58 protein-coding genes (2 of these 58 cut by a window edge) are annotated in these 55,350 nt (G+C 62.3%); 34 read left to right on the top strand and 24 right to left on the bottom strand.

Features of this window, described 5'->3' with window-relative positions; genetic code table 11:
- The 5 genes from mgtA to CWE01_RS27885 form a co-directional block, all read left to right on the top strand.
- Positions 1-2,185, top strand: partial view of a magnesium-translocating P-type ATPase gene (gene mgtA / locus CWE01_RS27905; protein WP_100943780.1) — the 3' portion only. 527 nt of this gene lie to the left of the window's left edge; the window shows 2,185 of its 2,712 coding nt (coding positions 528-2,712); the start codon falls outside the window, past its left edge; the stop codon is at positions 2,183-2,185.
- A 194-nt stretch (positions 2,186-2,379) separates the two neighbouring features.
- Positions 2,380-2,595 carry a hypothetical protein gene (locus CWE01_RS27900; protein WP_100943779.1) on the top strand — a complete coding sequence of 72 codons (216 nt, stop codon included), beginning with the start codon at positions 2,380-2,382 and terminating at the stop codon, positions 2,593-2,595.
- Positions 2,596-2,619: 24 nt separating this feature from the next.
- Positions 2,620-4,350 carry a Na/Pi cotransporter family protein gene (locus CWE01_RS27895; RefSeq protein ID WP_100943778.1) on the top strand — a complete coding sequence of 577 codons (1,731 nt, stop codon included), beginning with the start codon at positions 2,620-2,622 and terminating at the stop codon, positions 4,348-4,350.
- Positions 4,338-4,685 carry a DUF2493 domain-containing protein gene (locus tag CWE01_RS27890; protein ID WP_100943777.1) on the top strand — a complete coding sequence of 116 codons (348 nt, stop codon included), beginning with the start codon at positions 4,338-4,340 and terminating at the stop codon, positions 4,683-4,685. Before CWE01_RS27895 ends, CWE01_RS27890 begins: the two co-directional genes overlap by 13 nt.
- A gap of 234 nt (positions 4,686-4,919) precedes the next feature.
- A complete protein-coding gene (locus CWE01_RS27885) occupies positions 4,920-5,735 on the top strand; it encodes a hypothetical protein (RefSeq protein WP_256579426.1) in 816 nt (271 codons plus the stop codon).
- A 48-nt stretch (positions 5,736-5,783) separates the two neighbouring features.
- Here CWE01_RS27885 and CWE01_RS27880 read toward each other — a convergent pair whose 3' ends face one another.
- The 5 genes from CWE01_RS27880 to CWE01_RS27865 all read right to left on the bottom strand — a co-directional run bounded on the left by CWE01_RS27880 (position 5,784) and on the right by CWE01_RS27865 (position 8,472).
- The gene (locus CWE01_RS27880; RefSeq protein ID WP_100943776.1) at positions 5,784-6,083 is read right to left on the bottom strand and encodes a putative quinol monooxygenase; all 300 of its coding nucleotides are present in this window, start codon (positions 6,081-6,083) and stop codon (positions 5,784-5,786) included.
- 164 nt (positions 6,084-6,247) lie between these two features.
- Positions 6,248-6,466, bottom strand: coding sequence for a hypothetical protein (locus CWE01_RS33410; RefSeq protein WP_157815288.1), 219 nt, complete (start codon positions 6,464-6,466; stop codon positions 6,248-6,250).
- Between the two features lie 197 nt (positions 6,467-6,663).
- Complete coding sequence (locus CWE01_RS27875) at positions 6,664-7,458, bottom strand: alpha/beta hydrolase (RefSeq protein ID WP_100943775.1); 795 nt, start codon at positions 7,456-7,458, stop codon at positions 6,664-6,666.
- Positions 7,459-7,633: 175 nt separating this feature from the next.
- A complete protein-coding gene (locus CWE01_RS27870; protein WP_100943774.1) occupies positions 7,634-7,939 on the bottom strand; it encodes a DUF6482 family protein in 306 nt (101 codons plus the stop codon).
- Positions 7,936-8,472, bottom strand: coding sequence for a DUF3833 domain-containing protein (locus tag CWE01_RS27865; RefSeq protein ID WP_100943773.1), 537 nt, complete (start codon positions 8,470-8,472; stop codon positions 7,936-7,938). The genes CWE01_RS27870 and CWE01_RS27865 overlap by 4 nt, the downstream gene beginning before the upstream one ends.
- Positions 8,473-8,906: 434 nt before the next feature.
- On the opposite strand from CWE01_RS27865, the gene CWE01_RS27860 reads away from it, so the two are divergent.
- The 3 genes from CWE01_RS27860 to CWE01_RS27850 all read left to right on the top strand — a co-directional run bounded on the left by CWE01_RS27860 (position 8,907) and on the right by CWE01_RS27850 (position 10,630).
- Positions 8,907-9,095: a hypothetical protein gene (locus tag CWE01_RS27860; RefSeq protein WP_100943772.1), complete on the top strand. Its 189-nt coding sequence runs from the start codon at positions 8,907-8,909 to the stop codon at positions 9,093-9,095.
- Positions 9,092-9,877 (top strand): EAL domain-containing protein, encoded by a 786-nt coding sequence (locus tag CWE01_RS27855; RefSeq protein ID WP_218176870.1) that lies wholly within the window; start codon positions 9,092-9,094, stop codon positions 9,875-9,877. Before CWE01_RS27860 ends, CWE01_RS27855 begins: the two co-directional genes overlap by 4 nt.
- A 102-nt stretch (positions 9,878-9,979) precedes the next feature.
- Positions 9,980-10,630 (top strand): HAD family hydrolase, encoded by a 651-nt coding sequence (locus CWE01_RS27850; protein WP_100943771.1) that lies wholly within the window; start codon positions 9,980-9,982, stop codon positions 10,628-10,630.
- Positions 10,631-10,639: 9 nt separating this feature from the next.
- Here CWE01_RS27850 and CWE01_RS27845 read toward each other — a convergent pair whose 3' ends face one another.
- The 5 genes from CWE01_RS27845 to CWE01_RS27825 form a co-directional block, all read right to left on the bottom strand.
- Positions 10,640-11,893: a 3-phosphoshikimate 1-carboxyvinyltransferase gene (locus CWE01_RS27845; protein ID WP_100943770.1), complete on the bottom strand. Its 1,254-nt coding sequence runs from the start codon at positions 11,891-11,893 to the stop codon at positions 10,640-10,642.
- 86 nt (positions 11,894-11,979) lie between these two features.
- Positions 11,980-12,603: a transcriptional regulator gene (locus CWE01_RS27840; RefSeq protein WP_100943769.1), complete on the bottom strand. Its 624-nt coding sequence runs from the start codon at positions 12,601-12,603 to the stop codon at positions 11,980-11,982.
- Positions 12,604-12,690: 87 nt separating this feature from the next.
- Positions 12,691-13,662 carry an ornithine cyclodeaminase gene (locus tag CWE01_RS27835; protein ID WP_100943768.1) on the bottom strand — a complete coding sequence of 324 codons (972 nt, stop codon included), beginning with the start codon at positions 13,660-13,662 and terminating at the stop codon, positions 12,691-12,693.
- Positions 13,659-14,795 carry an aminotransferase class I/II-fold pyridoxal phosphate-dependent enzyme gene (locus CWE01_RS27830; protein WP_100943767.1) on the bottom strand — a complete coding sequence of 379 codons (1,137 nt, stop codon included), beginning with the start codon at positions 14,793-14,795 and terminating at the stop codon, positions 13,659-13,661. Before CWE01_RS27830 ends, CWE01_RS27835 begins: the two co-directional genes overlap by 4 nt.
- Positions 14,796-14,925: 130 nt before the next feature.
- Complete coding sequence (locus CWE01_RS27825) at positions 14,926-16,917, bottom strand: APC family permease (protein ID WP_100943766.1); 1,992 nt, start codon at positions 16,915-16,917, stop codon at positions 14,926-14,928.
- Between the two features lie 224 nt (positions 16,918-17,141).
- Between CWE01_RS27825 and CWE01_RS33405 the strand changes: the two genes are divergently transcribed.
- The 6 genes from CWE01_RS33405 (at position 17,142) to CWE01_RS27800 (ending at position 22,323) form a co-directional block, all read left to right on the top strand.
- Entirely contained in the window at positions 17,142-17,288 is a 147-nt protein-coding gene (locus tag CWE01_RS33405) for a hypothetical protein (protein ID WP_157815287.1), read from the top strand.
- A 92-nt stretch (positions 17,289-17,380) separates the two neighbouring features.
- Entirely contained in the window at positions 17,381-17,464 is an 84-nt protein-coding gene (kdpF, locus tag CWE01_RS34405; protein ID WP_100943765.1) for a K(+)-transporting ATPase subunit F, read from the top strand.
- 59 nt (positions 17,465-17,523) lie between these two features.
- Positions 17,524-19,251, top strand: coding sequence for a potassium-transporting ATPase subunit KdpA (kdpA, locus tag CWE01_RS27815; protein ID WP_100943764.1), 1,728 nt, complete (start codon positions 17,524-17,526; stop codon positions 19,249-19,251).
- Positions 19,252-19,267: 16 nt separating this feature from the next.
- Positions 19,268-21,358 carry a potassium-transporting ATPase subunit KdpB gene (gene kdpB, locus CWE01_RS27810; RefSeq protein WP_100943763.1) on the top strand — a complete coding sequence of 697 codons (2,091 nt, stop codon included), beginning with the start codon at positions 19,268-19,270 and terminating at the stop codon, positions 21,356-21,358.
- Positions 21,359-21,370: 12 nt separating this feature from the next.
- Positions 21,371-21,994 (top strand): potassium-transporting ATPase subunit KdpC, encoded by a 624-nt coding sequence (gene kdpC, locus CWE01_RS27805; protein ID WP_100943762.1) that lies wholly within the window; start codon positions 21,371-21,373, stop codon positions 21,992-21,994.
- A gap of 44 nt (positions 21,995-22,038) precedes the next feature.
- Positions 22,039-22,323, top strand: coding sequence for a hypothetical protein (locus tag CWE01_RS27800; protein ID WP_100943761.1), 285 nt, complete (start codon positions 22,039-22,041; stop codon positions 22,321-22,323).
- A 134-nt stretch (positions 22,324-22,457) separates the two neighbouring features.
- Here the strand turns inward: CWE01_RS27800 and CWE01_RS27795 are convergent, their stop codons facing one another.
- Positions 22,458-23,444 carry an aldo/keto reductase gene (locus CWE01_RS27795; RefSeq protein WP_100943760.1) on the bottom strand — a complete coding sequence of 329 codons (987 nt, stop codon included), beginning with the start codon at positions 23,442-23,444 and terminating at the stop codon, positions 22,458-22,460.
- Between the two features lie 108 nt (positions 23,445-23,552).
- On the opposite strand from CWE01_RS27795, the gene CWE01_RS27790 reads away from it, so the two are divergent.
- The 7 genes from CWE01_RS27790 to CWE01_RS27760 all read left to right on the top strand — a co-directional run bounded on the left by CWE01_RS27790 (position 23,553) and on the right by CWE01_RS27760 (position 29,445).
- Positions 23,553-24,461, top strand: a complete 909-nt coding sequence (locus CWE01_RS27790; protein WP_100943759.1) for a LysR family transcriptional regulator — start codon at positions 23,553-23,555, stop codon at positions 24,459-24,461.
- A 139-nt stretch (positions 24,462-24,600) separates the two neighbouring features.
- Positions 24,601-25,191: an amino acid synthesis family protein gene (locus tag CWE01_RS27785; protein ID WP_100943758.1), complete on the top strand. Its 591-nt coding sequence runs from the start codon at positions 24,601-24,603 to the stop codon at positions 25,189-25,191.
- 25 nt (positions 25,192-25,216) lie between these two features.
- Positions 25,217-26,050, top strand: coding sequence for an alpha/beta fold hydrolase (locus CWE01_RS27780; protein WP_100943757.1), 834 nt, complete (start codon positions 25,217-25,219; stop codon positions 26,048-26,050).
- On the top strand, positions 26,047-27,528 hold the full coding sequence (locus CWE01_RS27775) for an aldehyde dehydrogenase (RefSeq protein ID WP_100943756.1): 1,482 nt from the start codon (positions 26,047-26,049) through the stop codon (positions 27,526-27,528). Before CWE01_RS27780 ends, CWE01_RS27775 begins: the two co-directional genes overlap by 4 nt.
- 12 nt (positions 27,529-27,540) lie before the next feature.
- A complete protein-coding gene (locus CWE01_RS27770) occupies positions 27,541-28,026 on the top strand; it encodes a flavin reductase family protein (RefSeq protein ID WP_100943755.1) in 486 nt (161 codons plus the stop codon).
- A 101-nt stretch (positions 28,027-28,127) separates the two neighbouring features.
- Complete coding sequence (locus tag CWE01_RS27765) at positions 28,128-28,880, top strand: GntR family transcriptional regulator (RefSeq protein WP_100943754.1); 753 nt, start codon at positions 28,128-28,130, stop codon at positions 28,878-28,880.
- 1 nt (position 28,881) lies between these two features.
- Entirely contained in the window at positions 28,882-29,445 is a 564-nt protein-coding gene (locus CWE01_RS27760; RefSeq protein WP_100943753.1) for an NUDIX hydrolase, read from the top strand.
- A gap of 6 nt (positions 29,446-29,451) precedes the next feature.
- Here CWE01_RS27760 and CWE01_RS27755 read toward each other — a convergent pair whose 3' ends face one another.
- Positions 29,452-29,745, bottom strand: a complete 294-nt coding sequence (locus CWE01_RS27755; RefSeq protein WP_100943752.1) for a DUF1330 domain-containing protein — start codon at positions 29,743-29,745, stop codon at positions 29,452-29,454.
- Between the two features lie 74 nt (positions 29,746-29,819).
- On the opposite strand from CWE01_RS27755, the gene ribBA reads away from it, so the two are divergent.
- The 6 genes from ribBA to CWE01_RS27725 all read left to right on the top strand — a co-directional run bounded on the left by ribBA (position 29,820) and on the right by CWE01_RS27725 (position 35,823).
- Positions 29,820-30,932, top strand: a complete 1,113-nt coding sequence (ribBA, locus tag CWE01_RS27750) for a bifunctional 3,4-dihydroxy-2-butanone-4-phosphate synthase/GTP cyclohydrolase II (protein WP_100943751.1) — start codon at positions 29,820-29,822, stop codon at positions 30,930-30,932.
- A 237-nt stretch (positions 30,933-31,169) separates the two neighbouring features.
- Positions 31,170-32,195 carry an ABC transporter substrate-binding protein gene (locus tag CWE01_RS27745; RefSeq protein WP_100943750.1) on the top strand — a complete coding sequence of 342 codons (1,026 nt, stop codon included), beginning with the start codon at positions 31,170-31,172 and terminating at the stop codon, positions 32,193-32,195.
- On the top strand, positions 32,192-33,133 hold the full coding sequence (locus CWE01_RS27740) for an ABC transporter permease (RefSeq protein ID WP_177143894.1): 942 nt from the start codon (positions 32,192-32,194) through the stop codon (positions 33,131-33,133). Before CWE01_RS27745 ends, CWE01_RS27740 begins: the two co-directional genes overlap by 4 nt.
- A gap of 6 nt (positions 33,134-33,139) precedes the next feature.
- A complete protein-coding gene (locus tag CWE01_RS27735) occupies positions 33,140-33,949 on the top strand; it encodes an ABC transporter permease (protein WP_100943748.1) in 810 nt (269 codons plus the stop codon).
- 17 nt (positions 33,950-33,966) lie between these two features.
- Positions 33,967-35,118, top strand: a complete 1,152-nt coding sequence (locus CWE01_RS27730; RefSeq protein WP_100943747.1) for an ABC transporter ATP-binding protein — start codon at positions 33,967-33,969, stop codon at positions 35,116-35,118.
- A gap of 69 nt (positions 35,119-35,187) precedes the next feature.
- Positions 35,188-35,823: an START domain-containing protein gene (locus CWE01_RS27725; RefSeq protein WP_100943746.1), complete on the top strand. Its 636-nt coding sequence runs from the start codon at positions 35,188-35,190 to the stop codon at positions 35,821-35,823.
- On the opposite strand, the gene CWE01_RS27720 is transcribed toward CWE01_RS27725, so the two are convergent.
- Positions 35,824-36,825, bottom strand: coding sequence for an endonuclease (locus tag CWE01_RS27720; RefSeq protein ID WP_100943745.1), 1,002 nt, complete (start codon positions 36,823-36,825; stop codon positions 35,824-35,826).
- 3 nt (positions 36,826-36,828) lie between these two features.
- A complete protein-coding gene (locus tag CWE01_RS27715; RefSeq protein WP_256579424.1) occupies positions 36,829-38,112 on the bottom strand; it encodes an AAA family ATPase in 1,284 nt (427 codons plus the stop codon).
- 1,234 nt (positions 38,113-39,346) lie between these two features.
- Between CWE01_RS27715 and CWE01_RS27705 the strand changes: the two genes are divergently transcribed.
- The 3 genes from CWE01_RS27705 to folD all read left to right on the top strand — a co-directional run bounded on the left by CWE01_RS27705 (position 39,347) and on the right by folD (position 42,043).
- A complete protein-coding gene (locus CWE01_RS27705; RefSeq protein WP_100943743.1) occupies positions 39,347-39,832 on the top strand; it encodes a flavin reductase family protein in 486 nt (161 codons plus the stop codon).
- 117 nt (positions 39,833-39,949) lie between these two features.
- The gene (locus tag CWE01_RS27700; protein WP_100943742.1) at positions 39,950-40,996 is read left to right on the top strand and encodes an LLM class flavin-dependent oxidoreductase; all 1,047 of its coding nucleotides are present in this window, start codon (positions 39,950-39,952) and stop codon (positions 40,994-40,996) included.
- Positions 40,997-41,167: 171 nt separating this feature from the next.
- Complete coding sequence (gene folD / locus CWE01_RS27695; RefSeq protein WP_100943741.1) at positions 41,168-42,043, top strand: bifunctional methylenetetrahydrofolate dehydrogenase/methenyltetrahydrofolate cyclohydrolase FolD; 876 nt, start codon at positions 41,168-41,170, stop codon at positions 42,041-42,043.
- Positions 42,044-42,143: 100 nt separating this feature from the next.
- Here the strand turns inward: folD and CWE01_RS27690 are convergent, their stop codons facing one another.
- A complete protein-coding gene (locus tag CWE01_RS27690; RefSeq protein ID WP_100943740.1) occupies positions 42,144-43,250 on the bottom strand; it encodes a pyridoxal phosphate-dependent aminotransferase in 1,107 nt (368 codons plus the stop codon).
- 240 nt (positions 43,251-43,490) lie between these two features.
- Positions 43,491-43,742, bottom strand: a complete 252-nt coding sequence (locus CWE01_RS27685; RefSeq protein ID WP_100943739.1) for a DUF1652 domain-containing protein — start codon at positions 43,740-43,742, stop codon at positions 43,491-43,493.
- 261 nt (positions 43,743-44,003) lie between these two features.
- Between CWE01_RS27685 and CWE01_RS27680 the strand changes: the two genes are divergently transcribed.
- Complete coding sequence (locus tag CWE01_RS27680) at positions 44,004-44,258, top strand: hypothetical protein (RefSeq protein ID WP_100943738.1); 255 nt, start codon at positions 44,004-44,006, stop codon at positions 44,256-44,258.
- Positions 44,259-44,281: 23 nt separating this feature from the next.
- On the opposite strand, the gene CWE01_RS27675 is transcribed toward CWE01_RS27680, so the two are convergent.
- Complete coding sequence (locus CWE01_RS27675) at positions 44,282-46,195, bottom strand: PAS domain S-box protein (RefSeq protein ID WP_218274300.1); 1,914 nt, start codon at positions 46,193-46,195, stop codon at positions 44,282-44,284.
- Between the two features lie 222 nt (positions 46,196-46,417).
- Here CWE01_RS27675 and CWE01_RS27670 point away from each other — a divergent pair, with 222 nt between their 5' ends.
- Both CWE01_RS27670 and CWE01_RS27665 read left to right on the top strand, forming a co-directional pair.
- Entirely contained in the window at positions 46,418-46,960 is a 543-nt protein-coding gene (locus CWE01_RS27670; RefSeq protein ID WP_100943870.1) for a DinB family protein, read from the top strand.
- Positions 46,961-47,039: 79 nt separating this feature from the next.
- Positions 47,040-47,438, top strand: a complete 399-nt coding sequence (locus tag CWE01_RS27665; RefSeq protein WP_100943736.1) for an acyltransferase — start codon at positions 47,040-47,042, stop codon at positions 47,436-47,438.
- 66 nt (positions 47,439-47,504) lie between these two features.
- On the opposite strand, the gene CWE01_RS27660 is transcribed toward CWE01_RS27665, so the two are convergent.
- The 3 genes from CWE01_RS27660 to gabT form a co-directional block, all read right to left on the bottom strand.
- The gene (locus CWE01_RS27660) at positions 47,505-47,993 is read right to left on the bottom strand and encodes an Lrp/AsnC family transcriptional regulator (protein WP_100943735.1); all 489 of its coding nucleotides are present in this window, start codon (positions 47,991-47,993) and stop codon (positions 47,505-47,507) included.
- 45 nt (positions 47,994-48,038) lie between these two features.
- The gene (locus tag CWE01_RS27655; protein WP_100943734.1) at positions 48,039-48,695 is read right to left on the bottom strand and encodes a 2-haloalkanoic acid dehalogenase; all 657 of its coding nucleotides are present in this window, start codon (positions 48,693-48,695) and stop codon (positions 48,039-48,041) included.
- A 95-nt stretch (positions 48,696-48,790) separates the two neighbouring features.
- Complete coding sequence (gabT, locus tag CWE01_RS27650) at positions 48,791-50,083, bottom strand: 4-aminobutyrate--2-oxoglutarate transaminase (RefSeq protein WP_100943733.1); 1,293 nt, start codon at positions 50,081-50,083, stop codon at positions 48,791-48,793.
- A gap of 273 nt (positions 50,084-50,356) precedes the next feature.
- Here gabT and CWE01_RS27645 point away from each other — a divergent pair, with 273 nt between their 5' ends.
- The gene (locus tag CWE01_RS27645) at positions 50,357-51,283 is read left to right on the top strand and encodes a glyoxylate/hydroxypyruvate reductase A (protein WP_100943732.1); all 927 of its coding nucleotides are present in this window, start codon (positions 50,357-50,359) and stop codon (positions 51,281-51,283) included.
- Positions 51,284-51,347: 64 nt separating this feature from the next.
- Here CWE01_RS27645 and CWE01_RS27640 read toward each other — a convergent pair whose 3' ends face one another.
- The 4 genes from CWE01_RS27640 to CWE01_RS27625 form a co-directional block, all read right to left on the bottom strand.
- A complete protein-coding gene (locus CWE01_RS27640; protein ID WP_100943731.1) occupies positions 51,348-52,427 on the bottom strand; it encodes a tartrate dehydrogenase in 1,080 nt (359 codons plus the stop codon).
- A 41-nt stretch (positions 52,428-52,468) separates the two neighbouring features.
- The gene (locus tag CWE01_RS27635) at positions 52,469-53,926 is read right to left on the bottom strand and encodes an NAD-dependent succinate-semialdehyde dehydrogenase (protein WP_100943730.1); all 1,458 of its coding nucleotides are present in this window, start codon (positions 53,924-53,926) and stop codon (positions 52,469-52,471) included.
- 175 nt (positions 53,927-54,101) lie between these two features.
- Positions 54,102-55,259 carry an acetylornithine deacetylase gene (gene argE, locus CWE01_RS27630; RefSeq protein WP_100943729.1) on the bottom strand — a complete coding sequence of 386 codons (1,158 nt, stop codon included), beginning with the start codon at positions 55,257-55,259 and terminating at the stop codon, positions 54,102-54,104.
- On the bottom strand, positions 55,256-55,350 hold the final stretch of the coding sequence (locus CWE01_RS27625) for an FAD-binding oxidoreductase (protein WP_100943728.1). The gene runs 1,060 nt beyond the window's last position; the window shows 95 of its 1,155 coding nt (coding positions 1,061-1,155); the start codon falls outside the window, past its right edge — the gene reads right to left on this strand; its stop codon occupies positions 55,256-55,258. Before CWE01_RS27625 ends, argE begins: the two co-directional genes overlap by 4 nt.

Raw genomic sequence — 55,350 nt, 5'->3', positions numbered from 1 at the left:
CGATATCGTGCAGCTGTCGGCCGGCGACATGATTCCGGCGGATATCCGCCTGATCGAGTCCCGCGACCTGTTTATCAGCCAGGCCGTGCTCACCGGCGAAGCCCTGCCGGTGGAGAAGTACGACACCCTCGGCGATGTCGCGGCCAAATCCGCTGGCGCCAGCAGCGACCCGAGCAATCTGCTGGACCTGCAGAACATCTGCTTCATGGGCACCAACGTGGTCAGCGGCACCGCCAAGGCCGTGGTGGTCGCCACTGGCCCGCGCACCTACTTCGGCTCGCTGGCCAATGCGATTGTCGGCTCGCGGGTGCAGACCGCCTTTGACCGCGGGGTGAACAGCGTCAGCTGGCTGCTGATCCGTTTCATGCTGGTGATGGTGCCAGTGGTGTTCCTGCTCAACGGTTTTTCCAAAGGCGACTGGAGCGATGCCCTGCTCTTCGCCCTGGCGGTCGCCGTCGGCCTGACCCCCGAGATGCTGCCGATGATCGTCAGCGCCAACCTCGCCAAGGGTGCCATGGCCATGGCCCGGCGCAAGGTGGTGGTCAAGCGCCTGAACGCCATCCAGAACTTCGGTTCCATGGACGTGCTGTGCACCGACAAGACCGGCACCCTGACCCAGGACAAGATCATCCTCGAGCACCACGTCGACGCCGTCGGCCAGCGCGATGACGCGGTGCTGGGCCTGGCCTGGCTCAACAGCTACCACCAGAGCGGCATGAAGAACCTGATGGACCAGGCAGTGCTGCAATTCTCCCGGGAGAACCCCAACTTCCAGGAGCCGTTCGCCTACAGCAAGGTCGATGAACTGCCTTTCGACTTCGTCCGCCGGCGCCTGTCGATCATCGTCCAGGACAGCCGCAACGATCACCTGCTGGTGTGCAAGGGCGCGGTCGAGGAAATGCTCGCCATCTCCAGCCACGTCATGGAAGGCAACGAGGTCGTGGCCCTGGACGAGCAGCGCCGCAAGACCCTGCTGGCCCTGGCCAACGATTACAACAAGGACGGCTTCCGCGTCCTGCTGCTGGCCACCCGCGACATTCCCAAGCCGCAGACCAAGGGGCAATACAAGACCGCCGACGAGCGTGACCTGGTCATCCGTGGCTTCCTGACCTTCCTTGATCCACCGAAGGAAACCGCCGGCCCGGCGATTGCCGCCCTGCGCGATATCGGTGTCACGGTCAAGGTGCTGACCGGCGACAACGCCGTGGTCACCTGCAAGATCTGCCGTGAAGTCGGCCTGGAGCCAGGCCTGCCGCTGCTGGGCCAGGACATCGAGCACATGGACGAAGCGACCCTCAAGTTACGGGTCGAGGAACGCACGGTTTTCGCCAAGCTGACCCCACTGCAGAAATCCCGGGTGCTCAAGGCGCTGCAATCCAACGGCCACACCGTCGGTTTCCTCGGCGACGGCATCAACGACGCCCCGGCCCTGCGTGACGCCGACGTCGGGATCTCGGTGGACAGCGGCACCGACATCGCCAAGGAGTCGGCCGACATCATCCTCCTGGAAAAGAGCCTGATGGTGCTGGAAGAAGGCGTGCTCAAGGGCCGCGAAACCTTCGGCAATATCATGAAGTACCTGAACATGACCGCCAGCTCCAACTTCGGCAACGTGTTCTCGGTGCTGGTGGCCAGTGCGTTCATCCCGTTCCTGCCGATGCTGTCGATCCACCTGCTGCTGCAGAACCTGATCTACGACATCTCCCAGCTGGCCCTGCCGTGGGACAAGATGGACAAGGAATACCTGCGCAAGCCACGCAAGTGGGATGCGAAGAACATCGGGCGCTTCATGCTGTGGATCGGGCCGACCTCGTCGATCTTCGACATGACCACCTTTGCCCTGATGTGGTACGTGTTCGCCGCCAACAGCGTGGAAGCCCAGGCGCTGTTCCAGTCCGGCTGGTTTATCGAAGGCCTGCTCTCGCAGACCCTGGTGGTGCATATGCTGCGGACTCAGAAGATCCCGTTCTTCCAGAGCACCGCGTCGCTGCCGATCATCCTCATGACATGCCTGGCGGTGTCGATCGGCATCTACCTGCCGTTCTCGCAACTGGGCACGCTGGTGGGCCTGGTGCCGTTGCCGATGGCGTACTTCCCATGGTTGGTGGGCACCCTGCTGGCCTACTGCGTGGTGGCCCAGAGCATGAAGGTGTTCTACATCCGCCGCTTCAAGCAGTGGTTCTAACCGGGTCTCAAGGATGAAGCCCAACCTGTAGGAGCGGCCGGTCGACGCTCGATTGCTGGCGATGAGGCCAGCGAGTCCTGCATCGATCTTGCGGACGCCATCGCCAGCAAGCCGGCTCCTACAGGGCTCGTGGTGTTCACAAGATCGTATTCGCGCATTGGCACCGATAACCCGGCCATCCCCCGGAGTCCACCATGGAACCACTCAGCCAGTTCCTCGCCGTTCTCGACTACAGCTATCGGGCGCTGTCGGTCCTGTTCCTGACCAAAGCGGCAAAAGTGGTCAGGCGGGTCACTGTAAAGCTCTATGTTCGCGGGACCCTGACCGCTATCGAAATGCGCTACCTGCTGGCGTTCTCCAGCACCATCAGCCGTGTCTCGGTGAGGTTGCTGCGCCCACCCAGAAAGTAAAAAACCAGTACGTGGAGAATCCTCATGTCTGGAACCGCTCTGTTGATCCACCTCGCCGGCGCCATAGCCTTGTTGCTATGGGGCACCCACATGATTTCAACCGCCCTGCTGCGTGGCTTCGGCACCCAGCTGCGCAACGGCCTGGGCCGCAATCTCGATAAGCGCTGGAAGGCCCTGCTCTGCGGCATCGGCATCACCACCGTGCTGCAAAGCAGTACCGCGGTGAGCCTGATGGCCAGCTCTTTCACCGCCGCCGGCACCCTCAGTCTCGCTCCGGCGCTGGCGGTGATGCTGGGGGCCAATATCGGCTCGACCCTGGTCGTGCAACTGTTGAGTTTCGACACCTCGATCGCCATCCCCCTGGTGCTGTTGGCGGGCTTCGTGGTGTTCCGCCTGCGCGACGACTCGCGTTATGAAAGCGTCGGCTGCGCGCTGATCGGCCTCGGCCTGATGCTGCTGTCGCTGAGCCTGCTGGGTGCCGCCCTAGGGCAGATGGAAAGCACACCGCTGTTCCATGTGGTCATGCAAGGCCTCGACGGCGATCTGCTGATCGCCTTGCTGGTGGCAGTGTTGCTGACCTGGATGTGCCACTCCAGCGTCGCGGTGATCCTGTTGATCGCCTCACTGGCCAGCACCGGCGTGATGTCACCGCTGACCACCCTGGCGCTGGTGCTCGGTGTCAATATCGGCGGCGCCTTGCCGTCGGTGATGAACGCTGGCACTCCGGTCGCTCGACGCCTGCCCCTGGGCAATCTGCTGGTGCGCTTGTTCGGCGCGGTGCTGGTGCTGCCGTTCGCCTCCCTGCTGGGCAAGAGCCTGGCCGTTACCGCCATCGCCCCCGCACATTTGGTGGTCTACCTGCATATCGCCTTCAACCTGCTCCTGGGCCTGGGCTTTATCGGCCTGGTGGACTGGCTCGCCAACGGGCTGACCCGCCTGCTGCCGGCACCCGAGCAGGCCGCCGACCCGGGCATGCCGCAGTACCTCGACGAAGCCGGCCTGGAAGTGGCCAATATCGGCCTTTCGAATGCAGTGCGTGAAGCCCTGCGCGTTGCCGACATGCTCTCGGTGATGCTCGACCGGGTACTGCAGCTGTTCCAGAAACCCGGCGAAGTATCGGCCGAGGATATCCGCCAGCTCGACCAGTCCCTGGATCTGCTCAGCGCGGCGATCCGCGCCTACCTCGCGGATATCGGCCAGGACGGCCTGAGCGACGAGGATGCCGACCGCGCCCAGGAAATCCTCATGTTCGTGATCAACCTGGAGCATGCCGGCGACATTCTCTCCACCAACCTCGCCCAGTTGGCGGCGCGCCGTCGGCGTCGTGGCGAACGCTTCTCGGAGTTCGAACTGGGGCATATCTATCCGCTGCATGAAGAACTGCGCGAAAGCCTGAGCCTGGCGGTCACCGTGTTCCTGCGCGAAGACATCGTCACGGCGCATCGCCTGGTGGAGCGCAAGGAAGTGATTCGTCGCCTGGAAGCCGGCGCCAGCCGCGAACACTTTCGCAAGCTCAGCGCCGACAAGAGCACCTGGGCCGAATCGGGGGATATTTTCCAGCGGGTGCTGCGCGATTACCGGCGCGTGCACCATCACATCGCGGCACTCGCCTACCCGGTTCTCGAACGCTCGGGAGAACGCGTCCTGGAAACCCGCCCCCCGGGCGCGAACGAGCCGGCACCAGGACCTGTGCACGCCCTTGAACTCAACGACGAAACCCTGCTCGACAAGGATAACTACCCATGCGCGTCCTGATCTGCGCCGGGCGCTACTACCTGAACGCGGCGATGTGCCGCAAGGTGCTGGAGGCCTATCACCAGACCCGCAAGATCAGCGTCCTGATCCATGGCGGCAACCAGTTCCTGGGCAGTGAAGTCGAGGATTGGGCCCGGGAAAACGGCACGCACCTGGTGCGTTATCCGTCCAATTGGCAGCTCTATGGCAAGCAGGCCGAACGCCGGCGTAACCAGTTCATGCTGATGGACAGCGAGCCAGATCTGGTGATCGCCTTTCCCGGCGGCCACGACACCGAAGAGCTGGTGGCCCGGGCCAGGGCCATGGGCATCGGCATCCTGTCACTGGACGACTGAACCACCTGTTCAATGCCTTTTTCAAGCAACACCCCTGCCCGGCCTTTATCTCGGTAAAGGCCAGGCCATTGCCTGCACGCGGCCAACCGGCCGCTCACCCCGAAGGAGCATCAAGCATGAATGAAGAACCCAGTTGTAACGGACACCACCACGACCTCCACACCCCTTTGCCCGTTTCACGACGACGCGCCCCCGACGCGCGCTCCCGTGAGCACCTGATCACCGAGGCCTGCCATGAAAAAATCCACTTCTCGCCACACCAGCCGAACGACCACCGCCCGGCCAACGCCGACGGTTTCCAGCTCCCTGCTTAAGCACCTGCCACCGGCCCAGCGCCGTTCCCTGCAACGCGCGGTGGTCCTTGTCGGCGCCACCTTCGGCACCTTCCTGCTGCTTTCGCTCTACTCCAAGGCCCATGCGGCCGGCGGCTCGTACGTCGTCGATGATGGCGGGATCAACGACCCCGGCCAGTGCAATATCGACACCTGGTACAAAAGCGGTCGACACCACGCCGCCAGCGGCGAAACCGTGCTTTCGGCGGACTGCACGCCGACCGGCCTGCCCGCCGTGCAGCTCGGTGCCGACATCAACCGCAGCCGCGACGACGGCGAGCACACGACGATGCTCAGCCCGCACCTCAAGGCCTCTATTTTCACTCGGGAAGACCTGGGGCTCGAAGCCGCGGTGCTGACCCAGGCCCACGTTGCCACGGATCGCCGGCATGCCTTCGACGGCGCCGACGTCGCACTGCCACTGACCTACACGCCTTTCGAAGCCTTGCGCCTGACCGTCAGTGCCGGCTGGTACCACGCCCACAACGACGGCGCGCCCAGCGAGGGCCGGACCTGGGGCAGCGGTATGGAATACGATGTACTGAAGTCGCTGACCCTGGTGGCCGAGCGTTTCGGCCAACAAGGCGGCGACCAGGGATGGCAGGCCGGACCGCGCCTGCATATAGGGAAAAATCTCGACATCGACCTGGTGGCCGGTCAGCACCTGTCGGGCGACCACGACCGTTGGCTCACCACCGGCGCGACGGTGCGCTTCTAAGCCACCGGCAATGAACCTGGTGCTTGCACGCCAGGTTCATCATCAGTTTTACTGCCCAGGGACCTCATCCAACAGCAGGACCTGGCGCTCACTCAACAAATCACCGATCGCCGCGGCCATCGCCTTGTAGTGCGCGGTACCGCGGTGGTGTTCGATGGCGGCCTGATCGATCCAGCGCTCGACGAAGATGAAACGCTCGGGGTCGGCCTGGTCGACATGCAGGATATATTCACGGCAACCCGGTTCGGCGCGGGACGGCACGACGCAGGCCTTCAGATGGGGTTCCAGTTCCGCTGCCCTGCCCGGCTTGGCGCGAAGAATGGCAACAACACGGATTTCATGGTTCATGGCATTTCCTGGAAAAGGGAGATGAAGTCGTGAGCGATCATGAGCCCTTGCCCCAGCACCTTCAAGTCAAAGGATCGCATTCGCAACAGGAGCGGCGCTGCTTGTGTCCGGTTTTTCAGCGACAGACGAACAGCACAGCCCGGCTTTGCGCCGGGCCGTGTGTCTCAGGGTTTGAGCGGAAGTTCTTCGTCAAGCTCCGACAGGCTTTTGCCATCGTCGGGGTGTTTCCAGGTTTGCGGCGGCACCTGGGGGTCGGTTTCGTTGCTCGGGCTCTCACTGAGCGGCTCTTGATCCTCATCCGGGATCGGCACCTGGCGCCAGGGCATGGCCTGGACGCACCGGTACGCAAACGCCGTGAACGGGGAAGCAGGTTGAGTATCCATACGCACCTCGCATCAGCAGCCCGGACCATCCGGGCTGTCAATTCAAGTGTAGGCAATGCCAGGATAGCTTGCCGCCCCACCACCCTGTGAGAGCCGGCTTGCCGGCGATTCAGGCGACGCGGTGTCTCTGCCAATCCGCGTTATCGTTCATCGCCGGCAAGCCAGCTCCCACAGGATTGGTGTCGCCCATACAGCGATTACTTGGCGTCCAGCGCGTGTTTCGCGGCCTGTTCGATCAGCGCGGCCACTTCCTTGGGGTGGGACTCGTAGACCGAATGGCTGGCACCGGCGATTTCAATGGTGTGGCTGTTGGCGCGCTTGGCGTACATGCGCTCCAGGTCCGGGTTGATGATGCGATCGGCTTTTGCCACGGCGTACCAGCTCGGCTTGGTTTTCCAGGCGGCCGAAGTAGCGGCGGTGGTAAACACCGAGGCCGAGGTCAGGGACTGGGCATTGGCTTCGAATTCAGCCTGGGCCTTGGGCAGGTCAGCCGCGAAATCCGCGGCATAGAACGCCGGATCCAGGTAGAGGAAGCCGTCCGCGGTTTTCTTCACGGCCTTGGTCAAATTCGGATAAAGCTTGCCGTTGGCGGCTTCGGTTTCACCGATATCCAGGGCATGGGCAGCGATGTAGACCAGGCCCACCACGTGGTCGTCGGTACCGGCATCGGAAATCACCGCGCCGCCGTAGCTGTGGCCGACAAGAATGGTCGGGCCGTCCTGCATCGCCAGGATCCGCTTGACCGCCGTCACGTCATCGTTGAAAGCGGTCAGCGGATGCTGCGCCACCGAGACGTGGTAACCGTCCTTGACCAGGATGTCATAGACCGGCTTCCAGCCCGCGCCATTCACAAACGCACCGTGGACCAGAACGATATTGTGCACGGGAGCCGCTGCCGGAGCCGGGGCCGCCGTCGCGCTGCCGGCCATCGCCAGGGTCATGCAGGCCAGGGAGACGGCCGCCAACAGGGAAGGTACTTTCGCAAATTTCATGGGATTCATCTCACTCGGGATTCGGGTTATCGCCCAGCCTTGTCGGCCATTGCGCTAGTACAAAGTGGCTTGCCCTAGTCCGACGAGCGCCACGCCGAGTTATTCCACGACCCGCTGAAAAATATTCGAAAAACCCGTGCCGGCATGTTGCTTACGCGCCACCGGACAACTGCCGTCACCAGGGTGGTGTCAGAGAAAATGGCAGGCGCAGGGGCTCGATGGGACCGTCACGCATACCGCACATCTCGTCGTGGACGACGTGCTGAACCAGCACACAGGGTAGCGACGGCAACTCGCACAACAACTCACGCACGTGACTTGTGGAACGCAGCCGCAGCACTTCGCCGCGCGCATCCAGCAAGGTGCTCATGCCCTGCTCCAGCCGGGCTCGCAGCAAGTAGAAGCCGCCCTCCAGCGAGAGCAGTTCCAGTTCCTGGACACGCCCTTCGGCGGCCCATTCACTCAACGTCTGAAGGTTCATTGCGGCACCACCGGCTGCCGGCGGAAAAACAGGGTCACCTGACCCAGTTCGACGCCGAGCTTGCTCATGCTCGAGCGATTGATCAAGGTGTCCTCATCCATCAGGTACATCCAGTCGTCCAGGCTCACCTCCCAGGTCGAACCGTCCACCGGCAGGTTCATCTGATAGCGCCAGCGCAGGGCGTTACCCGCTACTTCGCCGTGCGCCTCGCCGACCACATCGGCGGCACGGCCGGTCCAGTGCCCGGAGCCCCCCGGGGTCAGGGTCCAGACCCGCTGCTGGCGGCTGCCGTCGCTATAGAGGAAATGTTCGTCGAGAATCAGCTGTTCACCTTCGCGACGGCTGGCGATCTGTACATGGAATCTCTTGACCACCTCCCCCGAACGTTTCTGGAAGATCCCCCAGGCCTCCACCGGTTGCGAAAAGAAGCGCACCAGATCGAGCGAGGGACGTTCGGCGGCGTAGTGATCGACTTCGACGTTGCCGCAACTGCCCAGCAAGAAGCAACAAAGCGCCATCAGCAGGATTCGCATGCTCCAACACCTCGTAGACTCCGGAAAACTTCAGGAGAACACCCGAAATACTATACAGAAAATAATATTTGTAAATGTTTTGCCCGGCAGGCTTCAATTCGACTCCTATCGAGAGATAGGCGAATCAGAGTGGCAGGCAGAGTGACGGAAAAATCTGGAAATTGAGCCTAAAACAAGCATAAAACCGGCAAATCTCGAGCAAGCCGACTCAAATTCAACACTGTGCATCGGCTCGATGCCGAGCTCGGGAGAACAACGCGCACCTCCCGGGCATAACCGATCAAAAACGATAGCCGCCAAAAATCGACACAGAATGAACGACTTACTCGAAAAATTCCTATACAAAAATAAACACTCGTACAGATATGCCTCCCCTGCCGAGATGAGATCAAAGCGCCATCATCCAATCACCTTGACCAGGACGAAAAAGGACTATGCTCTGCAAACCCGCAAATATTGCAGGCATTGAACACATCGTGTCTTGGCGCCGCATCAAGGCCGAAGGCTGGCGCTCAGGCGCGATCAAAATCGGCGCCCCCCTTATCCTGCGTTTGAACGGCTGGCTGCAGCAGCCACAAGCAAGGGGTTGGACTTTTTTCAACAGCACGAGCGAATCGCTATGAACACGCCCCACGGTTCATCCGCAAGCTGTCTGGCTTGTAAAGAGGGCACCGCTCTGGAGTTCGACTTCAGCATGGCATTCCAGCCAATCGTTGATGCGCGCGCGCACCAGGTATTTGCCTACGAAGCCTTGGTACGCGGACTCGACGGAAGTGGAGCCCAGAGCATTTTGAGCCAGGTTTCTGAAAGCAATCGTTATGCATTCGACCAGGCATGCCGGGTAAAGGCTGTCGAACTGGCCGCTCGACTCGCAATGCCTTGCTATCTCAGTATCAACTTCCTACCCAATGCGGTGTACCAGCCGGCGGCCTGCATCCGTGCCACGCTGGAAGCGGCAAGGCGCTTCAACTTCCCGACGAATCAAATTATCTTCGAAGTCACCGAAAACGAGTACCTGGTTGATAAGCAGCATATCAAGCAAATTATGCTGGAATATAGAAAACAAGGCTTCAAGACCGCCATCGATGACTTTGGTGCAGGTTATTCCGGGCTCTGTTTTCTCGCCGAGTTTCAACCCGACATCATCAAGCTGGACATGGAGCTTATCCGAAATATCCATGATGACCGAGTCAGGCAGGTCATCACCGACAGCGTGCTGGGCATGTGTCGATCTCTCGACATACGGGTGATCGCCGAGGGTGTCGAAAGCGAAGAGGAGTATCTCCAGCTCCGCCGCCTTGGCGTCGAACTCTTCCAGGGCTACCTGTTCGCCCGCCCGCAGTTCGAAGCACTGCCCAGCATCACATGGCCAACCGAACCAGCGGGCAACGGCCAGACCGCTTGAACAAGCCGTCGACCTGCTCCGCGCACCGGCAAAGACAATGGAAAATCCCGTGCTAGCATGCTGCCTTTGCCCTGCGACAAGGGCTGACAGTGGAGAACGGAGATGGTTGAAGGTCAGCGATTCGCGGCGTTTCTATTCGATATGGACGGAACCCTGCTCAACTCCATCGCCAGCGCCGAGCGCGTCTGGGCCCAATGGGCAGAGCGCCACGGCCTCGATGTGGAAGCCTTCCTGCAGACCATTCACGGTGTACGCAGTATCGAAACCGTGCGCCGCCAGAACCTGCAGGGCGTCGATCCCGAGCGTGAAGCAGCGGCGATCACCCAGGCCGAGATCGACGACGTCGAAGGCGTGATCGCCATCGAAGGCGCGAAAGCCTTTCTCGCCAGCCTGCCGCCGGAGCGCTGGGCGATTGTCACCTCGGCGCCGCGGGCCCTGGCCGAACGGCGGATGGCCGCTGCCGGCCTGGACTTCCCACCACTGGTGATCACCGCCGAAGATATCGCCCACGGCAAGCCGGCACCCGACTGCTACCTGCTGGCAGCGCAACGCCTGGGCGTTCGCCCACAAGACTGTCTGGTATTTGAAGATGCCCCGGCGGGCATTACCGCGGGAGAAACCGCTGAGGCACGGGTGGTGGTGATCAGTGCGACCCATGCCCACCCGATGGAAACCCCGCACCAGGTGCTGGCTGATTACCGCCAGGTCGCCGTCCATATCAACGATCAGGGCCTGGCGCTGGTCCAGGCCTGATCGAATCGGTCAGGCGTACTGCACACCCAGCGAGGCCAGGGCCTTCCAGTAATCCGGGTAGGTCTTGGCCACGCAATCGGGGTCCTGGATGCGGATACCGGCGACTTTCAAACCGGCCAGGGCAAAGCACATGGCGATGCGATGGTCGGAGTGGGTGTCGATCAGGGCATCGCAGGTGGTGCCGGCCAGGGCCGGATCGGCGGCGACCAGCAGGTCGTCACCCTCCACGCTCGCCAGGCCCGGACGAATGCCGTTGAGGCCATCGAACAGCGCCTGGACCCGGTCGCATTCCTTGACCCGCAGGTTCGCCAGCTCGACAAAGCGCACCGGGGTTTTATTGAACGCCGCCAGCACCGCCAGGGTCGGGATCGCGTCCTGCATCTGCGAACCGTTGATCACGGCGGGCATGTGCGGGAACTGCTGGATCACCTCCAGTGCCTTGGCGTCCGGCTGGGTAAAGTCTTCACCGGCCACGCCCAGGTCGATATGACCGTCGGTCAGGGCTTGCGCCGCCCACAGGTAGGTGGCCGCCGATGCGTCCGGCTCGATGCGGTAGTCACAGGCCTGGTAGCCGGTGGCGGCAACACGCCAGAGGGTTTCGTCGAGTACTTCGACCTGGGCACCGAAAGCCTGCATGCAGGCGATGGTCAGGTCGACGTAACCACGGGCACCGATGTCCTTGCCGGTCAGGGCCACTTCGATCGGGGCCTCGCCGCAGGCCGCCAGCATCAGCAAGGCCGATACGTATTGGCTGGACAGGCCGCCGTCGATTTCGAAACGTTTGGCCTGCACGCCGCCACGACCGTTCACGATCACCGGCGGGCAGCCGGTTTCGCTGGCGACGTCCAGGCCGCCGCGTTGCAGGGCCTCAAGCAGCGGGCCGATCGGGCGCTTGCGCATATAGTGGTCGCCGTCCAGCACCACACGACCGTTCACCGTGGTCACTGCCGCGGTCAGGAAGCGCACCGCGGTCCCGGCATTGCCGAGGAACAGCGGTTGTTCCGGCACTTGCAGCTTGCCGTTGCCGGTGACCACGAAGGTGGTCTCGTCCGGCTCGTCGATCTGCACGCCCATCTGCCGCAGGGCGGTGGACATATGGCGGGTGTCATCGCTTTTCAGCGCGCCGGACAGGCGGCTGGTGCCCTTGGCCAGGGCGGCGAGCAACAAGGCCCGGTTAGTGATCGATTTCGAACCGGGCGGCGTCACCTTTCCGTTCAGGGACGCGTTCGGCGGGATCACGGTGAGGGTTTGCTGCACAGCCATTCATCAACTCTCCAGGCTCGAAAGATAAGCGCACAAGCTCGTGCACCTCGACAGTCCGCCATGATGCCATTAATGCGCCCACTGGATCACCCGTTTCCGTCGTCGGTGGCAATGGCTTTCAGGTAGTTGTAAACCGTCGCCCGGGAAATCTCGAAGTACTCAGCGAAATAATCGACGAAATTGCGGACATCCAGCAGCCCGCCGGCCTTGGCCTCGATCAGTGCCAGACGGATTTCGACGCGACCGAAATCACTTCGGCGCACGCATTGGCGGGCCGAGATGGCTTCGACGATATCGTTGAGTTTTTCCCGCCAGTCGGCGTTGAACAGGGCCTGTGGACGCGGCTGCGGCTGGGTGCCGACGGCAAAGCCGCTGAGCAGCTTCTGCACCTGGGACAGGGCCGTGACATCGAAATTCAGGCACAGCAGGGCGACGATCTCGCCGTTGTCGGCGCGCGCGGCGATGCTGATGGAACGCAGTTGGCGGTTGTTGGCGCCGTTCTTTTCGTAGGGACCGATAACGTCCGTGCCCTGCTCCAGCTCACCGAGGTCGTCGAGCAACGAGGGATCGCCGACCTTGCGCCGGGAGAAGCCATTGGCGATGTGGGTGATCCGCCCGCTGCGGACATCGTGGACCACCGCTTCGAGGTCGGGAAACAGCAGCGCCGCGAAGCCTTCGGCGGCGGCGTTCATAAAGGCGATATCGACCATAGGGGAGCCGGGCCATTGAAAATAAGCGGGAATTGTACGCAATGCCCTCTGCAGGAGCGAGCTTGGTGGCGAGAGCGCCCCCGGCGCCTAGCGCTCCGCGCTGCGCAGCGACTCGATCGCCAGGCTGGCAATGGCGATGTCATGGGCTGCCAGCCCCGTCAGGTCGGCCACGGTCACATCCTCCTCGCTGAAACGCCCCGGGACCCTGCCCGCCAGCACTTGCCCCAGCGAGACATCGACCCCGGCACTCACCCACCCCGCCGCCAGGGCATGGGCCAACTCACCCCGCTCAGCGCACTGATGACGATCATCGGTCATGATCACCCGCGCCCGGGCCAGGATCGCCGGGTCCAGCTCCTGCTTGCCGAGGCTGTCGGCCCCCAGCGCGACGATATGGGTACCGGGCCGTACCGCCGAAGCCGGGACCAGCGCCTCGGTCGAAGGCGTGCAGGTGATCACCACGTTGCAACGCTCGAACAACTGCTCCACGCTCGGCAGTGCCTGGGCGATCAGGCCTTGATGGCTGAGGCTGGCCGCCAGTCGCGCGGCCTTGTCCGGGCTGCGTCCCCAGATAAATACACGGTCGATACCCAGCATCTCGGCGGCCCAGCGCGCCTGGTGCTCGGCCTGATGGCCGCTACCGACAATGCCCAGCGCCGTGACCCGCGACGGCGCACCAGCCCTGGCCGCCAGCGCGCCGGCGGCAGCGGTGCGCCAACTGGTCAACCAGCCCTCGTCATTGAGCACCGCCAGCGTCGCCCCGGTCCGTGCATCGAAGACCAGCATCAAGCCATTATTGGTCTCCAGGCCCTTGGCGGCATTCTCATAGAACCCCATCGCCACCTTGACCACAAACACCTGGCCACCGCGAAAATGGCCGAACTTGATATGACAGTCCCCCGGCGGATCCTGGAACAGCAACTCACCGCCCCGGGGCGCGACGACTTCACCCTCGGCGTGACGGATAAAGGCCTCACGCACCACCCGCAGCATGTCCTTGCGCAGCAGGACGTCGCGCAACTCGCCCAGACCGTAGACCGGCAACGCTATCGGGCTCATGGGCGGCGACCGCGCAGGTAGTTGGCAAACACTTCCAACCCCTCCTCCATATGCGCCCGGCCATAGCCGATACGGAAGCGATCCCGGGGCACTGGCCCCAGCGCCGACTCGTAGATGCTCGACGGCAATAACAGCACGCCAGTGCGCTCCACCAGGTCGGTGGCGAAACGCTCGACCCCTTCGGCCCCCAGGTAACGCGGGTAGGCAATGCAGCCGCCATCAGGGCGATACCAATCGAACAACGCTTCAAACTCGCGGAAGAATCCATCCAGCAGCGTGAGGTTGTGACGCATCAACTGGTGAATCCGCGCCAGGATCGGCTCACGGGCCTTGAGCGCGATCCGTGCCAGCACTTCACTCGGGCCGGCGTTACAGATCGACAGGTAATGCTTCATGCGCTCCATGCGCGACAGCAAGGCGCGGTCCTGGCAGGCGATCCAGCCGATCCGCAGCCCCGGCAAACCGTAGGGCTTGGACATCACCGCCAGGGACAGGCCACGTTCGTAGACATCGGCCACCGCCGGCAACTGCCCGCCCTCACCCAAGCCCAGCAAACGATAGGCCTCGTCGCTGAACAGGTAGATCCCGTGCTGGCGACACAGGTCGACCAGGGCATCGAAACGCTCGCGTTCAAGGATCTTGCCGGTGGGGTTATGGGGGAAATTGATGGAGATCAGCCGGGTGTTGGGGCGGATCGCCGCCGCCACCGCGTCGATATCCAGCGTCCAGCCCTGCTCCGGGTCCAGGGCCACGCCGGTGACCTCGCAGAGACTCAAGGGGATGGTTTCCGAGGACTGGTAGTTGGGGGTTACCACGATGGCGTGGTCGCCTTTGTCCAGCAGTGCATGCATGGCCACATAGAGCCCTTCCTCAGCCCCGGCGAAGCAGAGCAGATCGGCCGGGGCCAGGCGCTCGTAGGTCGAGGCGATCACCTCCAGCAATTCGGGCGCGCCGAAGGTCTGGGTGTAGCCCAGGGATAGCGTCTCGAAAGCTTCGCGATCCGGCGCATCGGCCAGCGCCAGCAACTCCTTGATGGTCAGGCTTTGCGCATCGGATGCGGTCATATGGTAGCGCGCGGAAAACTCCCACTTGGAAAAGTAGGTTTCCAGGCGGAAATCCGGAAGTGTGGCCATGCGTTATTCCCCAGGTCGATTCAAGTCACGGCCTTTGCGTCAGGGACAGCAGGCCTTGGACAGAGCATACCCAGACTTATACAAACTGTCTATTTTTTACATTTAATGCAATTCAGAGAATTCGCAGCACTCAGGCCATCACACTCTTGTGCTCGGCCCCGTTCAACCTGAGGGGCAGAATCACCAGGGGAATACCATCCAGGTGCAGCCGGCGTTGCAACAACAGGGGAGTCTGATTGTGCAGCCACTCGCTGAAGCCCCAGCTGTCCTGCAGGATCAGCTTGTTGCTGAAACACACGCAGCCAGGGTAATGCCGGGTCGCTTCGCCGAGCAGCTTCTGCAGTTCGGCGACCGGGTCGGTGCCGTAGCCGATCCGCCGTGTCGCGCTGATACCGGCCTGGGCACAGAAGGCCTCCAACTGATCCATGGACTCGTCGAGGCGGGTCTTGCGCCGTTGCACACCGTCGATCCGCCCCCACACATGCCCCTCCACCTTGACGATGCCGACGAACACCACATTGGCAAAGCGATTCGGGAACAGCCGCTGCACCCAGAGCAAGGTATGGATCGCCGCGCCCCAATGTTCGGTGGCCAGGATCACCGCCGTCGGCGCATCTGGCGTGGGCTCGACGCGGGTGACGGTTGCCAGCACCTGTGCCGGCAGGGTGAACTCGGTATCCATCTGCGTGCGCAGGTTTTCCACCTTGGTGTAGTGGTGCCGGACCAGGGCACAGCCGCCGATCACCAGCAGGGTCAGGCAAAGGGTCGCCCAACCGCCTTCGAAGAACTTTTCCGTCAGGGTCACCAGCAGGATGCCCGAGGCCACGCAAAAGCCCGTGACCGACACCAGCATCCGCCCGAGCCAAGGCCCTTCGCGGCGATGCTGCCACCAGTGGCGGCACAGCCCGGCTTTGGCCAGGGCCAGGCTGAGAAACACATTGATGCTATAGAGCACCACCAGCAGCCCCAGCGAGCCCCGCGATAACAGCAGGATCAGCAGCGCGCAGGCCCCCACGAAAACCACCCCGTTCTGCTTGACCAGGCGGTTCGACAGGTTGCAGAAACGGTGCGGCAGCCAGGAGTCGGCAGCCATGCGGCCGAGCAGCGAGGGGGCGAAGATCAGGATCGAATTGGCCGCCACGAAGACAATCGCGCCTTCCAGCGCCAGGGTCAGCAGGAGCAGCGCATGACTGGCGCCCGGGGCAATCCCGAGTTGCTCGATAACGGCCTTGAACACCACCGCGTTCAGGGTCTGCCCATAGGTCGGTTGCGCGCCCCAGAGGCTGTACAGAAGAATCATGCCGCCGGCCATGAACGCCAGGGAAAAGCCCACCGAGAGCAACGCGGTACGACCGGTCTTGATCCGGGGCTCGGCCAATAGATTGACGTTGTTGGCAATCGCCTCGGACCCGGCGTAGGTACTCCCCCCAAGGGAATAAGCCCGCAGGAACAACGCCACCAGCAAAGGCCAGCCGATATCCCCGGACAATGCCACGGTGTCAGCGGAGCTGCGGACCAGCGTGCCCGTCAGGTCACCGGCTTTCGACGCAACGCCATAGACGATCAGCCCCACGTGTACCAGGACAAACCCCAGCGTCAGGGGCAGCAGCAAGCGGATCGAGTCGGCGATACCGCGCAGATTCAACAGGATCAGCAGCAGCACCAGGCCGATTTCCACCACCAGTTTGTGGCTCTGCCAATCAACCGGCAACAGGCTGAACAACGCATCGGTGCCACTGGCCAGGCAAACCGCAATGGTCAGCACATAGTCGACGAGCAAGGCGCAGCCGGCCACCAACCCGAGCCTGGGACCCAGCAGTTTCGAGACGATCTTGTAGTTGCCGCCACCCGAAGGAAACAGCTCGACCACCTGACGATAGGCCAGCGACAGGACCCAGACGGTCAGCAGCGTCGCCAGGGCCAGGAACACCCCCAGTTCAGGATGGGCCCCCAGCGCCAGGTAGGCCCGCTCCGGGCCATAACTGACCGAAGCCAGGCCACTGGCACCGAGGCCCGCCCAGGCCAGCAGGCCGACCAGCAGCGTATGGGCGCGTGTATCGGGAGCCAATGGATCGCGCGCGGGCCCGATAATCCCCTGTGCCAGCTGTTCCAGTTTGAGCATGACCGCCACCTTGAATGCTTTGTTTACAGCCTTGAGATCAGTTAGGACCCAACGCATCGATTCGCCAAGTTTCTTTACGGAAAATTGATAGCGCCAAACCCTAAAAAGACACAGGCCTTATCAGACCCGAATAATCCTCTACTTATACTTGAACTGTACCCACCGAGATCGGTAAAGCCGATTGAAAGTGCCCACTAACGCCACAGGTATCGAGGACTGACATCATGTTATTCAGCGCACTCCTGTTTGCAGCGATCATCGGCTTCTATCTGTTGTGCGGGCTGGTCGTCTACTTTGCCGACAACGTCATCACGCCCTCGAAAACCCCGGATATCAAGCCTGTGCTGCCAAACCGGCACAGCCGCAACTGATCCTGAAAGCCGCTGGCCGACAGACTTAAAGCAATGCAGCGGGTGCTCTTCGCCCGCTGTCCACTCCCGCACGACAAGAAGGAATACTCGACATGGCCATTGATCTGTTACTGGCGCTGGTGGTCGGCGTAGTGATCTACCTGTTCTACGCCGTTATCAATCCGGAAAAGTTCTGACTGCCTGTTTCTGTTAATAGCGCACGCCAGAAAAGTCCGCTGATTCAGGAGTTAATGCAATGTCACACCTCTGGCTACAAATCATTATTACCTTGATCGCCACACTGGCACTGAGCCTGGTGGTGGGACGTTATCTGGCCAGGGTGGTGACTGATCAGAAAACCGTGCTCGACCGGGTGCTCGACCCGGTGGACAACCTGCTCTACCGGCTGATCGGCAAACAGGCCTGCAGCCAGGCGATGAACTGGAAAAGCTACACCCTGCACATGCTGGCGACCAACCTGGTGATGGCCCTGCTCATCTACCTGGTACTGATCTTCCAGAATGTCCTGCCGCTCAACCCGCAGCATTTCGCCGGCATGGAACCGATGCAGGCGTTCAACACCGCCATCAGTTTTATTACCAACACCAACTGGCAGAGTTACGGCGGCGAAAGCACCCTGTCCAACTTCAGCCAGATGGCGGCCATCACCTTTCCGATGTTCACCTCGGCGGCGACCGGCTTCGTGGTGGCGATCGCCTTTATTCGCGCCTTGCTGGTCACCGATGGCGGGGCCAATCTGGGCAACTTCTACCGCGACCTGATCCGCTTCATCACCCGGGTGCTGCTGCCCGTGGTGCTGGTGCTGAGCCTGTTCCTGATCTGGCAAGGCGTACCCCAGACCCTGGATGCCAGCCTGGTGACCGACACCCTTCAAGGCGGCCACCAGACCCTGACCCTGGGGCCCGTCGCCGCCCAGGAAGCCATCGAAAACCTCGGCACCAACGGTGGCGGTTTCTTCAACGTCAACGCCGCGCACCCGTTCCAAAACCCCAATGCCCTGACCAACTTCGTGCTGATCCTGCTGATGGCCAGCCTGCCCGCCGCCCTGGTGGTGATGTTCGGCCATATGATCAAGAACCATCGCCAGAGCACAGTGATCTACAGCGTCATGGCCCTGATGCTGGTGGGTTTCCTGCTGCTCTGCGTGATTCCGGAACAGGCCGGCACGCCGCTGCTGAGCCAGTTGGGTATCGACACCCACGCCAGCGCCCTGCAGGCCGGCGGCAATATGGAGGGCAAGGAAGTCCGTTTCGGGATCGCCCAGAGCGGGCTGTTCGCCGCTTACACCACGGCGTTCACCACCGGCGCGATCAACTCGATGCACGACAGTTTCACTCCGCTGGGCGGCCTCTCGACCCTGGTGCAGATGATGCTGCAATGCGTCTTCGGCGGTAAGGGCGTGGGCTTCCTCAACTTCCTGATCTACGGCCTGATCGGGATCTTCGTCGCCGGCCTGATGGTCGGGCGCACCCCGGAATTTCTCGGCAAGAAGATCGAGAAACGCGAAATCATCCTGGTCTCGCTGGCCATGCTGATTCACCCCCTGGTGATCCTCGCGCCTTCGGCCTGGTCGATGGTGATGCCCTACGGCGTGGCCTCGCTGGGCAACGCCGGAGTACATGGCTACTCGGAAGTGCTCTATGCCTTCACCTCCGCCGCGGCCAACAACGGCTCGGCCTTCGGTGGCCTGAACGCCAATACGCCCTGGTACAACATCGCCATTGCCTGCGTGATCGTGATCGGTCGCTACCCTTCGATCATCTTCCTGATGGCGGTCGCCGGCTCCCTGGCCGCCAAGCCGACCTTGCAGCCCAATATAGGCACCCTGCGTACCGATACCCCGATGTTCGGCATCTGGTGGCTGGCGACGATCGTCATCGTCGGCGCACTGACCTTCCTGCCGGCGCTGGTCCTGGGACCGATCGCCGAGTTTTTCGCCATGAACAAGCACTTGTTGTTCTAAGGGTGAGGAGACTGAGATGAAAGTTGAAAAAGCATTGCCACTGGCCCCGCTGTCGACCCCTGTTGCGGCCCGCAAGGCGCCACGCACGGACACCCGGCAGGAGCGTCTGCGGCTGATCCTGGTCGAGCCGCTGAAAAAGTTCGATCCACGGGTGCAGATCAAGAACCCGGTCATGTTCGTGGTCTGGATCGGCACCCTGGTGACCGCCGCGCTGACGATCAACCCGCAGCTGTTCGGCCCATCGAATGCCACGTCGCTGTACAACGGCGTGGTGACCTTCATCCTGTTTATCACGGTGTGGTTCGCCAACCTCGCCGAAGCCATGGCCGAGGGGCGTGGCAAGGCCAAGGCGGCGTCGTTGCGCCAGACCACCACACAGCTCAATGCCACGCGGCTGCTCTCTGACGGCCGCCTGGAAGTGGTGTCGGCGGCTTCGCTGCGCAAGGACGACCTGGTCAAGGTCAACCGTGGCGAACTGATTCCCATGGACGGCGAAGTGGTCGAAGGTGCGGCCTATGTCGACGAGTCGATGATCACCGGCGAATCCGCACCGGTGATCAAGGAGTCCGGCTCGGACGTCAACTCGACGGTCACCGGCGGTACCAAGGTGATCTCCGACTCGCTGGTGATCCTGGTCACCGCGTCTCCCGGCAACACCTTTCTCGACCGCATGATCAGCCTGGTGGAAGGCGCCAAACGGCAGAAGACCCCGAACGAGATCGCCCTCACCGTGCTGCTCTCGGTGCTGACCCTGATCTTCGTCATCGTGGTCACCGCCATCGCCCCGGTGGCGAGCTACCTCAATGCGCAGATCAACGTCGCCGACCTGGTGGCGCTGATCGTCGCGCTGATTCCCACCACCATCGGCGCCCTGCTCTCGGCCATCGGTATTGCCGGTATCGACCGCACGTTGCGCTTCAATATGCTGGCGATGTCCGGCAAGGCGGTGGAAGCCGCTGGCGACGTCAACACCCTGCTGCTGGACAAGACCGGCACCATCACCATCGGCAACCGCCAGGCCACCGAGTTCCTGCCGGTCAAGGGCGTCACCCGCCAGGAGCTGCAACAGGGGGCCTACCTCGCCTCGCTGTTCGACAGCACCCCGGAAGGCAAGTCCACCACGGCCTATGCCAAGACCCTGGGCATTCATGAAGAAAGCCGGCTGGAACAAGCCGTCGGCATGGACTTCTCGGCGCAGACCCGCATGAGCGGCTCCGATCTGGCCGATGGCCGCGTGGTGCGCAAGGGTGCGGTGGACTCCCTGGTCAACTACGTCAGGGACAGCTACGGCAGCGAGATTCCCGTCGACCTCGAACGCCTTGCCCTCGGCGTCAGCCAGCAAGGCGCGACGCCCCTGGCGGTGGCCATCGACGGGCGGATCCTCGGCATCATCAACCTCTCCGACGTGCTCAAGCCGGGAATCCGCGAGCGGGCTGCGCAACTCCGGGCCATGGGCATCCGCACGGTGATGGTCACCGGCGACAACCCGACCACCGCCAGTGTGATCGCGGCCCAGGCCGGCCTCGACGATTTCGTCGCCCAGGCCACCCCCGAGGACAAGCTCAAGCTGATCCGCAGCGAACAGGCGGCCGGGCACCTGGTGGCCATGACCGGCGACGGCACCAACGACGCCCCGGCCCTGGCCCAGGCGGATGTCGGCCTGGCCATGTACACCGGGACCATGCCGGCCAAGGAGGCGGCGAATATCATCGACCTGGACTCCGACCCGACCAAGCTGCTGGACCTGGTCACCATCGGCAAGCGCATGCTGATCACCCGCGGTGCCCTGACGACCTTTTCCATCGCCAACGACGTGGCCAAGTACTTCGCCATCCTGCCGGCACTGTTCATGGTCGCCCTGCCCGGCCTGGCGGCGTTGAACCTGATGCACCTGGCCACGCCGCAAAGCGCGATCCTCTCGGCGCTGATCTTCAACGCCCTGATCATTCCGGCGCTGATTCCCCTGGCCTTGCGCGGGGTCAACTTCATGCCGAAAAGCGCGGAAACCATGTTCTATCGCAACTTGCTGGTGTACGGCGTCGGTGGGCTGATTGCGCCCTTTATCGGCATCAAGCTGATCGACCTGTGCCTGGCACCCTTCCTGTAGGAGGATCTGATCATGATCAAGTTCTTGTCACCGGCCCTGCGTGTTACAGCCGTCACCTTCGTGCTCTGCGGCCTGGCCTACCCCTTCGCCGTCACCGGGATCGGGCAGCTGCTGTTCCCCTCCCAGGCCAATGGCAGCCTGGTGAAAACCCCCGAGGGCCAGGTGATCGGCTCGGCGCTGATCGGCCAGCAATGGGATGCCCCGCAGTGGTTCCATGGGCGGCCATCAGCCACCACCGACACCGATCCCAAGGACCCGTTGAAAACCGTGCCGTCGCCTTATAACGCGGCCAGTTCCTCGGGTTCCAACCTGGGGCCGACCAGCCAGGCCTTGAGCGATCGGCTGACCGCCGATCGACATGCCCTGGAGCAGGCCCAACCGGAATTGGCCGGCCAGACCCTGCCCGCCGATATGCTGACCACCTCGGCCTCCGGCCTGGACCCGGACATCAGCCCGGCCAACGCCGCCTTGCAGGCGACCCGGGTGGCACAGCAACGCGGTGCGCCGCTGGATAACGTACTGGCGCTGGTCCAGGCCAATACCCAGGGACCGACGCTGGGGGTGTTCGGTGAGTCGCGGGTCAATGTGCTGGCCCTGAACCAGGCTCTGCAACGGGACTATCCGGCGCATCAATAAGGCGGGACAATAGGCGGGACTTACTCCGCAACAGCGACACTGCCATGAACGTAAAGGTTTCACGAAACGTCCCGTCCCTGTTCTGCCTGCTGACGCTGGCGATCGGGTTTTCAATGATCGCCGGCTGTTCCGGGAGAGGATCGCAAACCCCGGTCGGCGGTTACGCCTGTTATGCCCAGGCAGTACCGACGCAGGGAGATGGCGGATTGGCCTGGGCGCCGAACGTGAAAACCGCCAGCGTGAAAGCCATCGGTAACTGCCAGCGCTTCGCCGCTCAATCGGGCGGAACGCCGGCAACCTGCAAGGTCACCCTGACCGGCTGCCGCTAAGAAACGCCGCACCCTTGTAGGGGCCGGCTTGCTGGCGATTCGATCTCATAGTCGACATCTCTGTCGCCTGAAAGACAGCAATCGCCAGCAAGCCGGCCCCTACAGGAAACGCGTCCGGCCTTGATGGACAGGCGTTAGCCGCGGATACCCGGCGCCATGAACTCGGGGCCCACCGGGTCCTTGATGGTATTGAGCAGTATCTGGTCGATCTGCTTCAGGTCATCCGCCGACAGTCTCCAGCCAAAGGCATCTTCGATGCCCTTCAATTGCTCAGGCTTGCGCGCGCCCCACAAGGCAATGGTCGGCCCCTGGTCGAGCACCCAGCGCAAGGCCAGGGCCAGCACCGATTTGCCATGCCGTTCACGGGCATACAGGTCCAGCGCCGCCACGGCCGCCAGGTACTGCTCGAAACGCGGGGCACGGAACTTCGGATCGACACCCCGGATATCGTCGCTGCCGAACGCCGTCGCCGCACTCATGGAACCGGTCAGCAACCCGCGGCACAGCGAACCGTAGGCCAGCACCACCAGCGAATGCTGCTTGGCGTAGGGCAGGATGTCGCTGTCGATGGCCCGCTCGAACAGGTTGTAAGGCGGCTGCACCGTCGCCAACGCGGTGTATTCACGGAACTCGTCCATCTGCGTCGGCGAATAGTTGCTCACCCCCACCGCCAGGATCTTGCCTTCCTGACGCAGTTTTTCCAGCTCCAACGCGGTCTCCTGCTGCTCGACCAGCGGATCGGGCCAGTGGATCTGGTAGAGGTCGATATAGTCGGTCTGCAAACGCTGCAGGGAGTCTTCGACTTCCCGACGAATCCGCGCCGCCGTGGCGTTGCGCCGCACCGAACCGTCATCCCATTGCAAGCCGGCCTTGGTGGCGATCACCGCCTGGTCGCGTACCCCCTTCAAGGCCTTGCCGATCAGGATTTCGGAATGCCCCTTGCCGTAGACCGGCGCGGTATCGATCAGGTTGATACCGCGTTCCAGGGCGTGGCGCAGGGTCTGGATCGAGACCTCATCGTCCGCGCCTCCCCACATCCAGCCTCCCATGGACCAGGTGCCGAGGGCGATGCGCGAGACCGGTTTGTCGATGCCGGCGATAGCGATGTGTTCGATGCTCATGATGATCTCCAACAGACTCGAAGCATAAAAGGATCATGATTTTAGGTCATCCATGATTGAATAGGGCTCAACACCCCGTTCACCTTCTTTCCTCGTAAAGGCCACGACATGGCAGCCTTCAACCGGTCCGAACTGGCCGACCTCAATGTGTTCATGGCCATCATCCGCCGCCGCAGCTTTCGCCAGGCCGCCCATGAACTGGGGGTCACCACCTCGGCGCTGAGCCACACCCTGCGCAACCTGGAAACCCGCCTCGGGGTCAAGCTGCTCAACCGCAACAGCCGCTCGGTGGAACCCACGGATGCCGGTGCCTTGCTGGCGCAGAAGCTGGCCGTCGGTTTCGCCACCATCCAGGAAGCCCTCGACGAACTCGACCGTTATCGCCATGCGCCGATCGGCCGGCTGCGCCTGAATGTGCCGCGGGACGCCGCCCGCCTGCTGGTCAGTCCGGTGCTCGGCGAATTCATGGCGGCTTACCCGCAGATCAACCTGGACCTGAAGGTCGAGGACCGTCTGGTGGATATCGTCGCCGAAGGTTTCGATGCCGGGATCCGCTATGGCGCGACGGTGCCCCAGGACATGATTGCCGTACCGCTGACCGGCGAGTTGCGCTGGATCATGATTGCCTCCCCCGACTATCTCGCCCGCCGTGGCATCCCGGAAAAGCCCGCCGATCTGCTGGAGCATGCGTGCATCCGGATGCGCCTGGGCGACAACACCGCCTACAAATGGGAACTGGGCAACGGCGCGCAAATGATCAGGCTGGATGTCCCCGGAGCCCTGACCGCCTCGGATACCCAGGCGGTGATCGACGCGGCGCTGGCCGGTGTCGGGATTGCCTATTGCCTGGAAAAACGCGTCACCCGGGAGCTCGAGGACGGCAGCTTGCGGGAGGTGATGCCGGACTGGTCGAGCATGGGCGCCCCGTTCTGCCTCTACTACTCCAGCCAGCGCCAGTCGCAGCCGGGGCTACGGCAGTTGATGGAGATGATCCGCCAGCACAACCTTCCACTGTAGGACTCGCCCTCGCGGCTCCTACAGTTTTGCGGCGCGTTCGAGAAACCACTCGCCGACAAACTTTCATGAGGGGCTTGCACAGCCAATATTATGGTATACCATCATACCATCTGATCAACGTGCACCCAGGAGCCCCCTTATGAGTTTCGAAATCCGCAAGATCGTCAGCTATTCCGAACAGACCCTGATCGAAGGCGGCAAGGCCACGGACAAACCGGTGACCATGGTCGGCCTGGCCGTGGTCATGAAAAACCCCTGGCTGGGTCGGGGTTTCGTCGAAGACCTGAAACCGGAAATCCGCGCCCACTGCTCCGACCTCGGCGCCATGATGGTCGAGCGCCTGGTAGCCGCCATCGGCGGTGCCGAACGCATCGAAGCCTACGGCAAGGCCGCGGTGGTCGGTGCCGACGGTGAAATAGAACACGCCTCGGCGGTGATCCACACCCTGCGCTTCGGCAACCACTACCGCGAAGCGGTCCAGGCCAAGAGCTACCTGAGCTTCACCAACAAGCGCGGCGGCCCCGGCACCTCGATCCAGATCCCGATGATGCACAAGGACGACGAAGGCCTGCGCTCGCACTACATCACCCTGGAAATGCGTATCGAAGACGCGCCGCGCGCCGACGAAATCGTCGTCGTGCTCGGTTGCGCCGACGGCGGCCGCCTGCACCCGCGCATCGGCAACCGCTATATCGACCTGGAAGAACTGGCCGCCGAGAAAGCGCGGTAATCAACAAGAAAGGCAGGAGCGCTCCATGATTCGGCACACCGCTGAACGCACCCCGGCCGGCACCAGTTACCTGGCGACCGGCGAAGGCCCACCCGTGGTCCTGATCCACGGCGTAGGGCTGAACAAAGAAATGTGGGGCGGCCAGGTCGTCGGGCTCGCGCCGCACTACCGGGTGATCGCCTACGACATGCTCGGACACGGGGCCAGCCCACGTCCCGACCCGGACTGCGGGCTGCCCGGCTATGCCGAGCAGCTGCACGAACTGCTCGAACACCTGCAGTTGCCGGCGGCCCATGTGATCGGCTTTTCCATGGGCGGCCTGGTGGCCCGGGCCTTCGCCCTGCACTACCCGCAACAGCTGCAAAGCCTGGTGGTGCTCAACAGCGTATTCAACCGCAGCGCCGAGCAACGTGCCGGGGTGATCGCCCGCACCAGCCAGGCGGCGCAACATGGGCCGGATGCCAACGCCGAGGCGGCACTGTCGCGCTGGTTCAGTCGCGAGTACCAGGCGGCGAACCCGGCGCAGATCGCCGCCATTCGCCAGACCCTGGCCGGCAATGACCCCCAGGGTTACCTGACCACCTACGAGCTGTTCGCCACCCAGGACATGTACCGCGCCGACGACCTGCACGACATCCAGGCGCCGACCCTGATCGCCACCGGCGAACTGGACCCGGGCTCGACACCGCAGATGGCCCGGCAGTTGGCCGAGCGGATTCCTCACGCACAGGTTGCCGTGCTCGCCGAGCAACGGCATATGATGCCCGTGGAGTCGCCGCGCCTGGTCAACCAGGTACTGCTGGACTTCCTCGCCAACGCCCACGCCCGACAAGACCAGATAAAGGGGATCGTTGCATGACACTCACCCGCTTCCAGATGTGCATCGACGGTGAATGGGTCGATGCCCTGTCCGGCAAGACCTTCGACAGCCTCGACCCGGCCCTCGCCGAACCCTGGGCGCAGTTGCCCGACGCCGACGAAGCCGATGTCGAGCGTGCGGTCCAGGCCGCGCAACGGGCTTTCGACAACCCGGCCTGGCGCGGCCTCAGCGCCACCGCCCGAGGCAAACTGCTGCATCGCCTCGGCGATCTGATCGCGGAAAACAAGGAGCGCCTGGCCCAACTGGAAAGCCGCGACAACGGCAAGCTGATCCGCGAAACCCGCGGCCAGGTCAGCTACCTGCCGGAATTCTTCCATTACACCGCGGGCCTGGCCGACAAGCTCGAAGGCGGTACGCTGCCGCTGGACAAGCCGGATCTGTTCGCCTACACCGTGCACGAACCCATGGGTGTGGTTGCCGGGATCATCCCCTGGAACAGCCCGCTCTACCTGACCGCGATCAAACTGGCACCGGCCCTCGCGGCGGGCAACACCATCGTGCTCAAGCCTTCCGAGCACGCCTCGGCCACCGTCCTGGAGCTGGCGCGCCTGGCCCTGGAAGCCGGCATTCCGCCCGGCGTGGTCAATGTCATCACCGGTTACGGCGCAAGCACCGGCGCGGCCCTGACCCGCCACCCGCTGGTGCGCAAGATCGCCTTCACCGGCGGCGCGGCAACCGCCCGCCATGTGGTGCGCAGCAGCGCCGAGAACTTCGCCAAGCTGTCCCTGGAACTGGGCGGCAAGTCGCCGAACATCATCTTTGCCGATGCCGATCTGGACAGTGCGATCAACGGCGCCATTGCCGGGATCTACGCGGCGTCCGGACAGAGTTGCGTCTCCGGTTCACGGCTGCTGGTCCAGGACGAAATCTATGACGAATTCGTCGAGCGCCTGGTGGCACGCGCCCAGCGCATTCGCATCGGCAACCCACAGGACGATGCCAGCGAGATGGGCCCCATGGCCACCGCGCAGCAACTGGCCGTGGTCGAGGGCCTGGTGGCCGACGCCCTGGCCGAAGGCGCACGCCTGCGCCTGGGCGGCAAGCGCCCGCAGAACCTGGGCAATGGCTGGTTCTACGAGCCGACCCTGTTCGAGTGCGACCGCAACTCGATGAAGATCATGCAGGAAGAAGTCTTCGGTCCGGTGGCCTCGGTGATCCGCTTCAAGGACGAGGCCGAGGCCCTGTCCATCGCCAACGACTCGCAGTTCGGCCTCGCCGCCGGCATCTGGACCCGCGATCTGGGCCGCGCCCATCGACTGGCCCGGGACATCCGCTCCGGGATCATCTGGGTCAATACCTACCGCGCGGTCTCGGCCATGGCGCCCATCGGCGGTTTCAAGAACAGCGGCTACGGTCGCGAGAGCGGCATCGATTCGGTGCTGGCCTATACCGAACTGAAAACGGTGTGGATCAACCTCTCGTCAGCCCCCATGCCCGACCCCTTCGTGATGCGCTAGGAGACAAACGAGATGATCGAACCCGGTATCTACAAAGAAGTCATGGGCTCCTTCCCGTCAGGCGTCACGGTGGTCACCACCCTGGACGCCGAGGGGGGCATCGTCGGCATCACCGCCAGTGCCTTCAGCGCCCTGTCCATCGACCCGGCGCTGGTGCTGTTCTGCCCCAACTACGCCTCGGACACCTACCCGATCCTGCGGGACAGCAAGCGCTTCGCCATCCACCTGCTCTCGGCGGACCAGCAGGCCGAGGCTTATGCCTTTGCCGGCAAGGGCAAGGACAAGGCCCGCGGCATCGATTGGCACCTGAGCGCCCTGGGCAATCCGCTGCTGCGCAACGCCACGGCGATCATCGAGTGCGAACTGTGGCGCGAATACGACGGCGGCGATCACGCCATCATCGTCGGCGCGGTCAAGAACCTGATCCTGCCCGAACAACCGGTGACGCCGATGATCTACCACAAGGGCAAGCTCGGCCCTCTGCCCGCGCTGGCCTGAGGTTTTGCCACGGCGCGAGCCGACGCGGATGAACGACGCATGATAAGCTTGCCGGTGATTTCGGCCCTCGATCGGCCCCACGAACTTTTAGAGCGGATCCCATGAAACGCCTGCCACTCGACGACAGCTTCAAGGTCAATCGCAACCCCGTTACCCTGCGCGAAATCGTGCTGGACAAGCTGCGAAGCGCCATCATGAACTTCCAGCTCATGCCGGGGGACCGCCTGGTCGAGCGCGACCTCTGCGAGCGCCTCGGCGTCAGCCGCACCTCCGTGCGTGAAGCCCTGCGGCACCTGGAGTCCGAAGGCCTGGTGGCGTTCGCCGATGCCAAGGGGCCGAGCGTTGCCATCATCACCCTGGACGATGCGGTCGATATCTACGAACTGCGCTGTGTGCTGGAGGGCCTGATCGTCCAGCTGTTCACCCTGCGGGCCAAGGCCAAGGACATCAAGGCCCTGGAAAAGGCCCTGGAAGTCAATCGCAAGACCCTCAAGGACGGCGAACTGCAACAGGTCATCGATTCGGTGCAGGGTTTCTACGACGTCCTGCTCGAGGGCTCGGGCAACCGTGCCGCGGCCACCCAGCTGCGCCAGTTGCAGGCCCGGATCAGCTACCTGCGGGCCACCTCGGTGTCCCAGGAAAACCGTCGCGGCGCCAGCAACCAGGAAATGGAACGTATCGTCGAGGCCATCAAGAGCGGCGACCCGCTGGCCGCCCACCAGGCCTCGGTCGATCACGTGCGCGCGGCGGCCAAGGTGGCGCTGGAATACCTCAAGCGCAAGCAGGACGAAACCGGCCCGGCCCCCGAGATCACCGCGCCCATCGCCCTCAAAGAACCCCGTATGGGCCGCTGACATGCCCAGCCCGCGCTTCTGCCCGCAATGCGGCGGCGCCGACCTCGCTCGGCAGGTACCGCCGGGCGACACCCATGAACGCCTGATGTGCGCGGGCTGCGGCTACATCCACTACGTCAACCCGAAGATCATCGCCGGCTGCATCATCGAGCGCGACGGCAAGTACCTGCTGTGCCAACGGGCGATCCCGCCACGGCCCGGCACCTGGACCCTGCCGGCGGGTTTCATGGAAGGTGGCGAGACCACCGAGCAGGCGGCACTGCGCGAAGTCTGGGAAGAGAGTGGCGTGCGCGCGGAAATCCTCTCGCCCTACTCGATCTTCAGCGTGCCGAAGATCAGCGAGGTGTACATCATCTTCCGCGCCATCGCGCTGGAGATCACCGGCCAGTACGGGCCGGAAACCCTGGACTACCAATTCTTCGCGCCCGAGGACATCCCCTGGGACAGCATCTACTACCCGGCGATCCGGCAGATCCTCGAACGCTACATCGAGGAACGCCAGGCCGGGGTCTATGGCATCTACATCGGCAACGACGACAGCGGCAAGATCCACTTTATCCGCTGACCGCCTTCAGGGCGCCACGCCCTCGACAATGATCACTTCGGCCCGGGCCGCTCCCTCGCGGTGCCCGCGCGCCTCCTGATATTCCGCCGAACGATAGCAAGCCAGCGCCTGGTCGTAGGAGTCGAACTCGATCACCACATTGCGCTGTGGCGTTTCCCGGCCCTCCAGCGCCTCGGCGCGCCCGCCGCGTGCCAGCATGCGTCCGCCGTAACGGGCAAATACCGCCGGGGCGCGACTTGTGTACTCGGTGTACTGCTCCGGGTTCGTGACATCCACATGGGCAATCCAGTAAGCCTTCATCGATGACCTCATTGCTGGTTTATTTTGTATTATGGTATACCATAAATCACATATTCATACAGAGCGAGCCCGGCATGGCCTTTGACAGTATCCAGGACATCATCGACGACTACCGCCAAGGCAAGATGGTCGTGCTGGTGGACGACGAAGATCGCGAAAACGAAGGCGACCTGCTGATCGCCGCCGACTGCTGCAACGCCCAGGCTATCAGCTTCATGGCCCGCGAGGCACGCGGACTGATCTGCCTGACCCTGACCGACGAGCATTGCCGGCGCCTGGATCTGACGCAGATGGTGCCGAGCAACGGCAGCGCATTCAGCACCGCCTTCACCGTGTCCATCGAAGCCGCCCATGGCGTGACCACCGGTATTTCCGCCGCCGACCGCGCCCGCACCGTCGAAGCCGCGGTGGCCGCCGATGCCCGCGCCGAAGACCTGGTCCAACCCGGGCATATTTTCCCTCTGCGGGCCCGTGAAGGCGGCGTGCTCACCCGCGCCGGGCACACCGAGGCCGGTTGCGACCTGGCACGCCTGGCCGGTTTTACCCCCGCCTCGGTCATCGTCGAGGTCATGAACGATGATGGCAGCATGGCCCGACGCCCTGACCTGGAAGTGTTTGCGCGCAAACATGGCATCCGGATCGGCACCATCGCCGACCTGATCCACTACCGACTCAGTACCGAACATACGGTGGTGCGTATCGGCGAACGGGAACTGCCGACGGTACACGGTACGTTCCGCCTGATGACCTTCGAGGACCGTATTGAAGGTGGCGTGCACATGGCCATGGTGATGGGCGATATCCAGCGCGATACACCGACGCTGGTGCGGGTCCACGTCATCGACCCACTGCGCGACCTGGTCGGCGCCGACTACCACGGGCCGAGCAACTGGACGCTCTGGGCCGCGCTGCAACGGGTCGCCGAGGAAGGCCGCGGTGTCGTCGTGGTGTTGGCCAACCACGAATCCTCCCAGGCCCTGCTCGAGCGCGTACCGCAACTGACCCGCCCCCCGCGCCAGTACAGCCGTTCGCAATCGCGGATCTATTCGGAGATCGGCACCGGGGCACAGATACTGCAGGACATCGGTGTCGGAAAACTGCGCCACCTGGGGCCGCCGCTCAAATATGCCGGGCTGACCGGCTACGATCTAGAGGTGGTGGAAAACATCCCCTTCCCACAACCCTGATACCCCGTAAAAAAGCGCCAGGGCCGGATCACCGGTCAGGCAAAATGCTTGCAGAAAGTTTGGAATACCATAATATGATATTCCGTAGACCGGAGATTTTTTCCAAGTGCCCCCGACAGGTAAGGCACAAGAAAATGCCCTTGGCACGGTCGCCTTAAAAGGCTCAGATGGACCTACTGCTCCCGATAGGCGGGCCTCAACAACCCGCTCAAAAACACAACAAATGAGGGCGTGAAAATGGTGTTGAACAAAGGTGCAACCGCGACAGTGCTCGCGGGTTTCCTGGCAATCGGCAGTTCCTTCGCCATGGCCGCCGACAGTGTCAACTTCGTCAGTTGGGGCGGCAGCACCCAGGACGCGCAGAAACAGGCCTGGGCCGATCCGTTCAGCAAGGCCAGCGGCATCACCGTGGTCCAGGACGGCCCTACCGACTACGGCAAGCTCAAGGCCATGGTCGAAAGCGGCAACGTGCAGTGGGACGTGGTCGACGTCGAAGCCGACTTCGCCCTGCGCGCCGCCGCCGAAGGCCTGCTCGAACCGCTGGACTTCAGCCAGATCCAGCGCGACAAGATCGACCCGCGTTTCGTCTCCGACCACGGCGTCGGCTCGTTCTACTTCTCCTTCGTGCTCGGTTACAACGAAGGCAAGCTGGGCGCCGGCAAGCCCCAGGACTGGAGCGCCCTGTTCGACACCAAGACCTACCCCGGCAAACGCGCCCTCTACAAATGGCCGAGCCCCGGCGTGCTGGAACTGGCCCTGCTGGCCGACGGCGTGCCCTCCGACAAGCTCTATCCGCTGGACCTGGATCGCGCCTTCAAGAAACTCGACACCATCAAGAAAGACATCGTCTGGTGGGGTGGCGGCGCGCAATCCCAGCAGTTGCTGGCCTCCGGTGAAGCGAGCATCGGCCAGTTCTGGAACGGCCGGATCTACGCCCTGCAACAGGACGGCGCACCGGTGGGCGTGAGCTGGAAACAGAACCTGGTCATGGCCGACATCCTGGTCGTGCCCAAAGGCACGAAAAACAAGGCGGCGGCCATGAAGTTCCTGGCCAGCGCCAGCAGCGCCAAGGGCCAGGCCGACTTCTCCAACCTGACCGCCTACGCCCCGGTCAACGTCGACAGCATCGCGCGCCTGGACTCGGTACTGGCACCGAACCTGCCGACTGCCTACGCTAAGGATCAGATCACACTCGACTTCGCATACTGGGCCAAGAACGGTCCGGCCATTGCGACACGGTGGAACGAATGGCTGGTCAAATGAAAATGGCGGCCACGCTTTCCCCTGATACCCGCCCGACCGGGAGCGCCCCTGGCGCTGCCGGCCTGGCCAGCAGCAAGGCGGCAGTCATGCAGCAGTCCTCGTATGCGCAGCGCTGGCGGGGGGCGGGTAACCTGTTACCGGCCTTGCTGTTCCTCGGCCTGTTTTTCTTCGCCCCGTTGATCGGCCTGCTGCTGCGTGGGGTCCTGGAACCCACGCCGGGGCTGGAAAACTACCAGCAGCTGTTCGCCAACTCGGCCTATGCGCGGGTCCTGCTCAACACCTTTTCGGTGGCCGGGCTGGTCACGCTGTTCAGCCTGCTGCTGGGCTTTCCCCTGGCCTGGGCGATTACCCTGGTGCCCCGTGGCTGGGGCCGCTGGCTGCTGAGCATCGTGCTGCTGTCGATGTGGACCAGCCTGCTGGCCCGGACCTATTCGTGGCTGGTGCTGCTACAGGCCTCCGGGGTGATCAACAAGGCCTTGATGGCCATGGGCATCATCGACCAGCCGCTGGAGATGGTGCACAACCTGACCGGCGTGGTGATCGGCATGAGCTACATCATGATCCCGTTTATCGTCCTGCCGTTGCAGGCGACCATGCAGGCCATCGACCCGATGATCCTGCAGGCCGGGGCCATCTGCGGGGCCAGTCCGTGGCGCAATTTCCTGCGGGTGTTCCTGCCGTTGTGCCGGCCGGGGCTGTTTTCCGGCGGGCTGATGGTCTTCGTCATGTCCCTGGGCTACTACGTCACCCCGGCCCTGCTGGGCGGTGCGCAGAACATGATGTTGCCGGAGTTCATCATTCAACAGGTGCAGTCGTTCCTCAACTGGGGCCTGGCCAGCGCCGGTGCCGCCCTGCTGATCCTGATCACCCTGGTGTTGTTCTACTTCTACCTGAAGCTCCAGCCGGAATCCCCGGTCGGCGCCAGTCATGCGAGGTAAGCCGTCATGCTCCTGACTCCCAATGCCATGAGCCGGCGCCTGCGCCTGGGCCTCTACCTGACCACCGGACTGATCGCCCTGTTCCTGCTGCTGCCGATCGTGTTCATCGTCCTGCTGTCGTTCGGTTCCTCCCAGTGGCTGGTGTTTCCGCCACCGGGCTGGACGCTGAAATGGTACGGCCAGTTCTTCTCCAATGCCGACTGGATGAATGCCGCCCTGGCGAGTTTGAAGGTGGCGATCCTGACCACCTTCTTCGCGGTCGCGCTTGGACTGCCGACCGCCTTCGCCCTGGTCCGCGGACGCTTCCCCGGCCGGGAACTGCTCTACGGCCTGTTCACCCTGCCGATGATCGTGCCCCTGGTGATCATCGCCGTGGCGGTGTACGCGCTGTTTCTCAAACTGGGCTACACCGGGACGCTGTTCGCCTTCGTGGTCAGCCACGTGATCGTCGCATTGCCCTTCACCATCATTTCGATCATCAACTCGCTCAAGCTGTTCGACCAGTCGATCGAGGATGCCGCGGTGATCTGCGGCGCCTCGCGCCTGCAGGCGGTGTTCAAGGTGACCTTCCCGGCGATTCGCCCCGGCATGGTCGCCGGGGCGCTGTTCGCCTTCCTGGTGTCGTGGGATGAAGTGGTGCTGAGCGTGATGATGGCCAGCCCGACCCTGCAAACCTTGCCCGTGAAAATGTGGACCACCCTGCGCCAGGACCTGACCCCGGTGATCGCCGTCGCTTCGACGCTGCTGATCGCCCTGTCGGTGCTGGTGATGGTGATCGCCGCCGCCCTGCGTCGGCGCAATGAACTGCGCGCCTGAGCGCCCTGGAGTAGAACATGAGTGCCGTGATCAAAGACCCCGCGCAGCACGACCGCCCCCTGGTCAGCCTGCGCAACCTGAACAAGCACTATGGCGACTTCGCCGCCGTGGACAATATTTCCCTGGATATCCAGGAAGGTGAATTCCTCACCTTCCTGGGTTCCAGTGGTTCCGGTAAAAGCACCACCCTGTCGATGCTGGCCGGCTTCGAGACGCCCAGTAGCGGCGAGATCCTGGTAAGCGGACAGTCCCTGGTCAAGGTGCCGCCGCACAAACGCGATATCGGCATGGTGTTCCAGCGCTACTCGCTGTTTCCCCACCTGTCGGTGCGCGACAACATCGCCTTCCCGCTGACCCTGCGCAAGCTCAGCAGCGAGGAGCGCGAGCGCCGGGTCGACGCCATGCTCAAGCTGGTGCAGCTCGATGCCTTCGCCCATCGCCGCCCTTCGCAGCTCTCCGGTGGACAACAACAGCGCGTGGCGATTGCCCGGGCGCTGGTCTACGAACCACGCATCCTGCTGATGGACGAACCCCTCGGGGCCCTGGACAAGAAGCTGCGCGAAGACCTGCAGGACGAGCTGCGCCAACTGCATCGCCGGCTGGGCATCACCATCGTCTACGTGACCCACGACCAGGAGGAAGCCATGCGCCTGTCCCAGCGCATCGCGATCTTCAGCCACGGCAAGATCGTCGGCCTGGGCAGCGGCTACGACCTCTACCAGAACCCGCCGAACGCCTTTGTCGCCTCGTTCCTCGGCAACTCGAACTTCCTCAAGCTCAAGGCCCGCGGCAACGCCGTGGCGGATTTCGAGGGCCAGGCCCTGGCGATCCGGCCGACCTCCGGAGTGTCCAGCGAGCAGCCGCTGTTGCTGATGGTGCGTCCGGAGAAAGCCCTGGCCCTGAGCCTCGAACAGGCCGCCGCCGAACCCTTGCCGGCAGGCTGGAACGAGGTCTCGGCCAAGGTCGGCGAAATGCTCTTTCTCGGCGAAAGCCAGACCTGCAGCGTGGTCACCGACGGCGGCACGGCGATGACGGTCAAGGCGCTGTCGGCCACCGGCATGTCGCTCAAGGCCGGCGATCCCCTGCGGGTACGCTGGGCCAGCGCGGACGCTTGCGTCTATACCCAATGGAGCGAAGGCGATCTGAACAAGGCGGCCGGCGCCCATTGAATAAAACCCGGGCTCGGGTGTTATATCTGGGTAGCCAGGCACTATCGGCCGTGCAACCCGGAGATCCGAATGAACATCCTGTTATCTGCGACAGCGCTGGCCAGTGTTCTTCTCGGCACGGCAACACTGGCGGCGCCCCTGGACTGGCAACTGGCCAAGGATGAAGACGGCATTCAGGTCTACCTGAGCCACGTCCCGGGATCGCGCTACCAGAGCTTTCGCGGCGAGACGCTGATCAAGGCCGATGTCGGCACCCTGAGCAACCTGCAGGAAAACCTCCGGGTGGCCTGCAAATGGCTGTATGGCTGCGCCGATATGCGCCTGCTGAAAAATGACGGCGACGACACCTGGGTCTATCTGACCACCGCGTTGCCGTGGCCGGCGCAAACCCGTGACATGGTGATTCACGTGCATAGCGAGCGCGCCGACGATGGTAGCCTGACTCGACGCCTGGAGGCGGTGCCCGGCTTCGTACCCTACGTGCCGGGACAGATCCGTGTCAGCCAGATGAAAGGCCTATGGACCCTGCACCCCGAAAGCGACACGCAAACCCGTGTGACCTATGAACTGCAAGCCGAACCGGCCGGCGATATCCCGTCCTGGCTGGCCAATCAGTTCGTGGTCGACGCGCCGATGGTCAGCCTCAGGACCTTGCGCGTGGTGGCCGAGCACCAGGGTATACGCAGCGCCGAAACGGCGCCGTAGTCAGGCCTGTAGCCGGACCTTGAAGTCCTCGATCCAGGCCCGGACCATGGCCGAATAAGGCGCCTCTGGCCGGGCCATGCGCTTCATTTCCCCGAGAATCCGATCCTGGAGGAAGTACAGGCGCTTGGCGATACTGGCCACCGTAGCGGAGGGCGGCGCCTCGGGATCAGGTAAAAGCTCGTCTGCCATCGCCCCCACTTCCAGCGCCAGCATTTCCAGGAACTCCAGCTGGCGCAGCAGGCGCGTGCGCTCCTGCACCAGGCCCAGCCGGTTCAAACCGTAGACATGAATCGAGACGCTGCCCTTGAGGCTTACGCCGGACGCCAGCGCTTCCTCGAGGTGACCATCCAGGGCAGCGCCGGCCCCGGCCAGGGGCGGAAGGTCTGCTCCGGCATGCGAGCGGGGCAGCACCAGGCCGATCAGGTTGGCCCGGTCGATATGAAACCTCAGGTGTTCGTCCGGGTTGTCGCGGCACGGGTCGAGCAGCAGCGGGTACTCGTCGGCAAAGTCTTGCGCAGCGGACATGGCCCGCTGGCCGAGGATCGGGAAGCTGTCCTTCTTGCCGGAGAGCAGCAGGCTGCCCTGGTTGAACCCCTGGCGGTCGTCCCGCAAGGTCAGCAGCCTGGCCGACAGCCTGGGGGTGACCTGCTTGCGCTTGCGGTTGCAGTCGATGCAACTGGGCAGCAGGTTGTCCCAGTCCATGGCGAGCCACCAGTAGCCGGGATGGCTGGCGTCTTCGGACACCGCGCCCTTGGGCCGGTAATGCTCGACATCCACCGGCGCGGTGGAGGCGAAGAAGCTTTCGCAATAGGCGCATTTGCCATGGAACAGTTCATCGAGCTGCTTTTTTACGCTGTCGGACTTATAGACCGCAAAAGCCGGTGGGCTACCGGCAGGTGCGGCGAACCAGGCCTTGAGCTTTTGCAGCTCTTTGGCGGCGGGCGAGTCGGTTCCGGACAGGGCATCCGGAGCCTTGGCAATCGTTCGAATGACGGCGCGCATGCTTCAGATCCCCTCCAGGACAGCGAGGATCCTTTTTTTCGAGGTTTCACGCAGCTCGCGGAGTTTGAGCGCGCTGGTCCGGCGACGGTTCTGCAGGTACTCCACCACCGCTTCCTGCACCAGCCGCTGGACTTCCGTGGCACCTACCGGCAGAGCATCGCTGATATCCCGTTCGAAGCGGTTCCAGGCGTGTTGCTGCGCCTCGCTCAGAGGCTGGCCCAGCTCCCGGGCGGCCAGCAGGTCGGCAAGCATCGCCAGCTCGCGCTCGGTGTCCGGCTGGTCGGTGGAGCTCAGGCTGAAAAAGTCCGAGGTCAGCAGTTGCTCGATGGTCAGTTGGCTGACGTTGGGCAGGCGGATCACCTGCTCCACCATCACCGGCCAATCGCTGTCGGGGTTGTCCTCGCTGGCGACCCGCTGCATGACGATCACCTCACCGTCCTGCATGCCCCGCAGGCACAACGGATCGTGGGTGGTGGCGATAAAGGTCACGTTCGGCAAGGCGCTGCGTAGCACGCTCATGATCTGGATTTTCCAGCACGGATGCAGATGGGCCTCGACCTCGTCGATCAGCACCACGGCCTGGGCGGTTTCCAGGCTTTCGAAGTAGGGGTTGATGCGCCGGTTCATCAGGCCCTGGATGATGTCGCAGACCATCGCCAGCACCGAGCGATAGCCTGAGGACGCCAGGCTCAGTGGGGTTCGACAGAAGGCCCGACTACCGGCGGTGGCGGTGACAATCAGGCAGCGCTGGTTTTCAAAGTCGCGCTCCATGACCTCGAACTCGCCCTCGATGGAGAGGATATCCCGCAGGGCCCGCACCACACTGTCGAACTCGACCTGTTTAAGCCCCAACAGCCACTTTTCCGGGTTGGACAACAGGGCCGTGGCGTCGAAAAGGTTGATGATCGATTTGCCCGGGCTGTAGCGCCGCACCTGCTTCTGGTATTGGCGGAAGGCGCCGTAGGCGAAGACCGGCGGCGTGATGGGTGTACCTTCGGGCCAGTAGCCTCCGCCGGCAATGGTCAGCTCTCGTTTGCTGGAATCCTGGAAGGTGACCGTTACCGTCGCCGAGGTGCATCGAGGGACCAACCCTGCGCCCAGCAACTCAGGATCGAGGGGCAGCGAGGCGACGTCGACTGGTAGCTGCGCGCGAGCCTCTTCGGAGCACAGCGCCAGGGCCGTGGCTTCGAGGATGGAGCTTTTTCCGGCGGCATTTTCACCCAGAATCAGCAAGGCAGGTTGTACGGGCTTCACGCTGGAGGCGGGATAATCCTTTGCGGATGGCATCAGCAGTTCGAGATGTTCAATTCCCTTGAAATTACTCAAGTGAATCGAGGCCAATGGCGAGTACTCCCGTGGAAAGGACTGCGACGGCTTAAGCGCTTGGGCGGGAGTTTTCACAATCGGAAGTGCCAGCCTGGCTTCAAGGCCCTCACACCAGTCTTCAAAATCTGGATTTAGAGCAATGGCGTGAAATGTCCAGTGAATACGGCGGTACGAAAGTGCCAGCGGCTGGACTTTGGTCGGTGAAAGCGCCAACAGGATACGACGGCACAGCAAGTACCAAAGCCCCCCAAACTCCAGTGAGGAAAAGTCAAGGACTGGCGGAAATGGCACCTTATCCTCCTCCACTTCAGGAAGCCGCTCGTAGAGCAGTTCGTCGAAATAGGATTGCAGTCTGCTTCTACGCTGCTCAACCAACTGACTGCGATTGAGCTTGAAATGGAAGATCGTTTCTCGTGCCCGCCCTGTCAGTGCAAGCAGCTCACCGGAAAGATTCACAGATAGGTGCCGGGCAATGCTTACTCGCTCGCAGGGATCGAGCAGGAGATGCCGCTCCTTGAGCGGATAGTCGCGCCATTCACCCAGGCTCTCCGCTGCGTAGGCTTCAAGCTGACCCTGTGTCGGCAGGGGTGAACGGGTGCCCCGAACAGGGAAGTAGCCAGGCCGGTCGGGTTCACAGCCATTGCATATGGGATAGATATTCTCCCAGGCATTGCTCAGCCAGAAGTAATACAGATGAGCATCTGGCGTGTGCTCTACGGGGCTGACGCCTTCCCCAGGACGAAATCGGTAAAAAGACGTGGGGCCTCTGCGTTCACAGAACGCGCACTTGCCGTGAAACAACCGATCCAGGCTAACGTGAACGGATGGATGATCCAGATTGAAGCCCAACTCCGGGGCTCGGGTCTGTGCTCTCTTCGTCTGGTCCGCCAGAAAATAATCGGCCACCGCTTGCCTGCTGACGCTGGCCTCCCGACTCTGCAACCAACTCGGCGGCGGCACAAAACTGCGATCAAAGCGCTGCATGACTCTCTTCCCTAAGCAGTCAGGGGAAAGCCTGTCGCCCTCCCCCAAAAGCACAGACTCTAAACGGCACCTGAAAAAAAGTGGAGCCGTTTCAGGTCGGCTGACTGTGTCGAACCACTACATCGACAAAAAGCCCTTGCAAGCACGGTATTACGGTATACCATAATACCTATAACTCAATAAAAAGCTCCAGCCACCCGAGGACCGCCCCATGATCGATGCCGCCATCTACAAACAAGTCATGGGCTCGTTCCCGTCCGGAGTCACCGTGATCACCACCCTGGATGACGACGGCCAGGTGGTCGGCCTCACCGCCAGTGCCTTCAGCTCCCTGTCCATGGACCCGGCCCTGGTGCTGTTCTGCCCCAACTACAGCTCCGACTCCTATCCGGTGCTGATCAAGAACAAGCGTTTCGCCATTCATGTGCTGTCCGGCGGCCAGCAGAACGAGGCCTATGCCTTCGCCCGCAAAGGCAAGGACAAGGCCCAGGGCATCCAGTGGACCTTGAGCGAACTGGGCAACCCGCTGTTGCCCAATGCCAGCGCCATCATCGAGTGCGAACTGTGGCGCGAGTATGAAGGCGGCGACCACGCGATCATGGTCGGCGCGGTGAAGAACCTGATCGTGCCACGCCAGGACGCCGGCCCGATGATCTACTGCCACGGCAAGATGGGCGCCCTGCCCGTTCTCGCTTGAGCCTGTACAGCGCTGCACAGACGGTCCTTGCTTAACAGCAATAAACAGTATTATGGTATACCAATAAATCAGCAGACAGACCTGCCGGCCAACAACAAAAAATCCGAGGTAAGCGTCATGAAGTTTTCCCTCTTCATCCACATGGAGCGTTGGGACGAAAGTGTCAGTCACCGCCAACTGTTCGAAGACCTCAGCGAACTGACCCTGATGGCCGAGGCCGGCGGCTTCAGCACCGTATGGATTGGCGAACACCACGCCATGGAATACACCATTTCCCCAAGCCCGATGCCGCTGCTGGCGTATCTCGCCGCCAAAACCAGCACCATCCACCTGGGCGCCGGCACCATCATCGCGCCGTTCTGGCACCCGTTGCGGGTCGCCGGGGAATGCGCGTTGCTGGACGTGATCAGCAATGGCCGGATGGAAGTCGGCCTGGCCCGTGGCGCCTACCAGGTGGAGTTCGACCGCATGGCCGGCGGCATGCCCGCCTCCTCCGGTGGCCAGGCATTGCGGGAAATGGTCCCGGTGGTGCGGGCCCTGTGGCAAGGCGACTACGCCCATGACGGCGAGATCTGGAAATTCCCCACCTCCACCAGCGTGCCCAAGCCGATCCAGAAACCCAACCCGCCGATGTGGATCGCCGCCCGCGACCCGGACTCCCACAACTTCGCCGTGGCCAATGGCTGCAACGTGATGGTCACGCCGCTGATGAAGGGCGACGAAGAGGTCCTGGATCTGAAGAACAAGTTCCAGGCCGCACTGGACAACAACCCCGAGGTGCCGCGCCCGCAACTGATGGTGCTGCGTCACACCCATGTGCATGCGGTCGATGATCCGGATGGCTGGAAAGTCGGGGCCACGGCGATCTCGAAGTTCTATCGGACCTTCGACGCCTGGTTCGGCAACAAACAGGTGCCGGTCAACGGCTTCCTGGCGCCGAGCCCGGAAGAAAAGTTCGCCGAGCGGCCGGAGTTCGCACTGGAAAATATCCGCAAGAACACCATGATCGGCACGCCGCAGGAAGTCATCGCGCGTATCCGTTATTACCAGGAACTGGGAGTCGACGAGTTCAGCTTCTGGTGCGACAACAGCCTGCCCCATAGCGAGAAGAAAAAGTCCCTGGAGCTGTTTATCCAACAGGTGGTGCCGGCGTTCAACCGATAGCCCTGGTCCCCTCTCATTGGAGCAGCGACCGGCCGACACTCGGACTGCTGCTCTATGTCACACTGGTCGCTGCGGGGCAGATGGTATATTCCTGCCACGCCCCAGCGGCTTGATCCCTCCTTCAAGTCCCTGGTCGGTCTCTTGTTCATCCAGACGACGGTGACGCATTCAATGAGCAACTCCCTTCCACTCGCCCGCGATATCGATGGCAAGGCCATTGCCGCCCGCGTACTCGAGGAAGTCCGTACAGACGTTGCGGGCCTGGCCTCACAAGGCGTTCTTCCGGCCCTGGCAGTCCTGCTGGTCGGCGACGACCCGGCCAGTCACGTCTATGTACGCAACAAATTGCAGCGGGCCGAAGAAGTCGGTATTCGCTCACTGGAATATCGCCTGCCGGAAAGCACCGGCCAGGCAGAATTACTGCAGTTGATTGCCGAACTGAACACCGACCCGGCGGTGAACGGCATCCTGGTGCAATTGCCCCTGCCTGCCCATATCGAGGAACAGGCGGTGATCCAGGCCATCGATCCGATCAAGGACGTGGACGGTTTTCACCGTGAAAACGTTGGCGGCCTGGTCCAGGGCGCCGAAGTGCTGACGCCTTGCACCCCCAGCGGCTGCATGCGCCTGTTGCAGGAAACCTGCGGTGATCTGAGCGGCCTGCATGCGGTGGTCATCGGCCGTTCGAATATCGTCGGCAAGCCGATGGCGACCTTGTTGCTGCAAGCCCATTGCTCGGTCAGCGTGGTGCACTCGCGCAGCGTCGATGCCGCGGCGTTGTGCCGGCTGGCGGATATCGTGGTCGCCGCCGTCGGTCGCCCGCAACTGATCGATGCCAGTTGGCTCAAGCCGGGCGCGGTGGTGATCGATGTGGGGATCAATCGGATTGAAACCGAAACCGGCAGCCGTCTGGTGGGGGATGTCGACTATGCCAGCGCGCGGACAATCGCCGCAGCGATCACCCCGGTGCCTGGCGGCGTCGGCCCGATGACCATCGCCTACCTGCTGAAAAATACCGTGATTGCCACACGGTTGCAGCGGGCCTAGCCATCGACTCGGGCAGTGCTTGCCGATTCAGCGCGGACCGGCCGCTGCCATCGACATGAGCCGCGACGGGGTTTGCGCAGCCCCGCCACGCGGCCGGAACTCAATGTTTCCCAGGCAACGCCACCACGGCGAAGGCGTTGCGCAAGCGGGCCATCTCCTCGTCCTTGCCGACCGTGATACGCAGCCAGTTCGGCCAGTCCTGCCAGATCCGTCCGACCCGGACACCGCGCTGTGCCAGCCCCTCGGCAATCACATCGGCGGGACGCCCCAGGTTGACCATGAAGAAGTTGCCCTGGGCCGCCGTGCAGGCGAATCCGCGGTCCCTGAACCAGGCCATGGACTGCTCACGGGTACGGGCGTTGGCAAGCTTGCGCTCCGACAACAAGGTCCGATCCTCCAGGCTGGCGATGGCCCCCAGCAGCGACGAGGCGGCCGCGACATTCTGCTCGCCCAACACATTCAAGCGTTCCAGCAAAGCCGGCTGGCCGACGGCAAATCCAAGGCGCGCACCGGCCATGCCATAGATCTTGGAAAAGGTCCGCAGTACCAGCAGATCCGAATGATCCTTGACCAGCGAGACACAGCTGGGGGCATCGCAATAGTGGATATACGCTTCATCGACCACCACCAGCGCGCCCGCCGGCTTGTCCTTCAAGGCGCGCTCGATCTGTTCGATGGGGGTCAGCGTGCCGGTCGGATTGTTCGGGTTGCAGATATAGATCACCCCAAACTGCGGGTCCGCCGCGAGCATCGCGCCGATATCGTGAGCATGCCCGGCCGTCAACGGCACCTCATGCACCGTGGCCTGGTGGGCCTCGGCGGCGAGGCGCGGGGCTTCATAGGAAGGCGTCGCCATCACCAGGCTGCGTGGCCCGGTAAACGCCATCACCGCCTGCTGCAAGGCGACCTTGGAGCCGGCATAGATATCGATATGCTCTTCGGGAATTGCCAGTTGTCGCGCCAGCAGCGCCACCAACTGGTACTGGAAGCGGTAGGGATAGCGCCCGGACAGGGCGATGCCCTGCTCCATCGCCTTGCATGCCGACGCCGAGGGCCCCCAGGGGTTTTCATTGAAATTGAGACAGACCTCGCTGGACGGGCTCTCCGGACGGGTCGGTAGCGTTTCTGCAAACGCACGGCCCGGACCGCTCAACAACGGCAGCGCGGCCATCAAGCCCACCACTGAACGACGCGTGATATCCACCATGTAAAAGATCTCCCTTGATCAGTCAGACTTGATGCCTTCCAAGTCACGTATAAAAAACTGTTACCAAGGGGACGAACACAAAAAAGCATGATTTAACGGTAATCGTGTACCAAAAATCCTACATATGGGAGCCAGTCAGCGGATTGTGGTGCCGTCAGCAGTTCGCCCACGGCTAACGCGAATGCCGCTCTCGGCGGCACATTGGATTGGCTGGAGGGCCAGGCGATGGAGGGGCTCGGCCTAGTACAGGCTCCCGGCGAAAGCCCGGCGTCCAGCCTTCATCTCGGTGCGTAATTCGCCGATGAAATTGGAAATCGAGCGGATGCTGGTGAAGCCGCTGGTCGATACACCGTTGAGTTGCAGCTCCACGCGACCCGAAACCGGATCGAAGATCTTGATCATCAAGGCACCGCCGGCATTCGCCGTGCAGGTGCAGGACAGCGGAAGAAAGCCGGATTCAATGATCTGGCAGAGCTCTGCTTTCGGGATCATGCGGTTCATCCTTGAGATCGGTCGGAAAGTGCCTGTCGCCTCAGCGTAGACCAGTTGTTTCAAGGGCCAGGCCGGAACGGCAAGATGTTGGAGGGACTGTGACGCCTGTCACAGACTGGCCGTTCCTCCGGCTGCGCAATCCGATGAACAGTCCTCGGCCCATGCGCAGGTCACTGCAATATTTTGTATCAACTCTTGATCAAAGCTTTTTCAGCAACGGCCGTTAGCCCTATTGATCACACTTCTCATGGATGCATCGATATGGACATTAAGACCCCAATCTATCTGACGCCCTCCACAACACCGTCGCACCTCATCGACAAAATGGTCAAAGCAGACCAGCCACCGCCTCCCAGCATCATCAGCGACAAGGCCCGCGAGGCTCTTAAAGAAGCCCTCAAGAACGGCCCGCCAGCGGTGGTTTATCACCCCAGCGACTACGTGCCGATCGATCCTCCCGTGGTGATCTACTCCGAGTCAGGCAGCGTCCCCCAGTCCCCCGTGACACGCGGCTGACCAACCAGGCCTCACAGCGTGCTTCAGCGCTGCTGTGAAGCAAAGCGGCCCTTGCCCGCCTGTTTAGCTTCGTACATTCGGCTGTCGGCCTCACGCAACAGCTGTGTCGCGGTTCTCGGATCATCGCGCCGGAACACCGCAATCCCGATACTCACCCCCACCTGCACGGTGGCCGCACCGATCAGCACCGGCTCGTTGATCAGTTGAATCAGTTTTTTCGCCAACTGCTCCGCGTCCTGAGTGCCTCCGAACTGGCCCTCCACCACGGCGGTAAATTCATCGCCCGCCAGCCGGAACACCGCATCCGTCTCGCGCAGGCAGGTCTTCAGCCTCTCGGCCACGATCTGCAGCAACAGATCGCCGATTTCATGGCCGAAGGTATCGTTCACCGCCTTGAAACCATCCAGATCAAGAAACAGCACCCCCAGCGGAACGCCGGTCCGGCGCGCCCTGGCCATCGCATTGGGCAGGTATTCGAGCAAGGACCGGCGGTTTGGCAGTCCGGTCAGGGTATCGGTCAACGCCTCTTTCTCGCGGCGTTCGGCCATGGCCTTGCGTTCGGTAATGTCATGCAGGAAAACACTGAAAAACCGATGCCCATCGATCTCCACCGGACTGATCCGCACCTCGACGGGAAAGGCCGTGCCGTCACGTCGCAACGCCGATATCTCCAGGCGCTGGCGTAGCGCCTCATCATCACCAGCGGAGCGATAGCGTCGCCACCCCGCCAGATGAGCCTCACGCATGGCCGCAGGGATGACCAGTTTTTCGAATGACTGGCCCAGTGCTTCATCACGGGACCAACCGAAGGTCGTCTCGGCCATTCGGTTCCAGGCCCTTATCGCACCCGACTCATCGATACTCACGTAGGCATCGCTGGCGTGTTCCAGCACCGCCGACAGCTCCGCCTCACGTTGCCTGAGCTCGCGGTCGGCCTGCAGCCGTTGCAGCATGGTATGGGAAAGCATTTCATTGGCCCGCAGCAGCTCCGCGGTGCGCTCCTCGACACGCTGCTCGAGGCCGTGTCGCAACGCCTGCAGAGACGCCTCGGTTTCCTTGCGCCGCTGGATGTTCTGGACCGTCGCGATGTAGTACTCCAGGTCACCGTTCACCGACAGCAGCTTGGCCACATGCAGGTCAACCCAGACAGAGGTACCGTCCTTGTGCCGATACCTTTTCTCAAGCTGGTAACGATCGATTTCGCCGTGGGTCAGCTGGCGCAACAGGTTCAAGTCGCTGTCCAGGTCGTCAGGGTGAGTGATGTCCTGGAAGCTCAGGGTCATGAGCTCGTCGGCTTCGTAACCGACGATGGAGCAGAACGCGCTGTTGAGGCTGAGGAAGCGCCCGTTACCCGCAACCGCCGCAATACCCGTGGGCGCCAGGGCAAAAGCGGTTTTCAGGCGCGCTTCGCTGGCCGCAAAGGCCGCCGCGGAGTGGGTGATATGGGAGCGGGACAGCAACGCGGCCTCACGCATCTGGAACTCCCGGCTGACCAGCCCGGCAAAGTCCTCCAGGATCTGCCGCGCCTCATCGGTGAAAACCCGGGCCTTGCTGTCTATCGCGCAGAGCGTGCCCAGCGCATAGCCCTCGATGGAGCGGATCGGTGCACCTGCATAGAAACGAATATGTGGCGTGCTGGTGACCAGCGGATTGGATGAAAAACGCGGATCATTCAGCGCGTCCTGGACCACCATCGTATGTTCTTGCTCGATGGCAATCGTGCAGAAGGAAATATCCCTGGGTGTCTGCCTGACGTCCAGGCCGACCCTGGACTTGAACCACTGGCGGTCGCTGTCGATCAGCGAAATCAGCGCAATGGGCATCCCGAGCGTGGTGGATAGCAACCGGGTCAGGCGATCAAAAACCGGCTCTGCCGCGGTGTCGAGCACCTCCAGTGCGTGCAACAGCTTTAAACGTCCAGCTTCGGTATGGGGCAAAATAGACGACCTCTCTCAGCTGACTCACCTGCGCTCTCCCTTCCATGTAGAGAATAGTGCAGCGATTCGCTCTGGGCGTGTGTTGGAGCCGCAGGCCACGGTTAGCACGGCTTGATGATCACAGCATATGCCATTCTGGGTGGGCATCAAGAAGGGGATGCTATTAGACTGGGCGGGGTGATGAGTGCGGGTCGCTTGTCAAATGATCAAAGGATGAGCGCAGTGAGCCGTACCAGCCATATCTGCCTGATGGCCAGCTATAACCAGTGGATGAACGCCAAGGTCTATGAGTCGACCAAGGCCTTGCCCGAAGAAGAGTTGGGTGCCGACAGGAAAGCCTTTTTCGGCTCGATTCTCGGGACGTTGAACCACCTGGCGGCCGGCGACAGGGTCTGGCTGCAGCGATTCGCCCAGCATCCGGCGCAGTATTTGGCGCTAGGGCCGATTCGACAACTGCCTACGCCCGAGCGCCTTGACCAACTGCTGTTTCCCGGTTTCCAGGAGCTTGCGGTGCATCGGGCATGGCTCGATCAAATTATTGTCGAGTGGGCGCACTCGGTGACAGCGTCGGATCTGGATCACCCGCTCCACTACAAAAGCATGAGAGGCGTACCAGCTGACAAGGATTTTTATGGCCTGGTCATGCATTTTTTCAACCATCAGACCCATCACCGCGGGCAAGTGACCACCTTGCTGTCACAAGCGGGTGTCGATGTGGGGGATACGGATCTGGTGGGGCTTATTCCTGATGCATACGCCAGATAGAAAGACATTCAGACTGCGGCTAGGTAGAATGCTCGGCCAATATCAAGCTGATACTTGGTAAAAAAACAATAGATACACAATGAACCAGCTTGCTAGCCGAATAGTTTTCCTGGACTATATTCGGATATTCGCTTTTGCAAGCGTTCTTATCGGGCATAAATTTTACAAAAGCTTGATGGCGGCCCTTTCCGCCCCCAACATACATACAACATTATTTAAAACACTCGGAGAATGGCTTGCCCCGCTCTGCTTGGGAGGTGCTGCAGGTGCCGTTGTATTTTTCCTTACTTCGGGATACATCATCACACACGTCCTCAGATCCGAGAAACCTGGGGAGTTTTTGATAAAACGATTTTTCAGGATATATCCACTCTATGTAACAGCCATCATTATAGAAACGGCTGTCAACTACTACATAGGGGGGTGCCCCTGTTCCGCCTGCAAGCACCTTGATACCTCGTTTCTTGCTACTGGGTGATTATTTCGGTGTACCACCGGCTCTTTCAGGGGTTGAATGGACATTAAGGATCGAAGTTGCTTTGCGTCAGTGACGCAGCAATTTGCGCAACGGCACACCGTCCTTGAGCACGGGAGACTTGATGACGATGTAGCTGAAGTATTTGGAGATGCCGATGTTCTTGTCCAGCAGGCTTTCGATCACCTCCTGGTAATGCTGGATACTGCGGGTCATGAAGCGCACCAGGTAATCGTAGCCACCGCTGATCAAATGGCATTCGAGCACCTCGTCCACCAGGCGGATATTGGACTCGAATTTGGCGAAGTCTTCGCGCTTGTGGTCGCTCAGGGTGACTTCGGTGAAGACCGTGACCGAATCGGTGATCTTCGCCAGGTTCAGATGGGCCTTGTAGCTGGAAATGTACCCGGCCGACTCCAGCCGCTTGACCCGTTGCAGGCAGGGGCTGGCCGACAATCCCACCGCATCGGCCAGGCTCACGTTGGTCATGCGCCCATCTTTTTGCAGCTCAACCAAGATGCTGATGTCGATCCGGTCCAGTTTTACTAAACCTTCCATTGCCTACCTCTTGACTGCCGTCTGTAAGACAATCTTCTAGCAAAATCAGCGCCGTAAAGACAGCTGATGCTGCGTCACCAGATCCGCCATGCTATTGATGCAGTAATTGGCCGCGCAGGGCGACGGTTGTTTTGTCCGGCCACGACAGATCAGGCACAGGTCAGTGGCCGCCTGCAGACCGGTCAAAGGCCGGGTCACCTGCAGAATATGCGCCGTTTCAAGCTCGTTGGCCTTCAACCACTCGGGATCGAGCAAAGGATCGCCGGCCAATGAAATAAAATCATCGGGCATGATCCCCAGCCGCTCACAGAGCAGCCCACGGTCCTCGGTATCCCGGTCACCCCGTACCAGCAAGCGATAGAACTTGCGCAGGTACAACATTGCCCCCGGGGCGTCCTCGAACAGCGACCAACTGGCGACCGAACGGGCAAAACTCATCCCCTCCTCCCAACTGGCTTTCAGCCCCCAGCGCTCGGCCAGCTGGCGATGGGCGAAACACAGCAAGCCACTAAAGCCTAGTTCACCAAACCGAGGATAGAGCGCCCGCACGACCTCGGCGTATTCGGCCAGCACCTGTTCCTTGTCCGGATGACCGCCTCGGCTGTCGAGCAACGGTTGCAATGCCGTCCAGACACCCGAATCCCGATCCACCAGAACCTCGTCGCAATCAATGAGCAACGCCCGATAGTCAGTCAGCCCCATGGTGTGCAAAGCCTCCGATGATACATTTCATCCATCCGTGCTCCATAAACGCTCACGGACGATGCCTCGCGGCACCGCTCCGAGCGATCACGAGCTCAGTTCAAGACCCGTGCCAATGCACCTTCCAGAATCTGCAGGGCTTCGTCGACCTGTTCTTCGGTGGTCACCAACGGGGCGAGGAAGCGCAGAACGTTGCGGTAGACACCGCATTTTATGACCAGCAAACCACCGTTGCGGGCCTCATCGATCAACCGCTGGTTCAAGTCAGCGTCCGGAGTACGCGCCTCGTCATCCTTGATCAGCTCGAGCGCCAGCATGAAACCGCTGCCGCGTACGTCGCCGATTTGCCAGTGACGAGCCTGCAAACGCAACAGCCCCTGGCGCAAACGTTCGCCCAGTGCTTCGCCACGGGCCAGCAATTGCTCTTGCTCAAAGGCGTCGATCACCGCCAGGGCCGCGGCGCAGGACAAGGCGTTGCCGCCGTAGGTGCCACCCAGGCCGCCGGGCAACGGGGCATCCATGATCGCCGCCTTGCCGACCACGCCCGACAGCGGCAAGCCACCCGCCAGGCTCTTGGCCACCGTCACCAGATCCGGCTGGATCCCGGCATGCTGGAAACCGAACCATTTGCCGGTACGGCCGAAACCGGTCTGGATTTCATCGAGGATCAACACGATGCCGTGTTTTTCAGTCAGGGCCCGCAGTGCCTGAAGAAACTCCACCGGTGCCGAGAGGAATCCGCCGTCGCCCTGCACGGGCTCGATGATGATGGCCGCGACCCGTTCCGGTGCCACCTGGGTCGCCAGCAACTCGTCGAGCGCCTTGAGCGCCATGTCGCTACTGACACCCCGATAGGTATTCGGGTACGGGGTGTGGAAGACTTCCGGCGCGAACGGTCCGAAGTTCTGCTTGTACGGCTGGCTCATGCCGGTCAGTGTGGTGCCGAGCAAGGTGCGACCGTGGAAGCCGCCGCGAAAGGCGATAACGGCCGAACGGTTGGTGTGGGCACGGGCGATCTTGATCGCGTTTTCCACGGCTTCGGCGCCCGAAGTGAAGAACGCCGCTTTGTAAGCGTCCTGGCCGCCGATCATTTCGCACAGGCGCTGGGCCAGATCGAGATACGGCTTGTAGGCCACCACCTGGAAACAGGCGTGGGAGACCTTTTGCAATTGCGCCTGCACCGCAGCCACCACCTTGGGATGATTGTGGCCGATGTTCAGCACCCCGATGCCGCCGACGAAGTCCAGGTAGCGCTTGCCGTCCACGTCCCACACTTCGGCACCCTGGGCGCGATCGATCACCAACGGGTGAGCGGTAACCAGGCCACGTGGCACGAACTGATCGCGCTGACGGAGCAAATGAGGGGTTTCGTCGACTTTGCTATTCATGGCATTTCCCATCGTGAGTCCGGCAACCGGGAGGTGGTTGCGATGCTGTTCAGGTTAAGCCTTGCGTGAAACGATCTACGCCGAACTTGCCCCCTGAGAAATTCGGATCGACTGTTTTCACCCTGCCAAACGGCAGATTCCTTCAGCACGCCGAATCTGCCGGAGCATCGCCAATAGAACGTTGCTCAACCCGTTTAACCCGGTGCTTTCGACAGATCCTGCGCTGACATTGCGCGATGATGGATAGCACCTTCACCCGTTCAGGAAATGCCCATGGCCCTGCTGTATAAAGCTGACCCCGTACGCGGCGAACAGTGGAAGACGCTGTTTGCCGAACACGCCCCGGATATCGAATGGCGCGCCTGGCCGGACATCGGCGACCCCGCGGACATCGAGTACCTGGCCGCCTGGCAGGCGCCCGACGACCTCGAGGCGTTGCTGCCCAATCTCAAGGTGCTGTTCGCCCTGTCCGCCGGGGTCGATCAACTGGACCTCGGTCGCTTGCCCGTCAGCCTGCCGCTGGTGCGCCTGCTGGATCCGGGCATCACCCGTGGCATGTGCGAGTACGCCAGTTTTGCCGTGCTGAGCCTGCACCGGGACATGCTCCGTTATCGCCAGCAACAAACAGCCCGTTGCTGGCAGGCGCACTTGCTGCTACCGGCCCATAGGCGTCGGATCGGCGTCATGGGTCTCGGTACCCAGGCCCGACAGATTCTGGCGACGTTGCAGCCCCTGGGATTTGCGTTGTCGGGTTGGGCCCGCAGTGCCCATCAGGTTGAGGGGGTGGAATGCTATGCCGGCAACGAACAACTGCCTGCGTTCCTGAGCCAGTGCGACATTTTGCTGTGCGTGCTGCCGCTGACCGAACAGACCCAAGGCATTCTCGACAGCAAACTATTCGAGCAACTGCCCCGGGGCGCGGCGCTGATCAATATGGGCCGTGGCGGGCACCTGGTGGAAAATGACCTGTTGGCGGCCCTGGACAGCGGGCAGCTCAGCGGCGCGGTCATCGACGTCTTGCAGCAAGAGCCGGCAGCGGCGGATCACCCGTTCTGGAACCACCCGCAGATTCTGCTGACCCCGCACATCGCGGCCATGACCCAACCGGAAAGTGCGTTCGGGGTGTTGCTGGAGAATATCCGGCGGCATCAGCGCGGCGAGCCGATGGTCGGTGAGATCGATCGCACCCAGGGCTACTGAATACAGTGATGATCCACTGTGGGAGCGAGCTTGCTCACACCCACAGTGGATTCAGTGGCGCGGATCAGAGTCGCTCGGCAATCGCCTTGCCCACATCCTGCGTCGAGCCCTTCCCGCCCAGGTCCGGCGTGATCGGTCCGTCGGCGATCACCTGCTCGATCGCCTGCAGAATCCCGTCATGCGCCGCGCGATAACGCTCATCGCCGTTACCCAGGAAGTCGAGCATCAATGCCCCGGACCAGATCATCGCAATCGGGTTGGCGATGTTCTGCCCGTAGATGTCCGGTGCCGAACCATGCACCGGCTCGAACAGCGACGGAAAGCGCCGTTCGGGATCGAGGTTGGCCGACGGCGCGATACCGATGGTCCCGGCGCAGGCCGGGCCGAGATCGGAAAGAATGTCGCCGAACAGGTTCGACGCCACCACCACATCAAAGCGGTCCGGCTGCAGCACGAAGCGTGCACACAGGATGTCGATGTGCTGCTTGTCCCACGTGATCTCCGGGTACTTCGCCGCCATCAATGCGGTGCGCTCGTCCCAGTACGGCATGCTGATGGAAATCCCGTTGGACTTGGTCGCCGCCGTCAGGCGTTTGCGCGGCCGGGTCTGGGCCAGGTCGAAGGCGAACTTGAGAATCCGGTCCACGCCGCGCCGGGTGAACACCGACTCCTGTAATACGAACTCGTGCTCGGTGCCTTCGAACATCTTGCCGCCGACCGAGGAGTACTCACCCTCGGTGTTCTCGCGGATCACCACGAAATCGATATCCCCCGGCTTGCGTCCGGCCAAGGGGCACGGCACACCGGGAAACAGGCGCACCGGGCGGATGTTCACGTACTGGTCGAAGTCGCGACGGAACTTGAGCAGCGAGCCCCACAGGGAAATATGGTCGGGCACCTTGTCCGGCCAACCCACGGCGCCGAAATAGATCGCGTCAAAGCCCTTGAGCTGTTCGAACCAGTCGTCGGGCATCATCTTCCCGTGTTCCAGGTAGTAATCGCAGTGGGCCCAGTCGAGCACTTCGATGCTCAAGTCCAGCTGCCACTTCTTCGCGGCCCGCTCCAGCACGCGCAACCCTTCCGGCAGGACTTCCTTGCCGATGCCATCGCCGGCAATCGCGGCGATTCTGAATACCTTGCTCATCAATCATGCCTCGCAAAATGTCTGTGCCATCGTCGATCGGGTTACAGCCCGCCAATGTGGAAGGCTTTGACCTCAAGGTATTCGTCCAGGCCGTACTTGCTGCCTTCACGGCCCAGGCCCGACTGCTTGATGCCACCGAACGGGGCGACTTCCATGGAAATGATCCCGGTATTGAGACCGACCATGCCGAACTCCAGCGCCTCACCGAAACGCCAGGAGCGGCGCAGGTCCTGGGTAAAATAATAGGCGCCCAGACCGTAAGGCGTGGCATTGGCCAGCGCGAGCGCTTCGGCCTCGGAAGTAAAGCGCATCAGCGGGGCCACCGGACCGAAGGTTTCTTCGTTGGCCAGCAGCATGCCGGCGTGGGCGTCACCGAGCACGGTGGGCTGGACAAACTGACTGTCGCCCTCGGGAATGGCGCCGCAGAGCAGACGCGCGCCCTGGCTCAAGGCATCGTCGATATGCCGGGCAACTTTGCTCACGGCGGCCGCATTGATCAGCGGACCGATAGTGACATCGGCGTCCAGGCCGTTGCCGACCTTGAGCTTGCCCACCTCTTCCACCAGCCGCTGGGCAAAGCGTTCGTAAATGCCGTCCTGCACCAGAATGCGATTGGCGCAGACGCAAGTCTGGCCAGCGTTGCGAAACTTGCTGAGCATGATGCCGGCCACTGCCTGCTCCAGGTCAGCGTCGTCGAACACAATGAACGGTGCGTTGCCGCCCAGTTCCAGGCTCAGGCGCTTGATGTGCTCAGCGCTCTGGCGCATCAGCAGCCGGCCGACTGCCGTGGAGCCAGTGAAGGAAATCTTCCGCACAGTCGGGTTGGCGGTCAGCTCTTCGCCGATCCCCGCGGGCATACCGGTCAGCACATTGAATACTCCCGGCGGAATCCCCACCCGCTCGGCCAGCACCGCCAGGGCCAGGGCTGACAGCGGCGTCAGATCGGAAGGTTTGACGATGATCGGGCAACCCGCCGCCAACGCGGGCGCGCATTTGCGGGTGATCATCGCGTTGGGGAAGTTCCACGGGGTGATCGCGGCGCACACACCCACGGGTTGCTTGAGGGTCAGCAGCCGGCGATCGCCGCTGGGGGCCGGCATGGTTTCGCCGTAGACCCGTCGGGCTTCCTCGGCGAACCATTTGACGAAGCCAGCGCCGTAGCGGATTTCGCCTTTGGCCTCGTTCAACGGTTTGCCCTGCTCGCAGGTCATGATCAGTGCCAGGTCGTCGAGGTTATCGATCATGGCCTGATACCAGCGCTCCAGCAGCGCCGCACGCTCGGCCGCCGGGCGGGCACGCCATGCCGGCCAGGCCCGTTCGGCGGCTTCGATGGCGCGACGGGTTTCCGCACCTTGCATCGCCGGTACGCGGGCAAGCAACTGGCCGCTGGCCGGGTCGCTGACGTCCAGGGTTGCGGCATTGTCGGCGCCGATCCATTGTCCATCGATATAGGCGAGTTCTGCCAAAAGGCTGGGGTCTTTCAAACGATTCTTGAGCATGGTCGAGGTCCTGATCCGAGACACGCTCCAGTCTAGGGAGGTGTCACGGACGAGGATGCTGAAAGCGCCTTGAGGGCAGTGTCGGATGCTGAAATTTGCGGCGCAACGGCAGATTTGTGGTCTGTCAGATAAACACAAAACCTTGTAGGAGCAAGCTTGCTCCTACCCGTAGAAATCACGGTTTCAGGGAACCCAGCAGCCCTTCAAGAAACCGCTCCCCGGCCTCCATCTGGCTGATCTCGATAAACTCATCAGGCTTGTGGGCCTGTTCGATCGAGCCTGGTCCGCAGACCACCACCGGGACATCCAGACGCTGCTTGAACAACCCGCCTTCAGTGCCGAAAGAGACTTTTGCCGTGCCGGTGTCCGGGGCCGCAAAGTTCTTCAGAAAGCGCACCGCTTCAACGCTCGGATGGGTGTCGAGACCGGGATAGACATTCAGGGTTTCGATTTCGATGTCCGCGACACTGGACAGGAGCCTGGCTTCGCGCACGATCACTTGCGCACGCTCGCGCATCTGATCCAGGAACTGATCCAGATCGTCCGCCGGCAGGTTGCGCACTTCAAAATCGAGGGTACAGAGGTTCGGCACGATGTTCAGCGCCCTACCGCCGACGATGTGCCCGACATGCACCGTACTGTAAGGCACATCGTAGTCCGCATCCTGGGCGCCCTGTTGCTGTAGTTGCTGCTGGCTTTGACGCAGTGCAGCGATAAAATCACAGGCCACGTGAATCGCATTGACCGAGCGCGGTGCCAGGGACGAGTGAGCCTCCAGGCCCCGGCAATAGGTACGATAGGAACCCTTGCCCTTGTGCCCGAGCACGAACTGCATCCGGGTCGGTTCGCCAATCAGGCACAGGAACGGCCGTACCGGGGCCAGGTGCAACACATCCAGCAAACGCCGCACGCCGACGCAACCGGTCTCTTCGTCATGGGACAGCGCCAGTTGCAGCGGCCGGCTCAACAAACTGTCCGCCGCCTCGAGCATGGCGTCGATGGCCAGGGCAATAAAGCCCTTCATGTCACAGCTGCCACGGCCATAAATCTTCCCGTCCTGCACCGTCGCCTGAAACGCCGGGAAGGTCCAGGCCTGGCCCGCCGCCGGGACCACGTCGGTGTGCCCGGACAGCAGAATCCCCGGTAACTCCCGAGGGCCGGTGCTGGCGAACAGGTTGGCCTTTTTGCCCGTTTCATCCTTGACGATCAGCGACTCGATGCCTTTGCTCAGCAACAGGTCGCGGACGTACTCGATCAAGGCCATGTTCGACTCCGAAGACACGGTGTCGAAAGCCATCAGGCGTTTGAGAATATCCAGTACACGGGGTTTCATGAGGCCTTGCTCCGTTGCTCGGCTGAAAGGGCGAACCGACGGATGGAGAACGGCTCTATCGAAGTGCTGGTGCTGCCGGTGCTGATCAGTT

The sequence above is a fragment of the Pseudomonas sp. QS1027 genome (assembly GCF_002814235.1).
Taxonomy (GTDB): domain Bacteria; phylum Pseudomonadota; class Gammaproteobacteria; order Pseudomonadales; family Pseudomonadaceae; genus Aquipseudomonas.
This window is presented reverse-complemented; position numbering and strand designations above follow the sequence as displayed.

Coding starts and splice junctions, on each gene's coding strand:
- CWE01_RS27900 (WP_100943779.1), top strand. CDS start 2,380: ATGGAACCACTCAGCCAGTTCCTCGCCGTTCTCGACTACAGCTATCGG.
- CWE01_RS27895 (WP_100943778.1), top strand. CDS start 2,620: ATGTCTGGAACCGCTCTGTTGATCCACCTCGCCGGCGCCATAGCCTTG.
- CWE01_RS27890 (WP_100943777.1), top strand. CDS start 4,338: ATGCGCGTCCTGATCTGCGCCGGGCGCTACTACCTGAACGCGGCGATG.
- CWE01_RS27885 (WP_256579426.1), top strand. CDS start 4,920: ATGAAAAAATCCACTTCTCGCCACACCAGCCGAACGACCACCGCCCGG.
- CWE01_RS27880 (WP_100943776.1), bottom strand. CDS start 6,083: ATGAACCATGAAATCCGTGTTGTTGCCATTCTTCGCGCCAAGCCGGGC.
- CWE01_RS33410 (WP_157815288.1), bottom strand. CDS start 6,466: ATGGATACTCAACCTGCTTCCCCGTTCACGGCGTTTGCGTACCGGTGC.
- CWE01_RS27875 (WP_100943775.1), bottom strand. CDS start 7,458: ATGAAATTTGCGAAAGTACCTTCCCTGTTGGCGGCCGTCTCCCTGGCC.
- CWE01_RS27870 (WP_100943774.1), bottom strand. CDS start 7,939: ATGAACCTTCAGACGTTGAGTGAATGGGCCGCCGAAGGGCGTGTCCAG.
- CWE01_RS27865 (WP_100943773.1), bottom strand. CDS start 8,472: ATGCGAATCCTGCTGATGGCGCTTTGTTGCTTCTTGCTGGGCAGTTGC.
- CWE01_RS27860 (WP_100943772.1), top strand. CDS start 8,907: ATGCTCTGCAAACCCGCAAATATTGCAGGCATTGAACACATCGTGTCT.
- CWE01_RS27855 (WP_218176870.1), top strand. CDS start 9,092: ATGAACACGCCCCACGGTTCATCCGCAAGCTGTCTGGCTTGTAAAGAG.
- CWE01_RS27850 (WP_100943771.1), top strand. CDS start 9,980: ATGGTTGAAGGTCAGCGATTCGCGGCGTTTCTATTCGATATGGACGGA.
- CWE01_RS27845 (WP_100943770.1), bottom strand. CDS start 11,893: ATGGCTGTGCAGCAAACCCTCACCGTGATCCCGCCGAACGCGTCCCTG.
- CWE01_RS27840 (WP_100943769.1), bottom strand. CDS start 12,603: ATGGTCGATATCGCCTTTATGAACGCCGCCGCCGAAGGCTTCGCGGCG.
- CWE01_RS27835 (WP_100943768.1), bottom strand. CDS start 13,662: ATGAGCCCGATAGCGTTGCCGGTCTACGGTCTGGGCGAGTTGCGCGAC.
- CWE01_RS27830 (WP_100943767.1), bottom strand. CDS start 14,795: ATGGCCACACTTCCGGATTTCCGCCTGGAAACCTACTTTTCCAAGTGG.
- CWE01_RS27825 (WP_100943766.1), bottom strand. CDS start 16,917: ATGCTCAAACTGGAACAGCTGGCACAGGGGATTATCGGGCCCGCGCGC.
- CWE01_RS33405 (WP_157815287.1), top strand. CDS start 17,142: ATGTTATTCAGCGCACTCCTGTTTGCAGCGATCATCGGCTTCTATCTG.
- kdpF (WP_100943765.1), top strand. CDS start 17,381: ATGGCCATTGATCTGTTACTGGCGCTGGTGGTCGGCGTAGTGATCTAC.
- kdpA (WP_100943764.1), top strand. CDS start 17,524: ATGTCACACCTCTGGCTACAAATCATTATTACCTTGATCGCCACACTG.
- kdpB (WP_100943763.1), top strand. CDS start 19,268: ATGAAAGTTGAAAAAGCATTGCCACTGGCCCCGCTGTCGACCCCTGTT.
- kdpC (WP_100943762.1), top strand. CDS start 21,371: ATGATCAAGTTCTTGTCACCGGCCCTGCGTGTTACAGCCGTCACCTTC.
- CWE01_RS27800 (WP_100943761.1), top strand. CDS start 22,039: ATGAACGTAAAGGTTTCACGAAACGTCCCGTCCCTGTTCTGCCTGCTG.
- CWE01_RS27795 (WP_100943760.1), bottom strand. CDS start 23,444: ATGAGCATCGAACACATCGCTATCGCCGGCATCGACAAACCGGTCTCG.
- CWE01_RS27790 (WP_100943759.1), top strand. CDS start 23,553: ATGGCAGCCTTCAACCGGTCCGAACTGGCCGACCTCAATGTGTTCATG.
- CWE01_RS27785 (WP_100943758.1), top strand. CDS start 24,601: ATGAGTTTCGAAATCCGCAAGATCGTCAGCTATTCCGAACAGACCCTG.
- CWE01_RS27780 (WP_100943757.1), top strand. CDS start 25,217: ATGATTCGGCACACCGCTGAACGCACCCCGGCCGGCACCAGTTACCTG.
- CWE01_RS27775 (WP_100943756.1), top strand. CDS start 26,047: ATGACACTCACCCGCTTCCAGATGTGCATCGACGGTGAATGGGTCGAT.
- CWE01_RS27770 (WP_100943755.1), top strand. CDS start 27,541: ATGATCGAACCCGGTATCTACAAAGAAGTCATGGGCTCCTTCCCGTCA.
- CWE01_RS27765 (WP_100943754.1), top strand. CDS start 28,128: ATGAAACGCCTGCCACTCGACGACAGCTTCAAGGTCAATCGCAACCCC.
- CWE01_RS27760 (WP_100943753.1), top strand. CDS start 28,882: ATGCCCAGCCCGCGCTTCTGCCCGCAATGCGGCGGCGCCGACCTCGCT.
- CWE01_RS27755 (WP_100943752.1), bottom strand. CDS start 29,745: ATGAAGGCTTACTGGATTGCCCATGTGGATGTCACGAACCCGGAGCAG.
- ribBA (WP_100943751.1), top strand. CDS start 29,820: ATGGCCTTTGACAGTATCCAGGACATCATCGACGACTACCGCCAAGGC.
- CWE01_RS27745 (WP_100943750.1), top strand. CDS start 31,170: ATGGTGTTGAACAAAGGTGCAACCGCGACAGTGCTCGCGGGTTTCCTG.
- CWE01_RS27740 (WP_177143894.1), top strand. CDS start 32,192: ATGAAAATGGCGGCCACGCTTTCCCCTGATACCCGCCCGACCGGGAGC.
- CWE01_RS27735 (WP_100943748.1), top strand. CDS start 33,140: ATGCTCCTGACTCCCAATGCCATGAGCCGGCGCCTGCGCCTGGGCCTC.
- CWE01_RS27730 (WP_100943747.1), top strand. CDS start 33,967: ATGAGTGCCGTGATCAAAGACCCCGCGCAGCACGACCGCCCCCTGGTC.
- CWE01_RS27725 (WP_100943746.1), top strand. CDS start 35,188: ATGAACATCCTGTTATCTGCGACAGCGCTGGCCAGTGTTCTTCTCGGC.
- CWE01_RS27720 (WP_100943745.1), bottom strand. CDS start 36,825: ATGCGCGCCGTCATTCGAACGATTGCCAAGGCTCCGGATGCCCTGTCC.
- CWE01_RS27715 (WP_256579424.1), bottom strand. CDS start 38,112: ATGCCATCCGCAAAGGATTATCCCGCCTCCAGCGTGAAGCCCGTACAA.
- CWE01_RS27705 (WP_100943743.1), top strand. CDS start 39,347: ATGATCGATGCCGCCATCTACAAACAAGTCATGGGCTCGTTCCCGTCC.
- CWE01_RS27700 (WP_100943742.1), top strand. CDS start 39,950: ATGAAGTTTTCCCTCTTCATCCACATGGAGCGTTGGGACGAAAGTGTC.
- folD (WP_100943741.1), top strand. CDS start 41,168: ATGAGCAACTCCCTTCCACTCGCCCGCGATATCGATGGCAAGGCCATT.
- CWE01_RS27690 (WP_100943740.1), bottom strand. CDS start 43,250: ATGGTGGATATCACGCGTCGTTCAGTGGTGGGCTTGATGGCCGCGCTG.
- CWE01_RS27685 (WP_100943739.1), bottom strand. CDS start 43,742: ATGATCCCGAAAGCAGAGCTCTGCCAGATCATTGAATCCGGCTTTCTT.
- CWE01_RS27680 (WP_100943738.1), top strand. CDS start 44,004: ATGGACATTAAGACCCCAATCTATCTGACGCCCTCCACAACACCGTCG.
- CWE01_RS27665 (WP_100943736.1), top strand. CDS start 47,040: ATGAACCAGCTTGCTAGCCGAATAGTTTTCCTGGACTATATTCGGATA.
- CWE01_RS27660 (WP_100943735.1), bottom strand. CDS start 47,993: ATGGAAGGTTTAGTAAAACTGGACCGGATCGACATCAGCATCTTGGTT.
- CWE01_RS27655 (WP_100943734.1), bottom strand. CDS start 48,695: ATGGGGCTGACTGACTATCGGGCGTTGCTCATTGATTGCGACGAGGTT.
- gabT (WP_100943733.1), bottom strand. CDS start 50,083: ATGAATAGCAAAGTCGACGAAACCCCTCATTTGCTCCGTCAGCGCGAT.
- CWE01_RS27645 (WP_100943732.1), top strand. CDS start 50,357: ATGGCCCTGCTGTATAAAGCTGACCCCGTACGCGGCGAACAGTGGAAG.
- CWE01_RS27640 (WP_100943731.1), bottom strand. CDS start 52,427: ATGAGCAAGGTATTCAGAATCGCCGCGATTGCCGGCGATGGCATCGGC.
- CWE01_RS27635 (WP_100943730.1), bottom strand. CDS start 53,926: ATGCTCAAGAATCGTTTGAAAGACCCCAGCCTTTTGGCAGAACTCGCC.
- argE (WP_100943729.1), bottom strand. CDS start 55,259: ATGAAACCCCGTGTACTGGATATTCTCAAACGCCTGATGGCTTTCGAC.